Below are 54,775 nucleotides of genomic sequence, written 5' to 3'. Positions count from 1 at the left end.
CTTAGTTCAACCCACCTTGTCACAGCTTAAGTGCCAGGGATGTTCGCTAATGTTCGTTGCCGCACAGACCAATGCGCTGTGAAAAGGCATTCTTGAGCCAGATGCAGAGACCGTAGCGAGATGCCCGCCGCCCGCCACGCTTTCGGCTGCCACTAATCTCGGCAATTGTTATAAGGAGTGTTCCCATGCATGCAGTTAGACAACCTCAACATCTGGTTCAGAACGAGATGAAAGCCTCGCCGGACATGCACGCCACCACAGCCAAGCTGATGCTGGTGGACCGTCCGGCCCCGGCCCCTCTGGACCGGAAGCCTGCGCTGTCGATGGCCTCCATCGAGCGGGTCCGCTCGACTTCGGCGACGCTGCGCCGCATTGAAAACATGCAAAAGCTGATCGGCGAATTGCAGCTGCACGAGATGCTGGCCGATGAAATCGCCTGGTTCCTGAAGTTTTCGCCGTCCGGCGCCCGCAAATACATCCGCGACCTGCGCGAAGCCGGCGTGATCGAGCTGGCCCGCTATGTCGAAGGCACCGCCACCTACCTGGGCAAGGCGGTCTACCAGCTGACCCCCGATCCGGAACGCGTCAGCGCCTTCCTGGCCGCCATCGTCCAGCCCAAGCGCGAAGGCGCGCCGCCGCGCAAGGAGCGTCCCGGCCTGCGCGAACAGGCGATGGCCGGCAGCGGCCGCCACTTCCACATCCTGGCCGACGACACCCATTATGCGATCCGTGTCAACCGCGGCCCGGTGATGCGCGATCCGCTGGTGGCTGCGCTGTTCGGTTCGGCGCCGTCGATGCAAAAAGAAGAAGCCATCTGATCGCGACCTGCCGCGCAAGCGTATGATGGAACGGCCGGGCATGCCCGGCTGTTTGCATATTGAAATGTCGACAAGGCCCCCCACCTAGCGTGGACTGGACATCTCAACGGACGCGCGGCACATGGAAGCTTTGACCTGGATCGGCCTGACGGCGCTGTTGATCGCGCTGCCTTTTTACTACCCGCGCTGGCGTTTGCGGCGGGTGCTGGCGCAGCCCCTGTCGGCCGGGGGGCTGGCCATCCTGCAGCACAACATCCCGGTCTACCGCCGCATGGCGCCCGATCTGCAGCAGCAGTTGCAGCGCATGGTGGTGCAGTTCCTGCATCAAAAGAAATTCATCGGCTGCGAAGGCCTGGAGGTGAGCGACGAGATCGCCGTCACCATCGCCGGCCAGGCTTGCCTGCTGTTGCTGAACCGTCCCTCCAAGGTCTATCCGGCCTTGCACACCATCCTGGTCTACCCCGGCGCCTTCGTGGCGCCGCGCGCCGAGATCGGGCCGGGCGGGGTGGTCACGCCGGGCCACCACAGCATGCTGGGCGAATCCTGGGACGACGGCCGCGTGATCCTGTCGTGGGACGACGTGCGGCGTGGCGCTGGCGACTGGACGGATGGCCACAATGTCGTGCTGCACGAATTCGCGCACCAGCTCGACAGCGAATCGGGCCGCGCCAACGGCGCGCCCTATCTGGGCAATCCGGCCAGCTACCGCGAATGGTCGGAGGTGCTGGAGCGCGATTTCCAGAGTCTGCGCCACAGCGCCATGTACCGCCAGCACAGCGTGATGGACCACTACGGCGCCACCAATCCGGCCGAGTTCTTCGCCGTCGCCACCGAAACCTTCTTCGAGAAACCATACCAGATGGCCGAGCGCCACGCCGCGCTGTACGCCGAATTCCTCAAGTACTACCGGGTCGATCCGCGCGCGTGGATGGCGCCGCCGCCACCGCCGCCCGAGCCGGCTGACGACTGGTCGCACGCGTGGTCGCATTGAACCCCGCCCGGCGCCGAACTAGTGCATAATCGATTCAGCCGCGCACGCCGATGCTTGTCCGTCCGTCTGCGCGATCTGCGCAGGACAGACGCTGTCGCGAGGCTATCACCATGCAATTTGACGAGTTCGACTTTCTTTCCTCCGACGCCGCCGGCGCACCGGCCGCGCCGGCGCCCGAGGCGGCCTCGCCGCTGGTGCGACTGCAATACCTGGTCGACAACACGCCGGCCATCATCTATTGCACCGTCCCCAGCGGCGACTTCAAGATGACCTTCGTCAGCAACAACGCCTTGAACGTGCTGGGCTACCGTCCCGAGCAGATGGTGGCCGACCCCAACTTCTGGTTCGACCACATCCATCCCGACGACGCCCCCAGCATCTTCTCCAGCCTGGCGCTGGTGTTCAGCGAAGGCCAGCGCGCCTACGAATACCGTTTCCGCGTCAGCGACGGCAGCTATCTGTGGATGCACGACACGCTGCGCCTGATCCGCGACGACAAGGGCGTGCCGCTGGAGGTGATCGGCTCGCTGACCGACATCACGGCGCGCAAGCGCATGGAAGAGACCTTGCAGGCCAAGGGCGTCGAGCAGCAGGCGCTGATCGGCGAGCTGCGCAACGCCCACGAGCAATTGCTGCAATCGGAAAAAATGGCCTCGATCGGCCAGCTGGCGGCCGGCATCGCGCACGAGATCAACAACCCGGTCGGCTTCGTCAACTCGAACATGGGCTCGCTGAAGAACTATGTCGGCACCCTGCTGGGCGTGATCGAGCGCTACGAGCAGGCGGCGGCGCCGCATGCGGCGCTGGCGGCGCAGCTGGCGGCGCTGCGCCAACAGGCCGACCTGGAATTCCTCAAGGAAGACGTGACCGACCTGGTGCGCGAATCGATGGACGGCTTGAAGCGGGTCAAGGACATCGTCCAGGCGCTGAAGGATTTTTCCCACGTCGGCGAGACCGAGTGGCAGGTGGCCGACCTGCACCACGGCCTCGACAGCACGCTCAACATCGTCAGCAACGAGATCAAGTACAAGGCCCGGGTCGACAAGCAATACGGCACGCTGCCGCCGGTCACCTGCCTGGCCTCGCAGCTGAACCAGGTGTTCATGAATTTGCTGGTTAACGCCGCCCATGCGCTGCGCGAGCAGGGCGTGATCACGCTGCGCACCGGCGCCGCCGACGGCTGGGTGTGGATCGAGGTGGGCGACAACGGCTGCGGCATCGCGCCGGAAAACCTGCACCGCATCTTCGAGCCGTTCTTCACCACCAAGCCGGTCGGCAGCGGCACCGGGCTGGGCTTGTCCTTGTCGTATGGGATCGTCAACCGCCATGGCGGCCGCATCGAGGTGGCCTCGGTGGTGGGCCAGGGCACGCGCTTCACCGTGCACCTGCCGGTGCAGCCGCCGCAGGCCGCGGCGGCCTGACGGCCGGCGGACCAAGGCTAGAGGATGACGGCGCCGTCGTCGTCGCGCTTGACGTCGAGCAGGCCCGGTTCCTCGGCCTCCAGTCGCTGCGCTTCCTGCTGCTGCGGCGTCAGCGGCGGCGGCGCCACCAGCGTCGCGCGCTGCGCCAGCGCCTGCCGCACGTTCTGCTCCAGCTCGGCGGCGTCCCAGGGCTTGCTCATGAAGCGGAACGCCTGCGCCTGGTTGATGGCGCTCAGCACGGTCGCGTATTCGGTCGAGGCGCTCAGCATGATGCGCATGGTGTTGGGCGCGACGTCCTTGAGCGCCTGCAGCAGCTCGCCGCCGGTCATCTGCGGCATGTTGTAGTCGCAGATGATCAGGTCGTAGTCGCAATAGCAGATGCGCTTGAGCGCGTCGTAGGGATCGAGGCAGGTCTCGATCTGCGGCGGCGCGTCGCGCAACATTTGCGTCAGGGCGCGCTGCAGGGCGTTGAGCACATTGATCTCGTCGTCCACCAGCAGGATCTTGCTCATGCTTCCCCCTTGGGATTGCGGATCCAGATCGACAGCCGGCCGCCGGCCTTGGTCTCGAAGTCCTGCACCTGCTGGATCATGCGGGCGTCCAGCACGTGCTCGATCGATAGCAGCATCAGGCCGTCGCGGCTGATCAGGTCGCGCGCCAGCACCATGCCGGGCAGCAGTTCGCCCGACAGCACCTCGACCCCGGCGCCGGCGTCGACGTCGCCGTCGATGATCTGGCGGAAGGCCGCCACCACATTGGGATCGTAGCGCTTGCCGCTGGCGTCGAGGATCAGCGACTTGGCTTCCTCCGGCCGCAGGTGGCGCTGCACCATCGCCCCCTGTTGCAGGTTGTAGTAGTCGGCCGCCAGCGCCAGGATGCGCGCGCCCAGCGGGATCGCCAGGCCGGCCTGGCCGTCCGGGAAGCCGTTGCCATCGAAGCGCTCCAGCTGGCCGCGCAGGATGGCGGCGCTGCCGCGCAGGTCTTCCAGCGGCATCAACAGCTCGGCGGCGCGCTGCGGATGCTTGCGGAACAGGCCCAGCGCCTCGCCTTTCAGCTGGGTCAGCGGGGTCTGCAGCAGCTCGTCGGAGAAGCCGATCTTGCCGATGTCGTGCAACAGCGCGGCGATGAAGATTTCCTGGGTCTCGCGCGCGTCCAGCGCCAGCCGCACCGCCAGCTGGCGCGCCAGCTCGGCCACCAGGCGCGCGTGGCCGGGCTGGTTGTGCGCGCGCAGTTCGATCATGCTGGAGAAAATCTTGATGGTGGTGACGAAGTTGCGCTTGAGCTTGCTGTTGGCGTTGGTGGTCGCCTCGTGCTCGGCCTTGAGCTGGCGGGTGCGCGCCTCGACCTTGGCCTCCAGGCTCTGGTTGAGCGTCTTGAGTTCCTCGTTCTGGCGCAGCGTCAGCGCCTCCAGCCGCAGCTTGTCCTGCTCCAGCAGGCGCCGCTCCAGCGCGTGGCGCACCACCAGCAAGATGTCGCCGTCTTCCCACGGCTTGGTGATGTAGCGGTAGATCTCGCCGCAGTTGATGGCGTCCTGGATCGACTGGATGTCGGAGTAGCCGGTCAGCAGCAAACGCATGGTGTCGGGCCAGCGCGCCTTGACCTGGGCCAGGAACTGGGCGCCGTTCATTTCCGGCATGCGCATGTCGGAGATCACCAGGTCGACCTGTTCCTTCTCCAGCACCTCCAGGCCCAGCGCGCCGCTCTCGGCCAGCAGCACGCGGTAGCCGGCCGGGCGGAACAGACGCCGCAGCGAGGACAGGATGTTGGGCTCGTCGTCCACGCACAGCAAGGTGGCGATGCTGGCCGGCGCGGCCGCGGTGGACAGCACGCTGCTCATGGGGAACCTTCGCCGGCCGCTTCCGGCTGGTGGATCGGCAGCCGCACGCGGAAGCAGGTGCCTTTGCCGAGCTCGGTTTCGACGTCGATGTGGCCGCCGTGCTTCTGCACGATGCCGTAGGCCAGCGACAGCCCCAGCCCGGTGCCCTTGCCGACCGCCTTGGTGGTGAAGAAGGGGTCGAAGATGCGCGACAGCGTGTCCGGCGAAATGCCGCTGCCGTTGTCGGCGACCTCGATCCACACGCAGTTGTCGCCGTCGCTGCCGGTGCGCACGGTGATGCGGCCGCGCTGCTCGCCGATGGCGTGGGCGGCGTTGACCACCAGGTTCATCACCACCTGGTTGATCTGCAGCGGCAGGCACTGGATGTCGGGGATGTCGCCGTATTCCTTGACCACGTCGGCCTTGTACTTGACCTCGTTGCCGACGATGTTGAGGGTGGAGTCGATGCCGCGGTGCAGATTGGACCAGACCCAGTCCTGGTTGGCGTCGACCCGCGAGAAGTCCTTCAAGTCCTGGACGATGTGGCGCACCCGCACGATGCCCTCGCGCGATTCGGCCATCAGCGACGGGATGTCCTCGCGCAGGAAGGCCAGGTCGATCTGTTCGCGGCGCGCGCGCAGCGCGGCCCCGGTGGCCGGGACGCCGATGTCGGCCTCGGCCTGCTGGTAGGCGTCGAGCATCTCGAACAGCTGGTCCAGATAGGTTTGCAGGGTGGTGAAGTTGGAAAAGATGTAGCCGATCGGGTTGTTGATCTCGTGCGCCACGCCGGCCGCCAGCTGGCCGATCGAGGCCAGCTTGTCGGCCTGCACCAGCTGCTGCTGGGCGCGCGACAGTTGGCTGTTCAGTTCGGTCAATTCCAGGTTGCTGCGGCGCAGTTCGGCCTCGGCCAGGTGGCGCTGTCGGATGTCGTCCTGCAGCTGTTCGTTCATGTCGGCCAGCTGGGCGGTGCGTTTCTCGACCACGTTTTCCAGGTTGTCGTGGGCGCGCCGCAGCGCGTTCTCGGCCACCCGCCGCTCGGTGACGTCGCGCAGCGTTTCGATCGCGCCGACCACCCGGCCCTGGTGGTCGCGCAGCGGCGCCGCCGTGAAGTGCAGCCAGTGGCCGCTGGCGCCGATGTTGGGGAAGAAGTCCTCGGCCTCGTAGGCGCCGGGGATCAGCGCCGACTTCTGGTACTTGCCGGGATAGTGCTGTTCCAGCAGGCGGTCGTCGCCGGCCACGATCAGGTCGGCCAGCACCGGGCGCTGCTTGGGATAGAAGGCTTGCCAGTGGTTGCTGGTGCCTATCATGGCCAGCTTGCTCCAGCCCAGCAGGTGCTCGCAGGCGCGGTTCCAGTGCGTGATCACGTGGCGGGTGTCGATGGCGAAGGTGGCCACCGGATGGCCGTCGAAGAACTCGGACAGCGCGATCGCGGCGTGCGCCTGCAGCGCGGCGTCGGGCGGCGCAACGGCCGCGGCGTTGGGGGTGGCGGGGGCGGCGGCGTTCATGGCGTCAACATCTGGCACATGGTGTCGAACAGCTGTTCGGTCTCGGCGAACACGCCGGCCCAGGCGGCGTCGCTCAGGCCCAGCGCCTGCCACGCGGCCAGCGCCAGCGGCGGTACCTGGTCGTCTTCCTGGTCCGACAGGTCGAGCGCGTGGGCCAGGATGTTGGCCGCGTAGATCACGGTCGACAGCGTGGCCGGGCCGGCCTCGGGCGCGAGGTGGTGGTCGGCCACGGCGGCCTGGATGGGCGCCGGGAATTTCCAGTGCCTGGCCAGCGCGCTGCCGACGCTGGCGTGGTCGATGCCGAACACGGCCAGCTGCGCCGGCGCGGCGGTGCAGTCGTGCTGGCGGCGGTGGTCGTGCACGCGGCGGTAGTCGTCGGGGAAGCGGGTGGCCAGCACCAGCGTGCCGAGGTCGTGCAGCAGGCCGGCGGTGAAGGCGGTGTCCGGGTTCAGCCGCGCGTGCGGCGCCAGCACGCGCGCGCACACCGCGCTGGCGATCGAGTGGCGCCAGAAGGCCGGGAAGTCGAACTGGTTGCCGGGCGCCGGCTTGAAGCTGTCGGTCACCGAGCAGGCCGTCACCAGGGTGCGGATGGCGTGGAAGCCCAGCACCGAAATGGCCTGCTGGATCGAGGTGACCTTGGACGGCATGCCGTAGAACGAGGAGTTGGCCAGGCGCAGCGTCTTGGCGGTGAGCGCCTGGTCGAGCGTGATCTTGGCGGCCAGCGCGTGGGTGTCGATGTCGTCCTGGTCCATGCTGGCCAGCAGTTCGTTGACCACCGCCGGCAGCGACGGCAGGTCGCGCACCGCCTTGATGATGTCGTCGGCGTTCATGCGTCCGGTCCTTCGCGGTAGGCGCGCAGGCGCGCCAGCAGCAGGGCGCCGCCGTCGCTGTCGGCGCTGTGGCGGAACAGGCGCTCCAGCCGTTCCAGCCGCAGGACGCGGGCGCGCGCCAGCGCGGCCGGATCGGGCGCCTCGGCCTCGGACCAGACCACGCAGCGTTCGATGCCGCGCCGGCGCAGCGAGGCCAGCGTGGCGGTGGTCAGGGTGGCGTCCTGCGGCAGCAGCACGCCGCCGTGGGCGTCGAGCAGGGCGGTGGCGAGTATCATGCCTTCGACGGCTTGCTCGAGACCGATTTCATTGCGGTGGGCGGTAACTGTCATCGATTGGTCTCCACGATGCTAAGGGTGATCAGGCTGCCGCGCGACGCCGAGTGCTCGCCCATCGGGTAGCACATCACGGCATAACGCTGGCCGTCGATGTCGGCCAGGTGGTGGTGGGGCTGGCCGCTGGCGGCCTGGGCCTCGGCGTCGTCGGCCGGGAAGAGTTCGGGCAGCACGTGGCAGGCCTCGTTGCCGAGCAGCGCGCCGCTGTGGCGGAACAGGCCGGCGGCGGCGCCGTTGATGAAGGCGATCATGCCGGCGTCGTCCATGCCGATCACCGCCAGCGGCAGGTGTTGCAGCAGCTCGCGCGCGACGTTCAGGCTGATCTCGTCGCGGCTGATCTGGCGCTGCTTTTCCTGCAGCAGCTGTTCCATGCGGCGGTTGGCGGCCGCCAGCTCCTGGTTGGCGCTGCGCACCTCCAGGTGCAGGCGCTGGTTGTCGTCGGCGATTTCCTTGACCCGGAAGGCGTCGGCGATATGGCCGCGCAGCTGCTCGTCTTCCCACGGCTTGGTGAGGAATTTGTAGATCGCCCCCTCGTTGACGGCGTCGGTCACCGATTGCAGCTCGGTGTAGCCGGACAGCATGATGCGTATCGTGTCCGGCACCAGCTCCCTGGCCTTGCGCAGGAAGTCGGCGCCCAGCATGCCGGGCATGCGCTGGTCGGAGACGATGACGTCGACCGGATGCTCGGCCAGCACGGCCAGGCCCTGCGGGCCGTCGTTGGCGGTGTAGATCTGGTACTGGTCGGCGCGCAGCAGGCGCTTGAGCGCGGCCAGGATGTTGGGCTCGTCATCGACCAGCAGCAGCCGGCGCGGCGGCCGGTGCATGCGCAGCAGGTGCTCGGGCAGCGCGCGGCCGCTGGCGAGCAGCTGGTGCAGGTCGGTCGAGGCCAGCGGCGGCGCGAAGAAATAGCCCTGGATCTGGTCGCACATATTGCGGCGCAGGAAGTCGCACTGGGCCTCGGTCTCCACGCCCTCGGCCACCACCTTCATGCCCAGGTTGTGGCCCATGGCGATGATGCTCTTGGCCATGGCGGCGTCGTGGCTGTCGGCCACCACGTTGCGGATGAAGTCGGCGTCGATCTTGATGGCGTCGAAGGGATAGCGCTTCAGGCTGCTGAGCGAGCCGTGGCCGGTGCCGAAGTCGTCCAGCGTCAGGTTCAGGCCGCGCGTCTTGAAGCCGGCCAGCACGTCGTCGCAGGCGGCGCCGGCCTCGGTCAGCGCGGTCTCGGTGATTTCCAGGGTCAGCGCGGCGGGGGTGATGGCGTAGTCGTCCAGCATGGCGGCGACGGCGGCGCCGAAGCCGGGATCGCGGAACTGGCTGGGCGCGACATTGATCGCCACCCGCAAGTGGTTCTGGCCGCCGCGCCGCCAGGCCTGCAGGTCGCCGCAAGCGCGCCGCAGCACCCAGTGGCCGACGGCGGCCGTCATGCCGGCCGCCTCGGCCTGCGGCAGGAAGGCGAGGGCCGACAGCAGGCCGTGCTGCGGATGTTGCCAGCGCACCAGCGCCTCCAGGCTGACCACGGCGCCGCTCTGCAAGTCCACCAGCGGCTGGTACAGCAGGCGCAGCTGGTCCTGCGCCAGCGCCTGTTCCAGCGCGTGGTGAAACGGCAGGTCCGGTGCGACCGTCACGGGTGGGACAGCGTGCGTTTGCGGGGCTCCATGCATGGGTGCGCCTAGCGATCTGATAGTTTCTGCTTATTGAAAACCCAAATCGATTATAAGGCCACACCCGTTTTGTTGCGTGCCAGCGCGTGGCTTTTTTTGTCGCCCGCCGATTTGCGCGCGGTTGTTGCTTATTGGGGACTAAGCCAGCGCTGGCGGCAATTTTGGGTATGATGGTCGCTACAATAAAAAAACCTGGCACCCGTCGGACTAACGCGTTGTGATAGGGGGATGCGGCAATGGCACAGGCATGGGTAGTGCTCACTCGTCCAGACGGTCGCGATGTGGCGGCGCCGTCCGAAGCGCAGATGGCGGCGGCGCTGGCGGATGTCTACAGCGGCAAGGCCGCCAGCCCCGACGGCGGCGCCGGCAGCGCGGTGCTGCGCTTCGGCTACGACGACGGCTTGATGTATGAAGTCGAGGTGTCCACCGGCGGCCGGGTGCGCTTTGCCGAATGGTCGGACCGCGATTGCGAAATCGCGCTGGCCGGCCCGCGCGTGATGACGGCCCTGGCGCAGGCCGACGCGCTGCAGCTGTGGCGCTTGCTGGCGCTGCGGCAGGTGGCCAAGCTCCGCAGCCAGCCTTGGCTGGAGGCCGGCTGAACCGATTTCAGCGGCGGCGTTGTTCCTGCCGCGTCTGGCAAGTGATGCACAGCCGCGCTTCCGGCCGCGCGTTCAGGCGCGAGTAGCCGATCAGCTCGCCGCAATGCTCGCACAATCCATAACTGTGGTCGTCGAACTTGGCCAGCGCATGGCGCACGATGTGCAGCTGGCGCGCCGTGTGCTCGGCCGCCTCGTGCACCAGCGCGTTGAGGGTGCGCTGGCTGGCGTTGTCGGCCGGCGACGCTTCGGCCTCGTGCGGCGGTGGCGCGCGCACGTCGGCGTTGCGGTCGAGATCGTCCGCCAGCTGGCTCAGCAGGCCCGCCCGCGCCAGCTCCAGCCGCGCCTGCAAGGCCGCCCATTGATCGTCGTCGAGTCCATTCATGCCGCGTACTCCTTACGGCATTGGACCGGCGCGGCGCGATTTTGTTCAGCGCCGCGTGGTGCTCAGTCCGGTTCAGGCCGGCGGCGCCAGCGCGTCCAGGTGGTGCTTGAGTTTTTCCAGCGGCGTGACGATGCGATCCGGCTTGCCGCTGGCGACCGCCGCGCCCAGCGACAGCAGTTCGGCGCTCAGGTCGACCAGGTCCTTGACCTGGTCGATGCGGGCCACGGCGTCCCGGGCGCGGCGGGTCTGCTCCAGCAACTGCTGCTGGGCGCCGCCCAGGCCGCTGGCGGCCAGCTTGGCGCTGTCCAGGTACAGGCTGTTGGCGCGCTGGCGCAGCTGCACTTCGTTTTCAAACAGCGCCTGCGCCGTGCCCTGCGTCATGCTGGGCGCCGTGCCGCCCGGCGCGCGCTGGCGCAGGGCGCGCATCAGTTGCGCGTGCAATGCGTCGGCGCAGGCGGACAGGCTGTCGCCTAGCGCTTCGATATCGTGCTGGTCTGCCATGGCAACTCCTTGCTGGGTCTATTTTTGCGGGATCTGGTTGAACAGCGCGCGGTGGCTTTGCTCGATCGCGGCCAGGTTGTTTTGCGCCAGCGTGTTGCGCAGGCCGAACAGGTGGTATTCGGCCCGCCGCTCGTGCTGCTGCGCCTTGGCCAGCGCCAGCAGCAGGCGGTCGCGGCGGCTGTCGAGGAAGGGGATTTCCGTCTCCAACATGCCGAGCACGATGCTTTCCTCGTTGTCGCTGGTCTTGCCGTACAGGCGCAGCAGGGTGCGCATGGCGCCCAGCAGTTCCTGCATCGCCTGGTGGCCGTCGCGCATCAGTTCCTGCACCGCCGCTTCCTGCGCCGGCCGGGTGAGGGCGCGCGCCAGCAGGCGCGTCAGGCCGGCGTAGGCGTTGACGTGGCGGTCGTCGATGCCATTGTCGGGCCAGGCCTTGATGCCGCCGCTCATGGACTTGACCTGGTCCTCGAGGTCGTACTGGTGGTCGCCGGCCAGCTGGCCCAGGGCCTGCATATACGCTTGCACGCCGGCTTGCAGCTTGACGAAGTCGTCGCAGGCGGCCTGGCGCTGGCTGTCGAGCTGGCGTTCGCGGGCGTCGGCGGCGGGGCTCAGGAAGGGTTGTTCGCGCTGGTAGGTGGCGCGGTAGCGCTCGGTCAATTCATGGTAGGCGCCCAGCTTGGGCGACTGGGCGGCGAAGGCGCGTACCTCCGCCATCCGGGGCGTGCTGCTGGCGCAGCCGCCGAGCAGGGCCAGTAATCCGAGGATCAGCAATGCACGGGTGAGTTTCATGGGCGCTCCACAAGGTATGGTGGTATTTTTGTCCCGGCCGAATGACTCCGTGTTGCGAATGCGCAGATCAGGTGGTCAGCGCCTGCCGCCAGCCCAGCCCGGCCATGGTGTCGCCGGCCGGGATGTATTCGCAGCCCAGCCAGCCGTCGTAGCCGATCTGGTCGATGTGGCGGAACAGGTGGCGGTAGTTGATCTCGCCGCTGCCCGGCTCGTGGCGGCCGGGGGTGTCGGCGATTTGCATGTGCCGTATCATCGGCAGCTGGGCGCGGATCGTGTTGCTCAGCTCGCCCTCCATGCGCTGCATGTGATAGATGTCGTACTGCAGGAACAGGTTCGGGCTGCCGGTCTCGGCGATGATGTCCAGCGCCTGCCGGCTGTGGTTGAGGAAGTAGCCCGGCATGTCGTAGTGGTTGATCGGCTCGATCAGCAGTTCGATGCCGTGCGGCGCCAGCACGCCGGCGGCGTGGCGCAGGTTGTCGACGTAGGTGGCGTGGGCGCGCTCCGGCGCCACGCCGGCCGGGAGCTTGCCGGCCATGCAGTGCAGGCGCGGCGCGCCCAGTTCGGTCGCGTATTCCAGCGCGCTCTGCACGCCGGCGCGGAACTCGTCCTGGCGGCGCGGATCGCAGGCCAGGCCGCGGTCGCCGGCGTTCCAGTCGCCGCAGGGCAGGTTGAACAGCACCAGTTGCAGCTGGTGGCGGCGCAGGCGCTCGGCCAGCTGCTCGGCCTCGTAGGCGTAGGGGAACAGGAATTCAACGCCGTCGAAGCCGGCCTCGCGGGCCAGCGCGAAGCGTTCCAGGAAGGGCGCCTCGTTGAACAGCATGGACAGGTTGGCGGCGAATTTGGGCATGGACGGCTCCGGGCGGACTGTGGCGTAGCCCTTATCGTAATCGAAATCCGGCGCGGACGAGGCACGAAAAAAAACCACCGCGAGGGTGGTTTTTGGGGCTGCTTATCGGCCGCGGCCGCCGGAGCGGTGCTGGGCCGCCGAGCGCGGGGCGCTGGTGCCGGTGCGTGGACCGCCGCCGGCCGGCGCGCCAGGCGCGCGTGGCTTGCCGCCGCCGTTGCCGCCACCGCCGCCGGCAGGCTTGGCGCCGGCTGCGGCAGGCTTGCCGCGTCCGCCGCCGTTACGGCCGCCACCGCCTCCGCCGCCGTTGCGATGGCCAGGGCCGCCGCTGCGCAGTTGCACTGGCTGTGGACGCGCGTTCAGGTCCGGCTCGAAGCCAGGGATCACTTCACGCGGCAGGGTTTGCTTGATCAGCTTCTCGATGTCCTTCAGCATGTCGTGCTCGTCCACGCAGACCAGCGACACCGCTTCGCCGGTGGCGCCGGCGCGGCCGGTGCGGCCGATGCGGTGCACATAGTCTTCAGGAATGTTCGGCAGGTCGTAGTTGACCACGTGCGGCAGCTGGTCGATGTCGATACCGCGCGCGGCGATGTCGGTGGCCACCAGCACTTGCAGCTTGTTGTCCTTGAACTCGGACAGCGCCTTGGTGCGCGCCGACTGGCTCTTGTTGCCGTGGATCGCCATCGCGCCGATGCCGTCGCCGCCGAGCTGTTCCACCAGCTTGTTGGCGCCGTGCTTGGTGCGGGTGAACACCAGCACCTGCGACCAGTTGTTCGACTTGATCAGGTGCGACAGCATCGGATGCTTCTTGTCGCGGTCGACCGGGTGGATCATCTGGGCGATCACTTCGACCGCCGAATTGCGGCGCGCCACTTCGATCATGGCGGGCTTGTTCAGCAGGCCGTCGGCCAGCGCCTTGATCTCGTCCGAGAAGGTGGCCGAGAACAGCAGGTTCTGGCGCTTCGGTGGCAGCGCGGCCAGCACTTTCTTGATGTCGCGGATGAAGCCCATGTCGAGCATGCGGTCGGCTTCGTCGAGGATCAGGATTTCCACCTGCGACAGGTTGACGGTGCGCTGTTCCATGTGGTCCAGCAGGCGGCCCGGGGTGGCGACCAGGATGTCGACGCCGTGCTTGAGCTGCTTGATCTGCGGGTTGATGCCGACGCCGCCGAAGATCACGGTGGAGTTCAGCTTGGTGTACTTGCCATAGATGCGCACGCTTTCCTCGACCTGGGCCGCGAGTTCGCGGGTCGGCGTCAGGATCAGCGCGCGGATCGGGCGGGCGGTGGTGTTGCTGGTGATCGCCGCGCCTTTGGCGTCGGTCGACAGGCGGTGCAGGATGGGCAGGGTGAAGCCGGCGGTCTTGCCGGTGCCGGTTTGTGCGCCTGCCAGCAGGTCGCCGCCATTCAGGACAGCAGGGATCGCCTGCTGCTGGATAGGGGTGGGCGAGGTGTAGCCGGCTTCGGTAACAGCGCGGACGATAGCGTCGGACAAACCGAGGGTAGAGAATGACATGAATGACTTTTTGTTAAGATAGGCCTGTCGCATTTGAAGCGCCAGTCGCAGGCAATCAGAGTGGATGACACTGCGGCTAAAGGACTGGTCAGAGTGCCGCAGTCCTGAGTATAACAGCTAAGGCCAACTCAAGTTTCATATAGGAAATGAAAAAGGCCCGCGAGGGCCTTTTTTTTGTAACAAACATTCTAATTTTTTGTTGCTCAGGCTTTCGGCTGCTCACCGAACGGCGACAGCAGGCCGACCATCTGGCTAAAGATCTTCGGGCTGGCGGCGATGATGTCGCCCTTGTACAGGTAATCGGATTCGCCGCTGAACTCGCCGACGATGCCGCCCGATTCCGTCACCATCAAGGCGCCGGCGGCGATATCCCAAGGCTTCAGGCCTTTTTCGTAGAAACCGTCCAGGCGGCCGGCGGCCACATAGGCCAGGTCCAGCGCGGCGCTGCCCGGGCGGCGCACGCCGTGGCAGCGTTCGGCCATGATGCCGTACATCTTCAGGTATTCGTCCAGCGCCTTGGCCTTGCCGGCCACGTAGCCGGTCGACAGCAGCGCGTTGGCGATGCGGTCGAGCTTGGTGACGCGGATGCGCTTGTCGTTCAGGTAGGCGCCGGCGCCCTTGGTGGCGGTGAACAGGTCGTTGCGCACCGGATCGTAGATGACGGCCTGGGTGATCACGCCGCGCTGCGACAGCGCGATCGAGATCGAGTATTGCGGGAAGCCGTGCATGAAGTTGGTGGTGCCATCGAGCGGGTCGATGATCCAGGTGTATTCAGTCTCGTCGTTGGCGTTCTTGGACGGGCCCGACTCTTCGCACAGGAAGGCGTGGTCGGGATAAGCTTTGGACAGCACCTCGACGATGGCCTGTTCGGCCGCCTGGTCGACGTCGGTGACGAAGTCCTTGTGGTTTTTCTCGGTGACGATAACGCGGTCGAGGTCGAACGACGCGCGGTTGATGACGGCGGCGGCGCGGCGGGCGGCTTTGATCGCCGTGTTGAGCATTGGGTGCATGTAAGCTTTTCCGTTAAAAGAACGCTAACGCCCACCGGGGGCCTCAGCCTGCCCGGCAGCACATTAGTGTACAAGAGTGAATTAAAGAGCGGAGCGGCGGCGACAGGGTAAATCCGGTGGAATTTGTGTATCGATACCGCGCAATAGCGCTATTTTAAATGAACCTGCCTGAAATCAACACCAATCTTTTCAAACAGCGGCGATTTATTCTGGTCGAAAGCCGCCGCGCGGCGTTAAACCGGCTTGCCCGGCAGGGCGTCGCCATCGGGGCGCGCCTGCCGCGTTCGGTGGTACAGCCGCAGCAGCCAGTCGCGCGTGGCGTCGGACAGGCCCCGCTCCAGGTAATGGTGGGAGAGGGCGGCGACCGACACCGCCACCACTGTGGTGAGGAACACGTGGCCCCAGGAATGGATGAAGCGGTCCAGATTCAGGTCTATCAGGCACCGGGTGACGAGGGTCTGGGTGGTGGTGTGGGTCAGGTACAGGGAGAACGAGATGGCGCCCAGCCAGACGAGGATGCGCGGCGGGACGATGTGCACCGTCTTGCTGCAGATCGCCAGCACCAGGAACATGGCCGCCAATGGCCAGCCCCACTTCAGCGGGCCGTGGAAATCGCCCACGCCGGTGTAGGCGTACCAGAGCGGAAAGGCGATGGCCAGCGCGATCAAATGCCAGCAGACGGTGGCATTTTTGACGCGCAGCTGTTTATTCTGGTAAAGCAGGGCGATCAGGGCGCCGGCCAGGAACTCCAGGACGATGGGATTGGTCATCAGGTTGAGGTAGCCCAGGTTAAATTGCAGATTGTCCATCACGTCCAGCGCCAAACCGCGCCGTGAATACGGGACCGCCACCACCGTCAGCAGTATCCATGCCGTCAGTACGGCCCAGCGCAGGCGCTTGAACAGCAGGCAGATGCCGAACACCAGATAGAAGTACACTTCGAACTCCAGCGTCCATCCCAGCGGCAGCGCCAGACCGAAATACAGTGGCTTGGCGGGATCGGCCGGGATCATGGCCAGGCTTTTGGCGAGGATCGTCCAGTTGTCCGGCGCGGTGTAATAGTTGAAGCTGTAGGCGGCCGCCACAAAGATCAGGGTCAGCACCGCGTAGGGCGGCCAGATGCGGGAGAAGCGCTTGATGGCGAAGTTGATCGTGTAAGCCAGGCTCCCATCCGAGCGCGAGCTGGTGTACACCATGATAAATCCGCTGATGATGAAGAACAAATCGACCCCCATCGCGCCGGGGCGGAACAGGGTTTCAGCCAGCGCAAACTGGTCGGTGCCGATGAGGAAATTCCTGGCGTGGGTAAACACGACCAGCATGACGGCGACGCCCCGCAGCGATTGCAGCCAGTCGAGTTTGTTTTCGTGATCCATGATGATGATGCTCTAATTTAAGACCGCGCATTATATAGGAGATAATCTTTTCCTAAAGGTAAGGCGCCCGGCGGGCCGGCGGGTGCGTTAAAATCCGCCGCTGTCCCTGCACGCAACCTGTGATTTCCCATGAACCTGTCCTCCATCAATACGAGTCTGTTTAAACAGCTGCGATTCATCCTGGTCGAGACCAGCCGCGCGGGCAATATCGGCGCCGTGGCGCGCGCCATGAAGACCATGGGTTTCAGCGACCTGGTGCTGGTGACGCCCCGTTTCGAGCACGCGCTGCAGGACCCGGAGGCGGTGGCCTTCGCCAGCGGCGCCGGCGACATCCTGGCCGGCGCGCGGGTGGTCGGCAGCATGGCCGAGGCGCTGGACGGCATCAATTTCGCCGCCGCCGTATCGGCCCGGCTGCGCGAATATTCGCCGCCGGTGCAGACCCCGCGCGAGGTGGCCGGTCAGCTCGCGGCCCAGCCCGAGCTGTGCGCGGCCCTGATCTTCGGCAACGAACGCTTCGGCCTGCCCAACGAGATCGTCGAAAAGTGCAATGTGCTGATCAATATTCCGGCCAACCCGGACTACTCGTCGCTGAACCTGTCGCAGGCGGCGCAGGTGCTGGCCTACGAATGCCGGATGGCGGTGCTGGACGGCGCGCCGCCGGCGATGAACACGCGCCAGCCCGGCGGCGACGCCAACGAGATCGGCTTCCAGGGCGAGGCCGCCAGCGCCGCGCAGATCGAAGGCATGTACCAGCACCTGGAGCAGTCGCTGGTGGAGATCGGCTTCCTCGACGCCGGCAACCCGCGCAAGCTGATGCCGCGCCTCAAGCGCATGTTCGCCCGCGCCCAGCTGGAGACGGAGGAAGTCAACATCCTGCGCGGCATTGCCCGCCACATGCTGGGCAAGCGCCACGACTGATCCCTCTGAAACCGGCGCAAGCCAACTAGACGCGGTCCTCTATTTTTTGCCCGCAAGGTTCTCCGCCCGTTCACGTACACTAGCTGGATTAAAAAAACCAGACGGACGGAGACATGACCACCCGCAGATCTTTCCTCAAGATCGGCGCGGCCGCTGCGATCACCCTCGCAGTCGGCGGCGCCATCTATCGCCTGGCGCATCCGCCGGCGCTGCGCCATCCCTTCACGCTGGACGGCGACGCCAAGGCCGTGCTGGCCGCGATCGCGCCGGTCATGCTGGGCCCGGTGCTGCCGGCCGAGGCGGCCGCGCGCGCGGCGGCGCTGGACGGCGCCATGACGCGCACCCTGGACGCCATCCACGGCCTGCCGCTGGGCACGCAAAAAGAAGTGCAGGACCTGTTCGGCCTGCTGGCGCTGGCGCCCGCGCGGCGCTTTCTGGCCGGCGTCTCCGGCAGTTGGGAGCAGGCCGCGCCGCAGCAGGTGGCGGCCTTCCTGGACAGCTGGCGCCACCATCGCCTGGCCACCTTGCAAACGGCCTACCTGGCCTTGCATGACCTGATCCTCGGCCCGTGGTACGCGGAGCCGTCGTCGTGGGCCGCGATCGGCTATCCCGGTCCGTTGAAGGAGCTGCAGAAATGACCAACACGAATATCCCGATCGCCGCCGCCAAGGGACCGGTACCCGATCCGATCCGGGCCGGCCTGGCCGCCGGCTGGCGCGTCACCGACTGCGCCCGGCTGGACGCCGACCTGACGCTGGAAGCGGACGTGATCATCGTCGGCAGCGGCGCCGGCGGCGGCGTCAGCGCCGAGATCCTGGCGCTGTCCGGCCTGCGCGTGCTGATCGTCGAGGAGGGCGCGCTGCGCTCCTCGTCCGACTTCAACATGAAGGAGGCCGAAGCCTATCCGCAGCTGTACCAGGAATCGGCGGCGCGCAAGACGCGCGACAAGGGCATCAACATCCTGCAGGGGCGCACCGTCGGCGGCACCACCACCGTCAACTGGACCAGCAGCTTCCGCACGCCCGACATCACGCTGGCGTATTGGACTAAACAGTATGGCTTAAAGGACTACACGCCGGAAAAACTGGCGCCATGGTTCGGCATGATGGAGCAGCGCCTCAACATCAGCGACTGGGCCGCCGCGCCCAACGAGAACAACGACCTGCTGCGCCGCGGCGCGGCCAAGCTGGGCATTCCGACCGGACTGATACGGCGCAACGTCAACGGCTGCTGGAACCTGGGCTACTGCGGCATGGGCTGCCCGACCAACGCCAAGCAGTCGATGCTGGTCACCACCATCCCCGGCGCGCTGACCCAGGGCGCGACCCTGCTGACGCGCGCCCGCGCCGAGCGCTTCGTGATCCAGGGCGACAAGGTGGCGCAGCTCGATTGCGTGGCGCTGGACGACGCCGGCCGCGCGCCGACCGGACGCCGCATCACGCTGCGCGCCAAGCACTACATCGTCGCCGGCGGCGCCATCAATTCGCCGGCGCTGCTGCTGCGCTCGGGCGCGCCCGATCCGCACGGCCTGCTGGGCAAGCGCACCTTCCTGCATCCGGTGGTGATCTCGGCCGGCACCTTCGAGCAGCGCGTGGACGGCTACGCCGGCGCGCCGCAGACGGTGTACTCCGACCACTTCCTGCACGACCAGCCGATCGACGGCGCGATCGGCTACAAGCTGGAAGTGCCGCCGCTGCATCCGCTGCTGCTGGCGACCACCACCGCCGGCTTCGGCGCCCGGCACGCCGGCGACATGGCGGGCTTCCCGCACAAGCAGGCCATCCTGGCGCTGCTGCGCGACGGTTTCCACGCCGACGCGCCCGGCGGCAGCGTGGCGCTCGACGGCCAGGGCGCGCCGGTGCTCGATTATCCGATCAGCGAATTCCTGTGGGACGGCGCCCGCCGCGCCTTCCTGACCATGGCCGAGATCCAGTTCGCCGCCGGCGCCCGGGACGTGTCGCCGGTGCACGAGTCGGCGCCGCGCTACACCAGCTGGGCGCAGGCCAGGGCCGGCATCGCCGCGCTGCCGCTCAAGCTGCTGGCGACGCGGGTGGTGTCGGCCCACGTGATGGGCGGCTGCACCATGTCCGACGACGAGCGCCAGGGCGTGTGCGGCGCCGACGGCCGCTATCACGGCCTGGCCAACCTGTCGGTGTACGACGGCTCGCTGTTCCCGACCTCGATCGGCGCCAATCCGCAGCTGTCGATCTACGGCGTGGTGGCGCGCCTGGCCAGCGGCCTGGCGCAGCAGCTGAGCGGCAAGCCGGCGGCCCGGCCGCGGCGCACCTGATGCGGCCGGCCGGGGTATGATGGCGGCATGATCAAACGCTGGATTATCCTGTTGCTGGCGGTGCAGGCCGGCGCCGCGCTGGCGCTGGCGGCGCTGTTGCACCAACTGTGGCGGCCGGCCTGGCAGGCTGCGCTCAACGCGCCGCTGACGGCGCTGGCCTATCTCGGCATCGGCCTGGCGGCGGTGCTGCTGGTGCGGCTGGCGCTGTCGGTCAACAACTTCCTGCTCAGCTCGCGCGCCGGCAAGGGCGATCCCACGCCGGCCGCGCATGCGCTCAATCCGGCCAGCGCGGCCAGCCTGTTCCTGCATGAATTCAGCGCCTCGATGCTGACCTCGACCTATTACATGCTGCGTCCGCTCGGCATGCGCTTGCAGCCGAACGCGCGCGGCCTGCCGGTGCTGCTGATCCACGGCTACGCCTGCAACAGCGGCTACTGGCGGCCGCTGAGCGCGCAACTGGCGCGGGCCGGCGTCAGCCACTACGGCATCGACCTGGAACCGCCGGGCGCCTCGATCGACACCTACGCGCCGCAAGTGCAGGCCGCCATCGAGCGCTTGTGCGCAGCCACTGGCAGCAAGCAAGTCATCATCGTCGGCCACAGCATGGGCGGGCTGGTGGCGCGCGCCTGGTTGCGCCGCTACGGCGCGGCCGCCGTGGCGCGCGTGATCACGCTGGGCACGCCGCACCACGGCACCGCTTTGGCCCATTTCGGACCGGGCGGCAACGCCGTGCAAATGCGCTACCGCAGCGAATGGCTGGCGGCGCTGGCGGCGTCTGAGGCTAATTTGCAACGTAGCCTGTTCAGCTCCATTTATTCTGTCCATGACAACATCGTCGCGCCGCAGGATTCCGGCGCGTTGCCGGGGGCGCGCAACCTGGTGTTCGGCGCCATTGGCCATGTGGCGCTGGGGCGCCACCCGGTCATCCTGCGTTGCGCCCTGGACGAAATCGCCGCCGTCGGCCGATTGTGATTTTGTGTGAATATTGGCGTTGCCGCTTACTGTATGTTTATTGGTGTGTAACCATGAATAGCAGGCGACGCAATGGCAACCGACTTCGGCACGCTCATCCTGAACGAAACGCCAGATGCTGTCGTGCTGACTTCGCTGAAGGGAGAGGTGGTGTGCTGGACCAATGGCGCGCAAGCGATGTTCGGCTACAGCAGCGCCGAAGCCCTGGGCCATAGCCTGGCCGAGCTGATCGTACCGGCCGGTCTGGACGACGACGAGCGCGCCGTGCTGGCCGAGACCTTGCAGTGCGGCGCCGCCAATTATGAATCGATGCGCCGCGCCAAGGACGGCACCTTGGTCTACATCGACAGCTCGTCCAAGCTGGTGCGCGACGGCGAGGGCCAGCCCGAGTATATTTTGTGGAGTAAAAAAGACGTTACCACGCTAAAAGTGTTGCGCGACGCCAAGCTGGTCCAGGCGCGCTTCGCCGGCGTGCTCGAGTCGCTGCCGGACGCCATCATCATGGCCAATGCCGGCGGCCGCATCGTGCTGGTCAATTCCCAGGCCGAAGCGCTGTTCGGTTATCCGCCCGGCGCCATGCGCGGCCTGGCGCTGGAACAGCTGATGCCGCCGCGTTTTCGCCACGGCCACGTGGCGCACCGCCGGGCCTTCCATGAACAGCCCTTGATACGCCCGATGGGCGGCGGCCGTGAGCTGTACGGCCTGCGCACCGATGGCGTCGAATTCCCGGTCGAGATCAGCCTGAGCCCGGTCGTCACCGAGGAAGGCACGCTGGTGATGAGCGCGATCCGCGATACCAGCGAACGCAAGCGGATCGAACGCTCGCTGCAGGAAAAGAACGCCGAACTGGCGCGCGCCAACACCGCCAAGGACCGCTTCCTGACCGGCATGTCGCATGAATTGCGCACGCCGTTGAACGCGATCATCGGTTTTACGGGTACTATGTTGATGAAGTTGCCTGGGCCAATAAATGATGACCAGGAAAAACAACTGCGGACCGTGCAAAGCAGCGCCCGACATCTGCTATCCTTGATCAACGATTTGTTGGAGCTGACCCGGATTGAAACCGGCGGCCTGGTGCTCGACCTGAAGCCCATGCCATGCCGTGAGGTGATCGACGAGATATTATTGCTGTTTGAGCCACAGGCCCGGCACAAGGGGCTGGAATTGACCTTCGTCAGCGCCCAGGACGACCTGACCGTGGTCGCTGACCGCCGCGCGCTGCAACAGATACTGATGAATTTGCTCCACAACGCGATCAAGTTCACCGACCATGGCAGCGTCGTGGTGCGGCTGGACCAGGGCGCCGTCCATGAACGCGCTGGTGCGCTGATCAGCGTCTGCGACACCGGCACGGGCATAGTCGAAGGCGAGCGGGACGGGCTGTTCCAGGCCTTTTCCCAGCTCGACGCCTGCAAGGAACGGCCACAGGAAGGCACCGGCCTGGGCTTGCACCTGAGCCAGCGCCTGGCGGCGATGCTGCACGGCGAGATCTTGTTTGAAAGTGAATCTGGCGTCGGGAGTATCTTCACCCTGGCGCTGCCGCTGGAACGATGAATAAGGGGAGCTCAACGTGTCGGCACGTATCCTGATCATAGAAGACAACGCCACCAACATGGAGTTGATGGTGTACCTGTTGCGCGCCTTCGGCTACCTGCCCTTGTCGGCCAGCGATGGCGAGGCCGGCGTCGCCGCCGCGCGGCGCGAAGTGCCGGACCTGATCATCTGCGACGTCCACCTGCCCAAGCTGGACGGCTACGGCGTGGTGGCCGCGCTCAAGGCCGACCCGGCGCTCCGGCACATCCCGACCCTGGCCGTGACGGCGCTGGCGATGGCCGGCGACCGCGAGAAACTGCTGGAGGCCGGCTTCGACGGCTACATCGGCAAGCCGGTCGAGCCGGACAGCTTCGTCAAGCAAATCGAGTCTTTCTTGACCGGGGCCGTGTCGACCCCGGTTAAAAACGACATCGCCACCATCCTGATCGTCGACGACCACGTCCTGAACCGCGAATTCCTGATGACCTTGCTGGGCTACGGCGGCCACCGGCTGCTGGAGGCGGCCAACGGCGCCGAGGGCCTGACCATGGTGCGCGCCGAAAAGCCCGACCTGGTGATCTCCGACATCCTGATGCCGAACATGGACGGCTACGAGTTCGTCACCCGCCTGCACAGCGATCCGCAGACGGCCGACGTGCCGGTGATCTTCTACACCGCCACCTACCGCGAGCGCGAGGCAATGGCGGTGGCGCAGTCCTGCGGCGTGCGCTGGGTGCTGCCCAAGCCGTCCGATCCGGAAGTGATACTGCGCACCGTGCACGAGGCGCTGGGCCTGGCCGTGGTGGCCGAGGACGAGCAGATGCCGTCGTTCGCGCCGGAGCCGCCGCAGGAAGGGCGCTTCCACAACATCGACGACAAGGTGGCCGAATACCTGGGCGAGCTGGAGTCGAGCAGCCAGCTGCTGTCCAAGTTCGCCCACGAGACCGACGAGGCGGCGCCGGAAAACCTGACGCGCATGACGCAGCGCCTGACCAGTTCGCTCTCCAGCCTGCAGGCGGTGAGCCTGCGGCTGACCGCGCTGATCGAGCTGGGCATCGAGCTGGGCGCCGAGCGCGATCCGGGCGCGCTGGTGGAGATCGGCTGCCGGGTGGCGCAGAACATCTGCGTGTCCAAATACGCCTGCATCGGCGTGCTGGAGCCGGGCGCGGCCGAGCTGGCCTACTTCGCCAGCTGCGGCGCCGGCGTGCCGGCCCGCCAGATCGCCCTGGCGCCGCGCGCCGGCGTGCTGCGCGGCCTGCTGGAACAGCGCCAGGCCTGCCGCATCAACGACCTCAACGGCGACCCGGCCGGCATCGGCCTGCCGCCCAGCCATCCGCCGGTGCATTCCTTCCTCGGCGTGCCGATCGCCTCGCGCGAGCGCATCCACGGCTGGCTGTACCTGGTCGACAAGCTGGGCGCCGACGGCTTCTCCGAGGTCGACGAACGCGTCGCCGCCACGGTGGCCGCGCAAATCTCGGTGGCCTACGAAAACCTGCTGCTGTACGACGAGATCAAGCGCCACCACGCCCAGCTGACCCTGGACATGAACGCCCGCATCCGCCTCGACGAAGACCTGCGCCGCTTCCGCCTGGCGATGGACGCCACCGCCGACGCCATCTTCCTGGTCGACCGCGCCGGCATGTGCTTCGTCGACGTCAACGTCACCGCCTGCCGCATGCTGGGCTACGAGCGCGAGGACTTCCTCAAGGTCGGCCCCAACAAGTCCATCGAGGGCGAGCTGAACCGCCTGGAAGAGCTGTACGACAAGCTGCTGGCCGGCGACCAGAGCGGCGCCATGACCGAGCTGCTGCTGTACCGCAAGGACGGCTCGCCGCTGTCGGTGGAAGTGCAGCGGCGCACCTTGCGTTCCGGCCCCAGCTGGATACTGGTGGCGGTGGCGCGCGACATCACCGAACGCAAGGAGGCCGAGCAGCGCCTGCTCAAGCTGGCCCACTTCGATACGCTGACCGGCCTGCCCAACCGCAGCCAGTTCTACGATTCGCTGAGCCACTCGCTGCGCCAGGCCAACGACCACAAATGGTCGCTGGCGGTGCTGTTCCTCGACGTCGACCGCTTCAAGAACGTCAACGACACCCTGGGCCACACCATCGGCGACGAGCTGCTGCGCCAGTTCTCCAGCCGGCTGGTCGACTGCCTGCGGGTGCGCGACACCATCGGCCGCTTCGGCGGCGACGAGTTCGCCGCCATCCTGATGCTGCCCGAGGGCGCGCAGAACGCCATCGCCGTGGTCGACAAGATCCGCGAATCGATGCGGCGGCCGTTCGACCTCAAGGGCCATGAAGTGACGGTCACGGCCAGCATCGGCATCGCGGTCTACCCGGACGACGGCGCCGATCCCGACACCCTGATCCAGTACGCCGACACCGCCATGTACCGCGCCAAGGAGGCGGGGCGCGACGCCTTCCGCTTCTTCACCGCGGAGATGAACGCGCAATCGCTGGCGCGGCTGGACCTGGAGAACGCGCTGCGCCGGGCCATCGACAACGAGGAATTCGTGCTGCACTTCCAGCCCAAGGTCCACATCGGCACCGGCCGCATCAGCGGCGCCGAGGCGCTGATACGCTGGAAACGGCCGGGCCACGGCATGGTGTCGCCGGCGTTGTTCATTCCCATCCTGGAAGAGACCGGGCTGATCGTGCGGGTCGGTACCTGGGTGCTGCACGAGGCCTGCCGCAAGATCGCGCTGTGGGGCAAGTCCGGCGTGGGCGCGGTGCACCTGTCGGTCAACGTCTCGGGCATCCAGTTCTTCGTCGGCGGGCTGGAGGAGGAGGTGCTGAAGGCGATCAAGGAGCACGACATCGCGCCCGAACTGCTGGAGCTGGAGCTGACCGAGAGTTCGCTGATGTCCAACGCCGAAGAGACCATCACCGTGCTGCAGAACCTGAAGGCGCTGGGCATCCAGATCTCGATCGACGATTTCGGCACCGGCTATTCCTCGCTGGCCTACCTGAAGCGCTTCCCGATCGACAAGCTGAAGATCGATATCGCCTTCGTGCGCGAAGTGACCAGCAACCCGGACGACGCCGCCATCGTGCTGGCCATCATCAACATGGCGCACAGCATGAAGCTGGAGGTGATCGCCGAGGGCGTGGAAAAGGATGCGCAACTGGCCTACCTGCGCCGCCACGGCTGCGACGAGATGCAGGGCTATTACTTCAGCCGTCCGCTGCCGGAAGACGACTTCGAAACGATGTTGCGCGAAGGCCGCTTCCTGCAGGCGCCGGCCGATGAGAACGTGGTCGAGCAGCAGACCCTGCTGATCGTCGACGACGACGCCTTCATGCTCGACGTACTGACCGATTTCCTGTCGCAGGACGGCTACCGCATCCTGACCGCGCAGACCGCCGCCGAGGGCTTCGACATCCTGGCGCAGAACCGGGTGCAGGTGATCCTGTGCGACCAGTGCATGCCCTTGATGAGCGGCACCGAGTTCATGGAGCGCGTCAAGAACCTGGCGCCGGACACCTTCCGCATCATGCTGTCGGCCTACGCCGACCTGACGCCGATCATGGCCGCCATCAACCACGGCGCCATCGACCGCTTCTACACCAAGCCGTGGAAGGGCGCGGTGCTGCGCGAGAACATCCGCGAAGGCTTCCGCCTGCACGCGCAGGTGCACGGCGGCCACGCGCCGGCGTTGCCGTTGCAGCCGATTACCGAAGACATCAGGGAGTGAGTTTGGGCCTGCTCGATTTTTTCACGTCCACGCCTACCGAAGAGAAATTTGCCCGACTTGCGCTGAAGGCCTTCGCCGACAGCGGCCACGCGGGACCGCTCAGCTATGACGCCAGCGAATTCCGCCTGGTCGGCGGCAGCGGCAGCGCCGAGATCTACAACCTGCACAACGCCTACCGCGACTACTGCGACGCCCGGCGCGGGCAGCGGCCCGAGGTGCTGGCCCACTATATCCGCAGCATGCAGGCGCCGGCCATGCCGGCCACCTTTGCCGAGGCGCGCGCCGGCCTGCGCCCGGTGCTGCGCGGGCGCTCCATGCTCGAGTACATGCGGCTGATGCACGCCGGCCAGCGCGCGACGCAGCCGTTCAAGCAAGGCTCGGCGCCGTTCAGCGCGGACAGCGTGCTGATGCTGGCCTACGACAGTCCGCACTCGATCCAGACCCTGTCGCACATCGCGCTGTCGGACTGGGGCGTGACCTTCGACGAGGCGCTGTCGGCCGCGCTCGACAACCTGCGCGACATGACGGTGGCCAACTTCGTGCGGGTGGCGCCCGGCCTGCTGCAGGCGGCCTGGGACGATTCGTATGAAGCCTCGCGCATCCTGCTGGCCGACCTGTTTTTCCGGCTGGAGGTGGGCGGCGATCCGGTGGTCATGATCCCGACCCGCAACCGGCTGCTGGTGGCCTCGTCCAACGACAGCGCGGCGCAGCTGGCCATGCTGGCCTTGTCGCGCAGCTACGCCAGCGAGGAGGGACGCAGCATTTCCGCGCTGATGTACCGCTTCGAGCAGGGCAAGGCGGTGGCCTACCTGCCGGCGGACGCCGAGGTGCAGGCCGAGCTGGCGCAACTGAAAAAAATCTACCTGGCCGACGATTACGCCTCGCAAAAGCAGTTGCTGGACAAGGCCAACGAGGAGAACGAGGTCGACATCTTCGTCGCCACCTGCCAGCTGGTGCAGAAGAAAGACAGCGGCCGCCTGATCAGCTACGGCGTCTGGACCGAGGGCGTCGACACCCTGCTGCCGGAGGTGGACCTGGTGGCGCTGGTGCGGCCCGACGCTGGCCGCGAACACGGCGCCGGCGCCCCCAAGCTGGTGGCCTGGGACGATCTGCGCGCCAGCATCCAGGAGCTGACGCACAGTGTGGAGGGCTACCCGGCCCGCTACCGCCTGCGCAACTTCCCCAGCCAGGACCAGTTCGATGCGCTGACGGCACGCGACTTCTGAATGATTGCCTCCGAGGGAAATTAATTGCCTTGAATATTTTCTGCGACAATGCTGGATTGATAACATTGTGTGCGGGGCGGAAATGAGGGGAATGTTAGCGGCCATGTTGGCCTTGGCGATCGTGTCAGGCGATACGTTGGGCGGGCCATTGACCATAGACCAGGCGGTCGATCCGAGCGGTACGCGAGAGGTGAGCTTGTCACCTGATGGCAAACATCTGGTGAGCGTCATTTTCAATGGCACGAATTACGGATTGCTGCTCCATGATACGGACACTATGGCAGTACGAATACTGTCGACGGGCAAGCGGGTGACCGAAGGATTTTGGACGTACAACAAAATGCCGCGCGATGTCACTTGGGTAGGGAATGATCTGGTTGCGGTGGACTACGGCATCGAAGCCGAGTCGATCAACCTCGCAGGAAAGAAAGTTGCCGAGTTGGGTGAGCAGGTTATTGGCCCTGCGGAACGCGGAAATCCACTGTCTCCAAATCTCCTGGTCTATTCCAACGTTAAAGATGGCGACGTTGAGCTGGTTAACGCCCGTACCGGCGACGCTAAAAAACTCAGGCATCCCAGTGGGAAAGTCATTAAATGGGCGTTCGACCGGCGGGGGGAACTGCGCGCAGTCACGGTCGTTAACTCGGCGTTTTGGAAGGATGTCTCGACGGTTACCAACTGGTATAAATCGTCAGCCACGGCCGATTGGGAAAAGTTGGGTGAATTTAAATTGGCGGACGATTACTGGATGCCGATGTATGTACCTGACGAGCCGGACACGCTGGTAGTCTCTGCCCGTTATGGCCGTGATACCTATGCGATTTTCAGCTACGACACCAAGCGTCATGCAATTGGCGAAATGATGGCTGGTCATCCGACGCAAGATATCCTGAACGTCAGCGGCATCGATCAATCTTCATTCGAGCGCGTCACGACCGGCGGCATGACGCCTCAACAGATCTGGTTCGATGCGGCCTGGAGCCGTGTCCAGCAAACAATCGACCTGGCGCTACCCAACCGCATCAATCGGATTAGCGGCGATCCGAAAGGAAAGGTGCTTGTGTTTTCTTATGGCGATGTTGACCCCGGATGCTGGTATTTACTTGACCCGGAGGCCAACACGCTGCAACTGGTCGCCAGAGCTCGGCCCGCCATGAACGAAACGTCGCTGCGGCCGATGCAAATGCTGACCTATGCAGCGACGGATGGGATGACCGTGCCGGCATTCCTGACCCGTCCTGACGACAAGGCCCAACCGTCGCCGTTAGTGGTGCTGATTCATGGAGGACCCACTGCGAGGGACTACTGGAATTGGAACCAGGAAGTTCAGATTCTCGCAGCAAATGGTTATGCGGTATTCCAGCCGCAGTTCCGAGGCTCCAGTGGCTTTGGCCGGCGCTTTGAAGAAGCGGGATTTGGCCAGTGGGGTATGGCAATGCAGGACGATATCACCGCCGGGGTACAGCATTTGATCAAACAGGGCATTGTTGATCCCAAGCGCATCTGCATTGTCGGTACGAGTTATGGCGGCTATGCAGCATTATGGGGCTTGGCCAAGACACCGGACATGTATCGTTGTGGCGTCAGCTTCGCCGGTGTTTCGGACATCGAGTATATGTTCAAGGACAGTTCGGATACATCGGGCGACAAGGTCTCCCGCGAGTTGATGCTGACCCGTATCGGCGATGCCAGACTCAATAAAGAACAATTCGATCAAGTATCGCCGCTCAAGCATGCGGACCGAATTTCTGCTCCCGTGTTGTTGATGCACGGCGAGGAGGATGTGCGCGTGCCGATAGCTCACGGTGAGAAAATGAAACGTGCACTGGAACAGCAAGGCAAAAAGGTGCAATGGCTGACCTTTGAGCGTGAGGGGCACGGGCTGTATTACATCAGCAATCAAGTCACTTATTACGAAACGCTGCTGCAATTTCTTAACAAATATATTGGAGCGGACGTCCAGCCGCCGAAAGAATAGATACCGCATAAGCTAACGCGAAACGATACCTTCCGGCGCCGCCGCTTTCCCCTTACGCTGATGCGCAAAGGAGAACTGCATGAGCGAACTGAATCCACACGAGGACCAGCACTGGGCCGAGTTGTTGTCGCCGCGGCGGCGCAGCGTGCTGCGCGGCGGCGGACTGGCGGCGGCGTTTGCCGCGTCCGGCATTGCCGGCAAGGCGCTGGCGGCCGACGGCAAGAGCCCCTGGGGCGAGGACACCTGGAAGGAAGCCACCACCCGCCCGGCCAGCGTGCGGCCGGGGGAGCAGGTCTTGCCCACCAGGCCGCGCGCCTACAGCGACATCAAGAGCTATCACGCCCACATTTATTTTGACGAGGACAACTTCCACAAGGCGGCGCTGTTGCACAAGTGGGTGGCCGAGCGCTTCGTCGTCGAGCTGGGCAACTGGAACCTGGCGCCGCGCGGCCCGCATGTGACGCCGTCGTTCTACTTCGGCTTCAACAACGAGCAGCTGCAGGTGGTCGTGCCGTGGTTGCAGCTCAACAGCCTGGGCCTGACCATCCTGATCCATCCGAACACCGATGACCCGCGCGCCGACCACCTGTACTACACGCTGTGGGTCAACCGTTCGCAGCCGGTCAATGCCTACGCGATGCAAAAGCCCGCTCCCGGCGAGCCAGCGGTCGAGCAGATTTTTCCCAACACTAAACCCACGCTGAGGCCCGAGACCTAGCCCATCAGCAAAAATCTGGCTTACTATCGAGCTTGTGATGGTCGAGTTCGAGGTTGAAGATGCGCATGATGTCCAGTTTGTCCATATTGCTGCTGTGCGCCGGCCTGGCGTCCGCCGCGCCGGACACGCCTGCGCTGAAGATCTACGGCATGGACAGCAAGCCGATCAGCTACGCCGAGACCGGCCAGCCGGCCGGCCTGGCGGTCGAGCTGGCGCACCGCATCCAGGACAAGCTGGGCCGCCATGACGCGATCGACATCGTGCCGTGGGCGCGCGCCCAGACGCTGGCCGAGGCCGGCCCCAACGTGATGTTGCTGACGGTGGTGCGGACCCCGGAGCGCGAGCGCCAGATGCAGTTCGTCGGCCCGATCTTCACCTCGCGCGTGGTGGCCTACGTGGCCAAGGGGAGGCTGGCCGCGCTGCAGCGGCACGATCCCGGCCTGTACAAGTCGCACGCCGGCGCGCGCCGCGGCAGCATCTTCGTCAACCTGGCGCGTGGCCTGGGCTTCAACGTCACCGACGAAACCAATAGCTCCGAGATCGCCGCCAAGATGCTGATGAGCGGCCGCTTCGACCTGTGGTTCGACGGCGAGGAACTGATGCCCGGCGCCATGGAGCGGGCCGGCCACCGTCCGGACGAGGTCGAGGTGGCGCTGCGGCTGGGCACGGCCGAGGTGTATTTCGCTTTTTCCAACGGCACGCCGAAAGAGCTGGTCGAGGCCTGGGCCGGCGCGCTGCGCGAACTCAAACGGGACGGCAGCCTGTCGAAGCTCCAGCGCAAGTGGCTGGCCGCGCCGCCCGAGCATTAGAAAACGTGCTCTAGTTTTGCCGACTACAATCGAATCCCGGCAATGCACACTTGGGAAGTTCACATGGCAAAGAAGTTGAAGCGCAATGAAGACCAGCAAACCGCGGAAGTGGTCCGCATGTCCTCGCAGGAGATCTGGCAGGCCGGCCTGAGCGCCTTCGCCAAGGCGCAGGAAGAGGAGGGCAAGTTCTTCTCCATGCAGCTGTTCGAGGAGCGCGTGCTGCGCGCGCTGAGCTCGATCGGCGTGCCGACCGCCGGCGAGGTGGCGGCGCTGCACCGGCGCATCGACGAGCTGAGCTTGCAGGTGGCGGCGCTGCGCGCGGCGGAAAAACTGAAGAATAGCCGGCGTTAGCCCGGTTTGGCCGCATCTTGCGGCATCTGGGCGGCATGTGCGCGTAAAAGCACGCACGGATGTTTCTAAGATAGTCTCATCGGTGTTATGCTTGCAGGAGAATAAACAGAGGTTTCCTTGCTATGCTACAAAAAGCACCCCGCCGTACCCGCGAACGCATACTCGAACTGTCGCTGCGCTTGTTTAATGAATTCGGCGAACCCAACATCACCACCACGGTGATCGCCGAGGAGATGAATATCTCGCCGGGGAATCTGTACTACCATTTCCGCAACAAGGACGACATCGTCAACTCGATCTTCGTCCAGTTCGAGGCCGAGATCGAGCGCATCCTGACCGTGCCCAACGGCCGCCGCTCGAACATCGAGGACGTCTGGCTGTACCTGCACCTGATGTTCGAACTGATCTGGCGCTACCGCTTCTTCTACCGCGATCTCAACGACCTGCTGTCGCGCAACCGCAAGCTGGAGCTGCACTTCAAGCAGATCCTGGCGCACAAGATCAAGGTCGCCAAGCAGCTGTGCGAAGACCTGCGCAGCGAAAAATCGCTGGAAGCCTCCGACAACGCCATCGACGCCATGGCCACCAATATGGTGGTGGTGGCGACCTATTGGCTGTCCTACGAATACGTGCGCAACCCGCGCAAATACAGCGAGCAGCAATCGATGGCCGACGCGCTGGCGCGCGGCTGCTACCAGGTGCTGTCGCAGATCGGCCCCTACCTGCGCAACGAAACCAGTTTGCTGTTCCAGAAACTGTCCGAAGAATACCTGAAGAAGCTCAAGTAAGCCGACGGAGACTGCCATGGCGTGGAACCCCTTTCCGTACCCTGATCCCGCATACCAGTACACGCAGGCCAGCCTGGAGGCGGCCTGGCCCGTGCTGCATGGCGGCGACCAGGAGCCGTTCCCGTCCAACCCGCTGCTGGTGCAGGCCTGGATCGCCTTCCATGCCGGCGAGTTCGAGCGGGCCGCGCGGCTGGGCCTGGACGTCGGCGTGAACGGCTATTCGGTGGCGCACAAGGCCATCTGCATCTACGCCCATTACCTGGAGCGCAGTCCGCAGAAAAAGCTGGCCACCTTCGAATGCGTGGCCGAGCGCTGCGAGCGGCAGCAGCTGGAGCAACCCCATAATTCGTCCGGCTACTACTGGCATGCATATGCGCTGGGCCAGTATTCGCAAGGGATCTCGGTGGTCAAGGCGCTGGCGCAGGGCCTGGGCGCCAAGGTGCGCAACAGCCTGGACAAGGCGATCCGCCTGGCGCCGCTGCGCTCCGACGCCCACATCGCGCTGGGCGTCTACCACGCCGAGATCCTCGACAAGGTGGGCGCCATGATCGGCGGCCTGACCTATGGCGTGAAAAAAGAAGAATGTTATAAACAGTTTCAGACCGCGCTGGCGCTGGCGCCGGAGTCGGCAATCGCCAGGGTCCGCTACGCGCGCGCGATGCTCATGTTGGAAGGTAAAAGGAAGCAGGCCGAAGCGATCAGCCTGTGTGAGGAAGCCGCCCGCTGCGCCATCCACGATGCGATGGAACGGCTAGACGCGGACGCGGCCAAACGAGAACTGGAAGAGGAAAAACAGTAGTGAAAGCTATTTGCGTGTATTGCGGCGCCAACGCCGGTGTGAGTCCTGCCTATGCCGAAGCGGCCCGCGCCTTGGGCCGGGCCCTGGTGGCGGACAACCTGTCGTTGGTCTACGGCGGCGGCAACGTGGGCCTGATGGGCATCATCGCCGATGAAGTGCTGCGCATGGGCGGCGAGGTGACGGGCGTGATCCCGACCGCGCTGGTCGAGCGGGAAGTGGGCCACACCGGCTTGACGCGCCAGTTCATCGTCAAGGACATGCACGAGCGCAAAGCCATGATGGCCGAGCTGGCCGATGGCTTCATCGCCATGCCGGGCGGCATGGGCACGCTGGAGGAACTGTTTGAAATGCTGACCTGGTCGCAGCTGGGCATCCACGCCAAGCCGATCGGCTTGCTGAACGTGGACGGCTTCTATGACGGCTTGACCGGCTTCATCCAGCACGCCAGCGCGCAGGGCTTCATCCGTCCGCAACACGCGGCGTTGATGATGTCGGCGTCGGAACCCCAGGCCCTGCTGCAACTGCTGAAGGCTTAGCTCTGGCGCGGGAAAATAATTTTCTCCGGGACCGATCCGTTTGGCAGCGCATCGTCGTCTTACAGGGTACAGGCCCGATAGGCGGGCCTACTTAAGCCGAGGCGAACCATGACTACCCTGATCCTTCCCCTGACCGTCGATCCTGCCAACCAGAGCAAAGTGCTGGACATGTTGCGGGACAATATACACACCGTGATCCGCACGCTGGACGGCTGGATCGCCACCAACCTGATCGCGACCGCGGACGGGACTCGTATCGTCATCCATTCCCAATGGCGGGACGCCGCCGCGGTGAAGGCGATGCAAACCGACCCGCGCATGGTCGCTTATTATCCGAAGCTCGCCGCGCTGGCGACGATCGAGGCGATCATGGGCGACGTGGTCCATGCGGCCAAGCCCTGAACCGCCGGTTATCATCAACCATGGACGACGCCATGCCTGAATTGGAAAAACTGCTCGGCGAGATGCGGCCCAGGCTGCACCGCTATTGCGCCCGCATGTGCGGATCGGTGATCGACGGCGAAGACATCGTCCAGGATGCGCTCGCGAAGGCATATGCGGCGCGCGCATCATTTGGCGGGCTGGATCATCCCCAGGCCTGGCTGTACCGGATCGCCCATAACGCCGCGCTCGATTTTCTGCGGCAGCGTGCGCGCCTGCCGCCGATGGAGGCGGAAGATGAACTTGCCTCCTTGGCGACCCCCGACGCTCCCGACCCCGAGATCGCCGCGACCTGCCTGCGCAGCTTCATGCGGCTGCCGGCCTTGCAGCGCAGCGCGGTGATCTTGAAGGATGTGCTGGGCCACTCCGTGGGCGAGGCGGCGGCGATCACCGGCGCCAGCGAACCTGCCGTCAAATCGGCCTTGCAGCGGGGGCGCGAACGGCTGCGGGCGGTGGCGGGTGAAGCCGCCGAGCCGGCCTTGCCCGGCGTCGACGGGGCGCTCGGCGCCCGCCTGGTCGCCTATGTGGACGGCTTCAAGGCCGGCGATTTCGACGGCGTGCGCGCCATGCTGGCCGAAGACGTCCGACTGGAGCTGGTGACCAAGCTGCGCCGCCACGGCAAGAGCGAGGTCAGCGACTACTACGGCGCCTACGCGGCCGCCGTGCGATGGGCGTTTGCCGCGGCCCTGGTGGAGGGGCGCCCCGCGATGCTGGTGTTCGATCGCGAGGTGTCGCTCGATGCGCCAGCCTATTTCGTGGCGTTTGAATTTGCCGGTGGCCAGGTCGCCGGCATCCGCGACTTCCTGTATGCCCGCTATGCGATGGACGGGGTGGAGATACGGCCGCTGCTTACGCCGCCTGGCTCCACAGGCGCTTGCCCGACGCCTCAAGTTCCGTGAGGTACAGGCGCAGGTCGAACTCATACTGGTGATAATTCGGCTCCATGTAGGTGCACAGCTTGTAGAAGGCCTTGTCGTGCTGCTTCTCCTTGATGTGGGCCAGCTCGTGGACGGCGATCATGCGCAGGAATTCTATCGGCACCTCCTTGAACAGGGTCGCGACGCGGATTTCGTGCTTGGCTTTCAGCTTGCCGCCCTGAACGCGTGAGATGGAGGTGTGCAGACCCAGCGCGTGATTGATGACGTGGATCTTGTTGTCGTACTCGACCTTGTTGATCGGCTCGGCGTTGCGCAAATGTTCATTTTTCAAATCTTGCACGTACTGGTAGAGCGCCTTGTCGGTGCGCAGCTCGTGCGCCTTGCTGTAGCGTTTGAGCAGCACTTCGCCCAGGCGGTTCTGGGCCAGGAGTTGCGATACTTGCTGCTGGGTTTGTTCGGAATAGGCGCTGAGGTACTTCAGGGAGGACATGTTGGGCACGGCTGGAAGGAATCGAGGCGTGAATGTACCACACGCCATCACGGGTGCTCGTATTTTTGCGGCGTTTCCAGGCGCCGGAAGAACTCCTTCATCGCTTCGTTGTAGCGCAGCGCGGATTCCTTGCTGATCCAGCGCGCCTGCGCCTGCAGCAACACCGACGAGCCTTCGCGCGAGGCCAGCAGGGCGTCGATCTTCTGGATGGCGCTGCGGCCCCATGCCGTGCGCGGGCAGGCGATGCCGCCGACGATCAACGCATCGGCGCCGGCCAGCGGGATCGCCTTGAGCCTGGCCAGCTGGGCGTCCGTCGACGCCGCATAGGCCAGCACGAAATCGTAGTCGATCGTGTAGTCGCCGCGATCCATCGTCATCATCGTGAAGATGGTCTTGCCGTAGTTGCTGGCGGCCAGGCGCTTGATGTTGGGACTGGCGGCGGGCTGCGCCAGCAGCGCATCGACGGCATGGCCATACGCCCGCTTTTCGATCACCACGCCGTGCAAGGCGGGGTTGTTCATCAGAGGGCCGGGCTCGGCCTCGTCCTTGGCGTTGAGCGGGATGGCGGCCAGCACCTCGGGCCGGATGATCAGTTGTGGCGGCGGCAGCAGGTAGGTATTGCGAAAGTAGGCAAACCGCTCGCGTTCCGGCGTGCGCAAGGCGCCGGTAAAGCACGCCTGTTCGCCAGAGGCGAGCATGGACCAGACGCGGTTGGGGTTGGCGTACAGGAAACGGTGGCTCGCCTCCGGCCACCTGGCGACGATGTATTTGACCAGCTGGTCGGCCATGCCGTCGGTCGGTTGGCCGTGGACCGGGATGCCGATGGGCGGGAAATCCGGCATCAGCCATGTCATGCTGTCGCCGGCCCGTGCCGGGCAGGCAAGGACTAGCCCGGCGGCCAGCAGCCCGGCAATACGGAAACTCGCCAATGTGCAGCGCACGTCCGGCCTCCATGCGTTGGGAGTGAAGCAGCTTCGATGCCTGTAACAGTAACCGAGTTCGCTGCCGCCGTCACCATAGACCGTATAGTCATTTCGGCATAGCGCAGTATCCCCTGCATCGCTATATAATCGAGTTTATTGCGATTCTCTTACTTAAAGGAAAAAACGATGCATGCATTGAAACTTGGCGGGGCGCTGGTGCTGGCGGCGGTGGGCGTGTCGGCGTCGGCGACCGATATCACGGTGTCGGCCGCGGCCAGCCTGAGCTATGCTTTCAAGGAAATCGGCGCCGCCTACGAGAAAGAGCATGCGGGCGACAAGGTGCAGTTCAACTTCGCCGCCTCCGATCCGCTGGTGCAGCAGATCGCCAAGGGCGCGCCGGTCGACGTGTTCGCCTCCGCCGACCAGGATGCGATGGACAAGGCCAACACCCTGAAACTGCTGGCCGCCGGCAGCCGCAAGAATTTCGCCAGCAACAGCCTGGTGCTGATCACGCCGCTGACCGCCACCCTGCCGATCAAGGGCATCGCCGATTTGCAGCAGGCCGCCGTCACCCGCGTGACGATGGGCAATCCGGCCAGCGTGCCGGTGGGCCGCTACACCAGGCATGCGCTGGAGCAGGCCAAGCTGTGGGCCGCCGTCGAGCCCAAGGCCATCTTCGGCGCCTCGGTGCGCCAGAGCCTGGACTACGTGGCGCGTGGCGAAGTCGATGCCGGCTTCGTCTACGCCACTGACGCCGCCGTGATGAAGGACAAGGTCAAGGTGGTCGCCACCGTGCCGACCGAAACCCCGGTCAGCTATCCGATCGCGGTGATCGCGGCCGGCCCGCAGGCCGCCGCCGGCCAGCAGTTCGCCGATTACGTGCGCTCGTCCACCGGCCAGGCGATCCTGGCCAAGTACGGTTTCGGCCGTCCGTAAGCGGTGGACGTGCTGCTCGCCGAACCGGCCTGGATCGCGCTGCGGCTGTCGCTGAAGGTGGCGTGCTGGGCGACCCTGGTGGACCTGGTGTTCGGCGTGGCATTGGGCTATCTGCTGGCGCGCAAGCGCTTTCCGGGGCGCGAGCTGCTGGATGCGTTGCTGACCTTGCCGATGGTGATGCCGCCCACCGTGCTCGGCTATTACCTGCTGGTGCTGATCGGCCGCCACGGCGTGATCGGCGCGTGGCTGCAGCAGACGTTCGGCATCAACCTGATTTTCACCTGGCAGGCGGCGGTGATCGCGGCGGCCGTGGTGGCGTTTCCGCTGGTGCTCAAGGGCGCGCGGGCGGCGTTTGAAACGGTCGACACGCAACTGGAGCAGGCCGCCAGGGTGCTGGGCATAGCGCCGTTCGGCGTGTTCCTGCGCGTGACCTTGCCGCTGGCCTGGCGCGGCGTGCTGGGCGGCACCTTGCTGGCGTTCGCGCGCTCGATGGGCGAGTTCGGCGCGACGCTGATGGTGGCCGGCAGCATCCCCGGCAAGACGCAGACGCTGTCGATCGCCGTGTACGAAGCCGTGCAGGCCGGGCAGGACGACAGCGCCAACCTGCTGGTGATCATTACCTCCGTGGTCTGCATCGTGGTGCTGATCGCGGCGAACAAGTTGACACCCAACCGCAACCCGCAGGCCTGACCATGCAAATCAATATCGACATCGCCAAGACCCTGCGTTCCGGCTCGCGGACGTTTGAGTTGCGCGCGCAACTGGCGTCGGACAGCCGGCGCATCGTCGTCCACGGCCCGTCGGGCGCGGGCAAGAGCTTGCTGCTGAAGGCGGTGGCCGGGCTGATGACGCCCGACAGCGGCCGCATCGAGGTGGCGGGGCGCAGCCTGTTTGACAGCGGCAAGGGCATCGACCTGCCGGCGCAGCGGCGGCAGCTGGCCTATCTGTTCCAGGATTACGCACTGTTCCCGCATCTGAACGTGCGGCAGAACATCGCCTTCGGCTTGCAGCGCGGCTGGCGCAATCCGCTGGCGCGCGTGGATGGCGCGGCCGTCCGCTACTGGCTGCAGGCGTTCGAGCTGGACCATGTGGCGCATCAGTTGCCGCATCAACTGTCCGGCGGCCAGCGCCAGCGGGTGGCGCTGGCGCGCGCGCTGGCGCCGGAGCCGGCGGCGCTGCTGCTGGACGAGCCGTTCGCTGCGCTCGATCCCGGCCTGCGCGAACGCATGCGCGCCGAGCTGGACGCGCTGCAACGTCGCCTTAACATTCCGATGATATTGATCACCCACGATCCAGAGGACGTGCGCGCTTTCGGCGAGCACGTGCTGCGCATGGAAAATGGTAGCATGGCCGACGTCAAGGACCTGGAACCCGTGGAGCGCAATGAAGCCTGAAGAACACGCAATGGCATTGCAGGGCAATGTATGGCTGACCGTCGGCGGTCAGAAGCTGGGCGGGCAGGACCGGATGGCGCTGCTGGCGGCCATCGCCGAACAGGGCTCGATCACGGCCGCGGCCAAGGCGGTCGGCATGAGTTACAAAGGCGCGTGGGACGCCATCGAGGCGATGAACAACCTGGCCGGCGAGCCGCTGCTGGAACGCGTGGCGGGCGGCAAGGGTGGCGGCGGCACGCGGCTGACGGCGCGCGGCGCGCAGCTGGTGGAAAATTTTCGCAAGATCGACGCCGAGCACCGCAAGTTCGTGGCGCACCTGAGCAGCCAGTCGCATGCGCTGGCCGACGATTTCTTGCTGATACAAAGGATGAAGATGAAGACCAGCGCGCGCAATCAGTTCAGCGGCACCGTGGTCGCGCTCAAGCAGGGCGCGGTCAATGACGAGGTGGCGCTGGAGATCGTCGGCGGCCAGTACATCATCGCCACCATCACCCGCGACAGCAGCGATAGCCTGGGTCTGGCGATCGGCGACGAAGCGTTTGCGCTGGTCAAGGCTTCGTCGGTGATCGTGGTGACGGAGATGGGCGGCGCCAAATTTTCGGCGCGCAACCGCTTGACCGGCAGGGTGACGCGGGTGCAGGTGGGCGCCGTCAATACCGAGGTCAGCATTGAACTGCCGGGCGGCGGCGCCATCGCCGCCATGGTCACCCGCGACAGCGGCGAAACGCTGGCGCTGGAAGTGGGCATGGAAGCGAGCGCCATCTTCAAGGCGTCCAGCGTGATCCTCGGCACGCCGGCCTGATCACGTGTCGAACTGGGCGAAGCGCGCCGGCGTGACGCCCAGGATGCGGCGGAACAGCGCGATAAAACTGCTGACGCTGTCATATCCCAGGCTGAGCGCCACCGTCGTCACCGAGGCGCCGCCGTTCAGCAACTCCATGCCTTTTTGCAGCCGCGCCACCTGGCGCCACTCCACCAGCGACATGCCGGTCTGGTCGCGGAAGTGGCGCGTCAGGCTGCGGCGCGACCAGCCCAGCTTGGCGGCCCAGGCATCGAGATCGGTCTCGTCGGCCGGATCGTCGGCGATCGCCGCCGCCATCGCCTGCAGCCGTGGATGGCTGGGCATGGTCAGGTGCAGCGGCTCTTCGTCGGCCGCGTGGACCTCGTCCAGGAACACCGTCATCAGCCGCCGTCCGGCGGCGTCGGCCGGCATGCCGCCGGGCCACGCGACCATGCGTTCCAGCAGCGACGCGGCCAGCGCCGACATGCGCATCACGCGTGAGCGCGGCGGCAGCTCGGCGCACAGCGAGGGCGCCAGATGGATGGTATAGCCGGCCAGGCCCGGCTTGAAGGTGCTGGCGTAGGCCGTGGCGCCGTGCGGCATGTCGGGCGGTATCCAGCCCAGCCGGCCGCGCGGTAGCACCTGCCGCACGTCGCCGGCCTCGACCACGATCACGCCTTGCAGCGGAATGTACAGCTGGCCTTCCGGGTGGTGATGCACATGCTTGATGTTGCTGGTGTTGTGGTCGGCGTGCTGCGCGGCCACCATGATCGGCATCTCGTCCGTCAGCCGCTTGTCGCCATAGTAGTTGCTACCCATATTTTGGCCCGATTGCGATATTACTTGTCTGTCGCCAGTTAGTCAGGAGTTGAGTTATCTGGCAATCTAGGACTTTAGCTTATAGCAAGGAATCGGCATGACTGCAATCGATACGGAAGAAGTGCTGGCGCTGCTGCGCGAGGCCGGCGCCGGTCTGTGCGCAACCTTTTGGCGCCATGAGCCGGTGATGGAAGTGGACGAGATGATGACGGCGTTCCGCCGCATCGACGGCGCCGCCAACGCCGGGCTGAAGCGGGCCCTGGGCCGCCGCTATCCCGCCATCGGCTGGCTGGAGGACGAGCTGGGCGACACGGTGGCGGAGGATGCGGAAACCGCCGCCCTGGCCGAGCGCGGCGAGTACTGGATCTGCGACGCCATCGACGGCGCGGCGCAGTTCCTGCGCGCGATACCGAGCTGGTCCATGTCGCTGACCTTGATGCGCGAGGGCGTGCCGGTGTTCAGCGCCATCTTCGACGCCGTGCATGACGAGATGTTCCATGCGGGGTGGGGCCACGGTGCCTATCGCAACGGCGAGCGCATCCGCGTGAACGGCCGCGCCAGCCACTATCAGGGCATCGTCGCCACCAGCCAGCCGCCGTTTGCCGGCCGCGACCGGCGCGCGGTGCGCCAGGCCGGCGCCGCGCTGAGCGTCATGCTGCCCGATGTGGCTGCGGTGCGCAGTCCGGGCGCGACCTCGCTGCAACTGGCTTATGTCGCGTGCGGCCGCCTCGACGGCTACTGGCAATTCGGCGATGATGGCTTCAATTGCATCGGCGGCGCGCTGCTGGTGCGCGAGGCCGGCGGGCACGCGACCCAGGTCGATGGCAAGCCCTACGGCCTGGGTGCGCTCAGCATGGCCGCCGCGGCGCCCGGTGCGCATGCCTCCATGCTGCTGCGCTTGCGGCAAGCGCTGGAGGCCTAGGCGGAAGGGCGCCGCCGCGCCTGCCCGCTTGACGCCAATTAACGTTCGGCGACTTTACCGCCTTGCTGGTTGCCTCCCTTGGAAGATTGTTCGGACCCGGCGCCGCGCGTGCCGTTGGCGGCGGTTTTCTCGGCGTTGGCGCGGGCCGCGGACTGCCGGCTTTCCCCACCTTTACGGCCGATCTGCGCCATGTGCTCGCGGTCGCGGCTGACCGCCTCGCCGCCTTTCTGGCCGGCCCGGCGCGCTTCCTCCGAATCGAATTCATGGGCCGTACCTTTTTGGTGGGCCGCCTGTCCGCCCTTGCTGGCAATGGCGCGCTGGGTTGCTTCGTCCATCGCCGCAAAGCCACGTTTGGCCGTGCCTTTCGGCTTGCTTTGATCGTTACCTGAATTACTGGCCATAAGACCTCCTCATGAGTGTTATGAAATGTCGTCAGGGTTCCCCGAGCCGCCAGCCCTGAAGCCGGCTGCTCTGCATGGTTAGAGATTTAATGTTGACGAAAGTTCCACAAGAAGGCGATTAATGGCGCAGTTCGCTCGCCATCTGGTACTTGGACATCTGCTCGGCGGTGCGCGCGGTCTGTTCCGAGGCCTGGTGCATGATTTCCTCGGCCACGTCGGTGGCGGCGCGGCGCACGGCCGGCATGTGGGTGGCGGCCGTTTGCGCCAGGCTGGAGTTGGCGCGGCTGAGGATCTCGACCAAGTGTTGCTGGTAGTTTTGCAGCGCGCCCCAGCCCGGGGTGAGCTGGGCGCCGACGGCGGAACCCAGTTGCGCCGCGTCCTTGCTGGCCATCACCCGTTGGGTGTTGGCGCCGAATTCGGCGATCAGGTCGCGGCCAAACTGCGTGTTCAGTTCGCTCAGGCTTTGCAGCGCTTCCAGCGTGCGCTGGGTCATGTCGGTGTAGAGCGTGATCAGGATGTCGATGTGCGATTTGATCGCGGGTGGGATGGTTTGGGGGAACATGATGCGTCCTCGTCGTGGTCCTTCAATGAAAAACGCCGGGCTTGCGGCCCGGCGGTGTGTGCAGCCGAAGGATAGACGCGGCCAACGCCAAATAAGTTCCGCGGATTTATTCGGCGGCCACCTGCAGCACCAGCTTGCCGAAGTTCTTCCCTTCGAACAGCATGTTCAGTGCTTGCGGGAAGTGTTCCAGGCCCTGCACGATGTCTTCCTTGCTCTTGACCTTGCCTTCCTTCATCCACTGGCCCAGCGCGGCGATGCCCAGGTGGTAGCGGTCGGCGTAGTCGAACACGACGATGCCTTCCATGCGCGCGCGGTTCACCAGCAATGACATGTAGTTGGCCGGGCCCTTGACCGGCGTGGTGTTGTTGTACTGCGAGATGGCGCCGCAGATGACGATGCGCGCCTTCATGTTGATGCGGGTGAGTACGGTGTCGAGGATGTCGCCGCCGACGTTGTCGAAGTAGACGTCGACGCCGTTCGGGCAGTGTTCCTTCAGGCCGTCCTTGACCGAGCCGCCCTTGTAGTCGATGCAGGCGTCGAAGCCCAGTTGATTGACCACGAAATCGCACTTGTCCTTGCCGCCGGCGATGCCGACCACGCGGCAGCCCAGCTGCTTGGCCACCTGGCCGACGGTCTGGCCGACCGCGCCGGCCGCGCCGGACACCACCACCGTCTCGCCGGCCTTGGGCTGGCCCGATTCGATCAGGCCGAAGTAGGCCGTCATGCCGGGCATGCCCAGCGTGTTGAGGTAGGTGGGCAGCGGCGCCAGCCTGGCGTCGACCTTGCGGAAGCCGTGGCGCTTGTCGCCGGCCGGGCCGACCCAGTAGCGCTGCACGCCGGTGCCGCCCTGCACGTAATCGCCGACCGCGAAGTCGGGCGACTTCGACGCCACCACCACGCCGACGCCGCCGGCCCGCATCACCTCGCCGATGGCGACCGGCGGGATGTAGGATTTGCCTTCGTTCATCCAGCCGCGCATGGCCGGATCGAGCGACAGGTACAGCACTTTGACCACGACTTCGCCGTCGGCCGGTTCGCGCACCGGTTCGCTGACTTGCTGCCAGTCGCCGTCCTTGACCATGCCGACCGGACGGGCCGCCAGGCGGAATTGAAGATTTGTCTCGTTGATAGTCATTTTTGTATCCTCAAAGTGGAGTGTGACGATGAATATACCGTAAATTGAACGATCGTGCTATTTTTACGGTCTGCGCCCAGCCGTGCGACAATACCGGCCTTGTTAGACCTATAACGATGGTGGATATGAGCAATCCCGAATACATTTTGACACTCTCTTGCCTGGACCAGCGCGGTATTGTTCATCGCGTGTCGGGCTTCCTGGCCGACCACGGCTGCAACATCATCGACTCGGCCCAGTTCGGCGACAGCGAGTCGAAGCTGTTCTTCATGCGCGTGCACTTCGCGCTGGAAGACCGCAACGTCAACGACGACCTGCTGCGCGCCGATTTCGGCCTGCTGGGCGCGGAGATGAAGCTGGACTGGGAACTGCGCGACGCCCACTACAAGCCGCGCGTGATGCTGATGGTGTCGAAGATCGGCCATTGCCTCAACGATTTGCTGTTCCGCTACAAGAGCGGCTTGCTGCCGGTGGAAATTCCCGCCATCGTGTCCAACCACATGGACTTCTACCAGCTGGCGGCCAGCTACAATATTCCGTTCCACCACCTGCCGCTGGCGGCCGGTGCGCCACAGGAAGCCAAGCTGGCGCAAGAGTCCAAGATCATCGAGCTGATGAACTCGCACAACGTCGACCTGGTGGTGCTGGCGCGCTACATGCAGATCCTGTCGCCCGGCCTGTGCACGGCGTTGAAAGGGAAGGCGATTAATATCCACCATTCCTTCCTGCCGAGCTTCAAGGGCGCCAAGCCGTATGCGCAGGCGCACCACCGCGGCGTCAAGCTGATCGGCGCGACCGCGCACTTCGTCACCGGCGACCTGGACGAAGGCCCGATCATCGAGCAGGACGTCGAGCGGGTCGACCATTCGATGGACGCGGACACCTTGTCGGCCATCGGCCGCGACGTCGAGTGCGTGGTGCTGGCGCGCGCCGTCAAATGGTTTGTCGAACACCGCATTTTGCAGAACGGCGACAAGACTGTCGTCTTCAAATAAAAAACTAAAGAGATTCACTGATGGCCCTCAAAGCAACAATTTACAAAGCCGACTTGCAGATCGCGGACATGGACCGCAACTTCTACGAGACCCAGTCGCTGACGCTGGCGCGCCACCCGTCCGAAACCGACGAGCGCATGATGGTGCGCCTGATCGCCTTCGCGATCCACGCCAACGAAGCGCTGACCTTCACCAAGGGCCTGTTCGACGTCGAAGAGCCGGACCTGTGGCAGAAGGACCTGACCGGCGCGATCCAGCTGTGGATCGAAGTGGGCCAGCCGGACGAGAAGGTGATCCTGAAGGCCAGCGGCCGTTCGGAGCACGTTGTCGTCTACAGCTACGCCGCGACCAGCCACATCTGGTGGAAGGCGCTGGCCAACAAGGTCGAGCGCTGCAAGAACCTGACCGTGATCAACCTCGACGCCGACGCCGCCGAGCAGCTGTCCAAGATGGCCCAGCGCAGCATGCAGCTGCAATGCACGATCCAGGACGGCCAGATCTGGCTGACCGACGGCGTCACCACGGTGGAAGTCGGCCGCGAGACCTTCAAGGGCGAGCGTTGATATAATCGCTGGATGAAAAAAATCCTCACCGCATTGCTGCTGGCGGCCGCCAGCCCGCTGGCCCTGGCCCAGGTCGAAGTGCGCGACGCCTGGATACGCGCCACCGTGCCGTCGGCCAAGTCGACCGGCGTGTTCATGCAGCTGACGTCCAAGCAGGACGGGCAGCTGGTGGAAGTGCGTTCCAGCGTGGCGGGCGTGGCGGAGATCCATCACATGGAGATGGACGGCCAGATGATGAAGATGCACGCCGTGCCGTCGCTGGACTTGCCGGCCGGGCAGAACGTGGACCTGGCGTCCGGCGGCTATCATGTGATGCTGATGGATTTGAAGCGGCAGTTGAAGCAAGGCGAGACCGTGCCGGTCACGCTGGTGATCCGCAAGAAGGGCAAGCCGGCCGAGACCGTCGCCATCGAGGTGACGGTCAAGCCGCTGACGTACACACCACCGAAAGGGCAGTGATGAAAACGACTACCACCATGCTGGCGCTGGCTTTCTCTGCCGCGATGCTGGCGCCCGCGGCGCAGGCGCACGTGACGCTGGAACAAAGCACCGGCCTGGCCGGCAGTTTCCAGAAGCTGAGCTTCCGCGTCGGCCACGGCTGCGACGGCGCCGCCACCACGGGCTTGACCGTGTCGCTGCCGGAAGGCGCCACCAGTGCCAAGCCGATGCCCAAGGCGGGCTGGAAGATCAACGTCGGCGCCAGCGGCGGCGTGCAGGAAATCAGCTGGAAGGGCGGCCCGTTGCCGGACGCTTATTTCGACGAGTTCGTGGTGCAGGTCAAGCTGAGCGCGCAGCCGGGCAAGCTGTACTTCCGCATCGTGCAGCAGTGCGACAAGGTCAACGTGGCCTGGGACGAGATTCCCGCCGACGCCAGCGTCAAACTGAAGGCGCCGGCGCCAGTGCTGGAAGTGCTGCCGGCGCCCGCCGGCACGGCGCCGCACCAGCACTGAGCTGAAGCCGCGCGGATTTACTTCACCACCGCGCCGCCCTTCATCACCCACTGGACGCTTTCCAGCGTCTTCACATCTTTCAGCGGCTCGCCGTCGACCGCGATCAGGTCGGCGAACTTGCCCACTTCGATCGTGCCCACCTTGTCGGTCCAGCCCAGCAGCTCGCTGGCGTTGAGCGTGGCCGCGCGGATCGCCTGGATCGGCGTCATGCCCAGCTTGACCAGCGTGCCGAATTCGCGCGCGTTCAGGCCGTGCGGATAAACGCCGGCGTCGGTGCCGAAGGCGAGCGGCACGCCGGCCTTGATGGCGCGGGCGATGTTCAGGCGCGCGGTCGGCAACACCACCTTGGCTTTTTCCAACAGCGGCGGCGGCAGCTTGATGGCCTCGGCGTTGTCGATCAGCCAGTCGCCCAGGTAGACCGTCGGCACCAGCCAGGTCTTGTGCTCCTTCATCAGCTTGATGCCTTCGTCGTCGATGTAGGAGCCGTGCTCGATCGAGTCGATGCCGGCCAGCACCGCCAGCTTGATGCCGTCGCCGCCGTGCGCGTGGGCGGCGGCTTTGCGGCCGAGGCGGTGGGCGTCGCCGATGATGGCCTTCAATTCTTCCTGCGTGTACTGTGAGGTGCGCGGATCGTCGCCGAAGGACAGCACGCCGCCGGTGGCGCAGATCTTGATGACGTCGGCGCCGTACTTGATGTTGCGGCGCGTGACCTTGAGCGCTTCGGCGACGCCGTCGGCCACGCCGAGGCTGGTGATCTTGTATTCGGGGGCGTGCATGGTGTCGTCGCAGTGGCCGCCGGTGATGCTCAGCGCCGGGCCGGAGGCGGCCATGCGCGGGCCGGGCACGTCGCCGTCGTTGATGGCGTCGCGCAGGCCGATGTCGGTGTAGCCGTCGGCGCCGACGTCGCGCACCGTGGTGAAGCCTGCTTGCAGCGTCAGGCGGGCGTTCTTGGCGCCGGTCAGGGTGATGCGGGGGATGGATTTGGCGATGATGGAATAGCCGGCGTCCTGCGGATCGCCGGTCAGGTGGGTGTGCATGTCGATCAGGCCGGGCAGCAGGGTCTTGTTGCCGAGGTCGATGACCTGGGCGCCGTCGGGGATCGCCAGCCCGCTGCCGGCGGCGGTGATGCGTTCGCCGCTGACCAGCACCACGGCGTTGTCGACCAGCGCGCCGCTGCGCACGTCGAGCATGTGGGCGGCCTTGATGGCGGTGACGGCGGGCGGGGCGGCGGAGGCGGCGGAGCAGGCCAGCAGCAACAGCGGCAGCGTGTAGGTGCGGCGGACGGACATGGCGATAACGTTCAAGCGGATCTCCTTATGTGAGTTTCTTAGACGCGTTGGATTGATGCGGGCCAAACGGCGCCCGCCTAGCGTACCCGCGTCTTCAGGCGGGCGCTACAATTTTTTGGATGAACGCCCGCAGCGACGGGCTGGTTTGACGCGTTGGAATCTGTCGACCTTGCAGTCGGAATTCCCTGCGACTAGGATGGTTTTTGGGAGCCGCTTCGAGGAGGTAAGAGCCATGCCGTCTGACAAACAATTTAAAACGGTGGAAGAACTCTGGGATCACGAGGAAAATGAGCGCATTAGAGAAAACAGCGAAAAGATCGCTAAGAAGTTTGGGCTTCAAGATAGAGAGAAAAAGATACTGCATGAGGAGTTGAGGAGCGCCCGACACAGCGGAATGCGTGATGCGCTGTACACTGGCCGGATGAAGGGATATTACGAAGGCAGTCTGGATGGCCGGCAAGTGCTGGTAGAGATGCTGTACTGGCTACTTGAGAAATCCTGTGTAAATCTTCCACGGGAAACCTATAAAACGATTGCCCTAGCCGAACTTTTCGAATTGAGTGACTGGGTCCGGCAATTGATGGCTGGCGCCGAACCCAACGAGATATTTGACTGAGCTAGAATGAGCTGTTACTGCGGCGAACCACCCAGCCGCTTGATGGTGCCCGAGCCCATCACGCTCTTGCTCAGCTGCGGATCGCCGTAGTAGCTGATGTCGCCCGAACCGGCCACGCTCAGGTTCAGCGTCTGCCTAGCCCACACCGTCGCCTGGCCCGAGCCGCCGATGCTGACCGTGACATCGCGCGCCGCCAGCTGCCCGGCCTGCACCCGGCCCGAACCGCCGATCGACACCTGCAGGCGCTCGACATTGCCGCTGGCCTTGAGGTTGCCGCTGCCGCCCAGCGCGATCGCCACCGATTCGCTCTCCAGGTTGCGCACATTGATCGAGCCGGAGCCGCCCACATCAAACGTCAGGCTCTCGCCGCGCAGCTTGTCGGCTTCGACCGAGCCGGAGCCGGCCACGGCGATTTTCTCGATCGAACGGGCCTGCACCACGATCTTCATCGTGTGCGACTCCAGGTTGACGTCCTTGCGGGTCGAGCGGATGCGCAGGGTGCCGTTGTCGACCACGGTTTCGATCAGCGCCTGCAGATTGTCGTCGGTCTCGATGCTGATGCCTTCGGTGTTGCCGATGCGGAGCTCGACATTGCCGCCGAGGCTGGTCGCCAGCGAGGTGAAATGGCCGATCTCGCGGTTCTGCTTGACGATCTTGCCGCTGCCCTGCACGCGCTCGCCATGGAACCAGCTGAGCGGACCGGCCACGGCCACGCCGACCGGCGCGGCGACGGCCAGCAGGCCGGCGGTCAGGAACAGGGTGCGCAGCGCGCTACGGATGGATGGATTTGCCATGATGATCTCCTCTTGATGGTGGGTACGGCTCTTGAGGTTGGATACTACGGACTCGCTCCCGCCCACGAAACCCGGCTGCGACAGAGTGCAGCCAGCGCGGCACAGAATGCAGCAGCCGGGGACCAGACCGCGTCCGGCGGCGGGCACACGGCCGGCATGAGGTATCATTCGGGCTATCCCGCAACACCGTACGCTGCAACGCAGCACTTATTGGACTTACATGCTTATCATCACCATCAAACAGGGCAAGGAAAAGAGCCTGCTGGCCGGCGACCCCTGGATTTACGCCTCGGCGGTCGAAAAAATCGAGGGCAAGCCTCAGGAAAAGAACAAGCCGGGCGCCACCGCCACGGTGCAGACCTCGTCGCGCCAGTTCATCGGCCGCGCCGCCTACAACGCCAAGTCGCAGATATGCGCCCGCATCTGGACCTACAAGGAAGACGAGCCGGTCGACCACGCGCTGATCAAGCGTCGCGTCAAGGCCGCCATCGCCAAGCGCGCCGCCAGCGTGCGCGCGGCCGGTCCCAACGACCTGGTGCCGGTGGTGCGTGGCGACGAGGACGGCCTGTCCGGCCTGCTGGTCGACAGCTGGGGCGGCGTCCAGGGTTACCTGATCTGCCAGTTCCAGTCAGCCGGCGTCGAAGCCTGGAAAATAGCCATCGTGCAGGCGCTGCTGGCGGAAACCGGTTGTCCGAATGTCTACGAACGCTGCGACGACCTGATCCGCAAAGGCGAGGGCTTGCCGATCTTCTATCGCGCGCTGGCAGGCGAGGAACCTCCCGACCACGTGGTGGTCACCGAGGGCAAGCAACGCTACAGCATGGACTTGCGCACCGGCTTCAAATATCCGAAGGTCCGCAGCTGAAAAAATTTCGATGCTGCAATTTTTCTCTTATAATCGTTCGCGGAGCAACACCGACCCCACGGAGATCAGAGTACAGATGGAAAATTACCAGTCGTCGCAAATACGCACCCTGACGTATATCGAGAATGAAGACCACCCGGTCTTCGGCACGCTAGTCGAGCAGATCCTGCATCTGCTGAATTCCAAGCTGATCTTCAGCGACATCCTGATCCACCAGAACAGTCCGCTGTTGCTGCGCCAACCGAAAGGGCTGGTGGCGGTGACCGATTCGCCGATCACGCGCGAGGAGCTGCAAGAGTTCTTCGAGGTGGTCGAGCCGAACTGGTCCGAACGCATCCAGGACCGCGCCTTCGACCGTGCGGTGGACCTGCACACGGCGCGCATCCGCGCCAACTGCTTCAGCTTCCAGGGCAAGAAGCGGCTCGGCTGCGTGATCCGTCGCTTCCCGAAGGAGCCGATGGTGCTCAGCCAGCTGGGCCTGCGCCAGGCCGAGCAGAACTTCGCCAAGCTCACCAGCGGACTGGTGTTGATCATCGGCGACACTTGCCAGGGCAAGTCGACCACCATCGCCGCCATGCTCGACGAGATCAACAAGCACCGCTCCGGCCACATCATCACGATTGAAGATCCGGTGGAGACGCTGATCCCGCAGCGCCAGTGCGTCATCACCCAGCGCGAAGTGGGCTTCGACGGCGACGTCGAGAGCTTCTACCTGGGCGCGCTGGACGCGCTGCGCGAGCGGCCGGACGTGATCGTCATCGGCGAGATCCGCGACGCCCAGACGGCGCAGGAAGCGCTGGCGCTGGCCGAATCGGGCCCGCTGGTGCTGGCCTCGCTGCACGCGCGCTCGACCGAGCTGGGTTTGCAGAAGATGGTGCGCCTGCTGGGCAACGCCGAGCCGCAATCGCAGGCCTTGGCGCACGCGCTGCGCGGCGTGCTGTGCCAGGCGCTGCTGCCGTCGGTGGACGGCGACCGCTACCACCTGGCGACCGAGTGCCTGACCTCGAACCCGGACGTGGTGGCCATGATCGCCACCGGCCAGGTGTCGGCGCTGCGCAACTGGATGGAGAACAAGCCGGGCGAAGGTTGTCATACGATGAACGCCTCGCTGCGCGCGCTGCTGGCCGCGGGCAAGGTCAGCGTGGAAGACGCGCGCAACGCGACGACCGACCGCATCGGTTTCGCTGAACACTACTAGCGGATTCCTGGGAGGGCGACATGAAACGGACATGGACCATCATTGGCGTTGCCGATGTCGCCCGAAGTTTCCAGTGGTACCAGTCGCTGTTTGGCCAAGCGGCGACCGCTCCCGCGCACGAGTATTTCGGGCAGCTGGTGGATGCCGATGGCACGGTCTTGCTTTGCCTTCATCAGTGGGGCGCCCACGACCATCCGACACTGACCGGTCCTGAACATGCGCAGCCTGGCAATGGCTTGCTGTTGTTCTTCCGGGTGGATGACTTCGATGAGGCGCTGCTGCGCGCGCGCGGGCTGGCCGCCGGGCTGGCGGAGGAGCCGCATCTGAACCCGGCCACAGGCACCAGGGAATTCGCGCTGCGCGACCTTGATGGCTATTACGTGATGGTCAGCGAGCTCGCCTCGGCTTGACGCACAATTTTACTGAGAAGTTATGAAGCACAAATTATTCCTTTTTGACCTGGACGATACGCTGCTGGACTTTAAAGCGTCCGAAAAACTTTCTTTCGTCCGTACCATGCGGGAACTGGGGTTGCACGATGGCGTCGATGGGATTTTCCACCAATACCAGACGATCAATGTGGAACTGTGGCGGCGCTTCGAGACGGGCGCTGTCACCAAGGATTTTTTGAAGGTGGAGCGCTTTCGCCAGACCTTCCAGGCGAACGGCATCGAGCTCGACCCGGAGTTGGCAAGCAGCCTTTATCTTGAGTCGCTGCCGGATACCGTGGTCCTCATTGATGGCGCCAAACTGATTTGCGAGACGCTATCCGCGATAGGGGAGGTAGGCATCATCACCAACGGCGTCGAATCCATCCAGAATCGCCGCATCGCCAGCTCGGGGCTGGCCGAGCACATTTCCTTCGTCGCCACGTCCGAGGCGTGCGGCCACGCCAAGCCGGATGTGCGTTTCTTCGAATATGCCGCCAAGATGGCTGCATCTTTTGCCAAGGACCAGGCGATCATCATTGGGGACCGGCTGGACGCCGACATCCTCGGCGCCAACCGCTACGGCATCGAGAGTTGCTGGTTCAACCCCGACGGCCTGAGCAACGAATCGGAAGCGATACCCGACTACGAAGTCGTCAGCCTGCACGACATCATATCGTTGCTGAATACCACCGGGGTCAAGTCTGACATTCGGACACGAGCCCTGCTGTAGACGTGGATTTCGGATGAGGTCGTGTCCGAATGTCAGACTTGACCCCAGTGTTTTAATCCAACGGAATCGCGCGGTAGCGATTGACGTCGTTGCCGTTGACCGGTGGCGCGTTATTGCCCCAGGCGCTGCGCAGATACGAGACGACCTGCGCCACCTCGGTATCGTTCAATACGTGGCCGAACGGCGGCATGCCATACGGCCGTGGATTGCCTGCCGTGCCGGGCGCGAAGCCGCCGTTGAGCACGATGCGGATCGGGTTGACCGCCTGCTCCATCGTCAACGCGCGGTTGCCGGCCAGCGGCGGGTAGCCGGGTGGCAGGCCGGCGCCGCCGGCGCCGTGACAATCCGCGCAGTGCTTCTCGTACAGCTTGGCGCCGGCCGACAGGTAGGCCATCGCCTCGGCGCCCTTGTCGCGCTCGAACTCGGATTTATTGCTGTCGCCCGGCAGCGCTTTCAGGTAGGTCGCCATGGCGTTGATGTCGCTGTCGCTCAGGTGCTGCAGGCTTTGCTGCACCACTTCCGCCATCGGCCCGAACACGGTCGCGCGCGGCGACGCGCCGGTCTTCAGCAGTTGCGCGATGTGCGGCTGCATCCATTCGCCCAGCCCCGCCTCGGCGCCGGAATTGAGCGAGGGCGCATACCAGCCCAGCATCGGGATCAGGCCGCCGGACAGGCCTTCGCCATCGGTCGCGCCCAGCGTGTTGCGCGCGCTGTGGCAGGCGCTGCAATGGCCCAGGCCCTGCACCAGGTAGGCGCCGCGATTCCAGTCCACCGATTGCTTGCTGTCTTCGCGGAACACGGCCGGCTTGAAGTACAGCGCGCGCCACGCGGCCAGCATGAATTGCTGGTTGTACGGGAAGCGCAGCTCATGCGGCCGGTTGGCCTGCGCCACCGCCGGCACCGACTGGAAGTAGGCGTACAGCGCGTCCGCATCGTCGCGCGTGATGCGGGTGTAGTTGGTGTAAGGGAAGGCAGGGTAGAGCAGGCGGCCATCCCTGGACTTGCCGTTGTGTAGCGCACGCCAGAAATCGTCCGCGCTCCAGCCGCCGATGCCGCTGGCCTTGTCGGCGGTGATGTTGGGCGAGATGACGCTGCCGAACGGCGTTTGCAGCGCGCGTCCGCCCGCGTATGGCGCGCCGCCGCGCACGGTGTGGCAGGCCATGCAGTCGCCGGCCTTGGCCAGATAGGCGCCGCGCGCGATCTTCTCGGCCGGCGCCAGCCTCGCGGTGACGGTCGGGGCCGGTCCCGCATCGTCGGCGCCGCCGAACAGCATGAACAGGATGCCGGCCAGCAGCAGCGCGATAACGGTATAAATAATTTTCTTCATATGCGACCCCTCAAGGTGCTGGCACGCTGCCGCAGCTCAGCGGCAGGGGCATGGCGATGCTGTCGGCCGCGCCGGGGCGGGCGGCGGCGTCCGGTGTTTGCTTGCTGAGCCAGCCGGAGACGGCGGCGATGTCGGTCTCGGACAGCCGATTGGCGATCTCGGCCATGCAGTCCGGCGCGGCGGCGCGGCGCACCTTGTTCTTCCATGCGCCGAACTGGGCGTTGACGTAGTCGCTGGGCAGGCCGATCAGGCCGGGGATGGCCGGCGCCACGCCGGTCAGCGCGTTGCCGTGGCAGGCCACGCAGGCGGGAATCTTCCTGGCCGGATCACCATGCCGGACCAGCGCCTGGCCGCGCGCCAGGGCGGCCTCGCTGGCGCTGGCGCCGCTGCCGGCCTGCGCCGGCGGGTAGGGCGGATGCTGCTGCGCGTAGTAGTCGGCGATCTCGCGCAGGTAGGCGTCCGGCAGGTGGTCGACCATATAGGTCATCATCGGATAATGGCGCCGGCCTTCGCGGAAATTCACCAGCTGGTTGTACAGGTAGCCGGCCGGCTTGCCGGCGATGCGCGGGAAGAAGGCGTCGCCGCGTTCCTTGACGGCGTGGCAGGCGGTGCAGGCGGCCACGCGTTGTTCCAGCGTGTCGGGCAGGGTGGCGGGCGCGGCGGCCAGCGACGGCAGGGCACAGCCGGCCAAAGCCAGCGCGGCGCACGCGCGCACGACGTATGAGGTAGACATGCCATTCCTTGAAGTCGTAACTATCTGGCAAGGATACCAGATAGCACGGCTAAACTGGCCTGGGCGGGCGCGGAAGTTTGACCGCTTTCACCGGCGGCAGCTGGTTGCCGGCCGCGATGTAGTGGCGGTAGACGCGCAAGGCCACCTGGGCGTCGTCGGCCGCGTACAGGATCTGTTTTTCGTTCAGGCGCGGCAGCGCCCAGTTGGTGGTGGAGATCTTCTTGGATTTCTGCAGCTTCTGGCCGAAGAACTTGGCGACGGCGGTCTTGGCGCCGAGGTCGTTGCGCTGTCCCGGCGCGCGCAGCGCCACCGACAGGTCGACCACGCCGGCCGCGCGGATCGCCAGCTTGGCGTGCAGGCGCTTGACGTCGTCGGACAGGCCGAAACCCACCTTCAGCAAGGCCGGCGTTTCCAGCACCGCCTGCAGCACCTCGAGGATGGCCGCGGACGTGCTGTGGCCGATCTGGAACAGATAGGCCTGGTGATCGGTGGCGAACTGGATCAGGTGCGGACCGGTCGAGGTCTCGCCCTTGGTGAAGGTCGGCTTCGATTCGGTATCGAAACCGATGGCGTCGGTGGCCAGCAGGGCGTCGCGCGCGGCGACGGCTTGCTCGGCCGTGGTGACCAGGCGCACATCGGCGATGCGTATCCCCACGTAGGGCGGAAGCTCGGCCTCCGCCTGTGCCTGCGCGGCAAGCTGCTGAGTGTTCAACTGAGCCAACTGAGCCAACTCAACCCTTGCGCGAGAACTTCGCGGTCAGCTGGTTCAGCTTGTCGGCGCGCACGCGGGCCGCTTCTTCGGCCGCGGCCGCGTCGCGTTCCGCCTTCTTGCGTTCGGCTTCTTTCTTGAAGCGGTCCTGCAAGACCTGGGTGGCGTGGGCGCGGTGGGTGTCGGTCACTTCGGCGCCGGGGGTGCCGTCCAGATCGTGGCGCAGCTTGGCTTTTTCCATGACTTTCAGGTAGCGCAGCGAGCCGGTATGGATGCCGAGCGCGGTACGCATGGTTTTGCGGTCCAGTTCAGGCATGAGCGCGAGGATCTGCTTGTCGATACCGATCGACAAGGGCAGGAAATCGCGGAAGGCCGGGAATTGGGTTTGCAATTGTTTCAGCAAGCTGCGCGGGGTCAGAGCCGCAGGTGCCGCGGTGGCGGCGGAGGCTGCGGGCTCGATTGCCGGCGCCTGAGGGGTGAGGCTAGTGTTCATCGACTTCATAGTTTAAGCAAGAGGCGTCAGCATATCATGGGCACTACGGGATTGCAGTGCCTTTTAGGCCATGATGTAAAAATGACCATGACGCCATCATACGCCCCTTGGACGCGGATGGTGCGTTCGCACGCTAAAACATGTATAATGCGAGACGCACCTTTGCAGGACGGTGCGTTTCAGTTTGGTACAGGATGCGATTTGGACGGTCTGACAAGAGTGTGTAGCCCTTGTTATATGGTTTTAAGATGTCGGATATGGGTACTATCAATTATCCTGATGTCTCGCTATACGGCATACTTTGCCCTCTCCCTATTCTTCACTGAAAAGAGAAACAAGCCCGTTGTTGAACGCGGGCTTTTTTTATTCCGCAGATAATCGTCAGCTAAATT

The 54,775-nt window shown here is 65.2% G+C and carries 59 protein-coding genes; 34 read left to right on the top strand and 25 right to left on the bottom strand.

Translation table 11 applies throughout. The features are described 5' to 3' along the window. Positions 1-185: 185 nt before the first annotated feature. The 3 genes from KVP70_RS20125 (at position 186) to KVP70_RS20115 (ending at position 3,230) form a co-directional block, all read left to right on the top strand. A complete protein-coding gene (locus tag KVP70_RS20125) occupies positions 186-818 on the top strand; it encodes a winged helix-turn-helix domain-containing protein (protein WP_229224946.1) in 633 nt (210 codons plus the stop codon). Between the two features lie 121 nt (positions 819-939). Next, the gene (locus KVP70_RS20120) at positions 940-1,809 is read left to right on the top strand and encodes a M90 family metallopeptidase (protein ID WP_217943928.1); all 870 of its coding nucleotides are present in this window, start codon (positions 940-942) and stop codon (positions 1,807-1,809) included. Positions 1,810-1,919: 110 nt separating this feature from the next. After that, entirely contained in the window at positions 1,920-3,230 is a 1,311-nt protein-coding gene (locus KVP70_RS20115) for an ATP-binding protein (RefSeq protein WP_217943927.1), read from the top strand. A 17-nt stretch (positions 3,231-3,247) separates the two neighbouring features. Here the strand turns inward: KVP70_RS20115 and KVP70_RS20110 are convergent, their stop codons facing one another. The 6 genes from KVP70_RS20110 to KVP70_RS20085 are packed head-to-tail and all read right to left on the bottom strand — an operon-like array spanning position 3,248 to position 9,377. Further along, on the bottom strand, positions 3,248-3,742 hold the full coding sequence (locus KVP70_RS20110) for a response regulator (RefSeq protein ID WP_217943926.1): 495 nt from the start codon (positions 3,740-3,742) through the stop codon (positions 3,248-3,250). Then, a complete protein-coding gene (gene nosR / locus KVP70_RS20105) occupies positions 3,739-5,067 on the bottom strand; it encodes a response regulator c-di-GMP phosphodiesterase, NosR family (protein WP_217943925.1) in 1,329 nt (442 codons plus the stop codon). Before nosR ends, KVP70_RS20110 begins: the two co-directional genes overlap by 4 nt. Beyond that, the gene (locus KVP70_RS20100; RefSeq protein WP_217943924.1) at positions 5,064-6,551 is read right to left on the bottom strand and encodes a PAS domain-containing sensor histidine kinase; all 1,488 of its coding nucleotides are present in this window, start codon (positions 6,549-6,551) and stop codon (positions 5,064-5,066) included. The genes nosR and KVP70_RS20100 overlap by 4 nt, the downstream gene beginning before the upstream one ends. Further along, positions 6,548-7,381, bottom strand: coding sequence for an HDOD domain-containing protein (locus tag KVP70_RS20095; protein WP_217943923.1), 834 nt, complete (start codon positions 7,379-7,381; stop codon positions 6,548-6,550). The genes KVP70_RS20100 and KVP70_RS20095 overlap by 4 nt, the downstream gene beginning before the upstream one ends. Further along, positions 7,378-7,710, bottom strand: a complete 333-nt coding sequence (locus tag KVP70_RS20090; protein WP_217943922.1) for a hypothetical protein — start codon at positions 7,708-7,710, stop codon at positions 7,378-7,380. The genes KVP70_RS20095 and KVP70_RS20090 overlap by 4 nt, the downstream gene beginning before the upstream one ends. Continuing rightward, positions 7,707-9,377, bottom strand: a complete 1,671-nt coding sequence (locus KVP70_RS20085; RefSeq protein ID WP_229224945.1) for an EAL domain-containing protein — start codon at positions 9,375-9,377, stop codon at positions 7,707-7,709. The genes KVP70_RS20090 and KVP70_RS20085 overlap by 4 nt, the downstream gene beginning before the upstream one ends. Positions 9,378-9,613: 236 nt before the next feature. Here KVP70_RS20085 and KVP70_RS20080 point away from each other — a divergent pair, with 236 nt between their 5' ends. Continuing rightward, complete coding sequence (locus KVP70_RS20080) at positions 9,614-9,976, top strand: hypothetical protein (RefSeq protein ID WP_217943921.1); 363 nt, start codon at positions 9,614-9,616, stop codon at positions 9,974-9,976. A 7-nt stretch (positions 9,977-9,983) separates the two neighbouring features. On the opposite strand, the gene KVP70_RS20075 is transcribed toward KVP70_RS20080, so the two are convergent. The 7 genes from KVP70_RS20075 to KVP70_RS20045 form a co-directional block, all read right to left on the bottom strand. Beyond that, the gene (locus KVP70_RS20075) at positions 9,984-10,358 is read right to left on the bottom strand and encodes a TraR/DksA family transcriptional regulator (protein ID WP_217943920.1); all 375 of its coding nucleotides are present in this window, start codon (positions 10,356-10,358) and stop codon (positions 9,984-9,986) included. Between the two features lie 72 nt (positions 10,359-10,430). After that, on the bottom strand, positions 10,431-10,859 hold the full coding sequence (locus KVP70_RS20070) for a hypothetical protein (protein WP_217943919.1): 429 nt from the start codon (positions 10,857-10,859) through the stop codon (positions 10,431-10,433). A gap of 18 nt (positions 10,860-10,877) precedes the next feature. Then, complete coding sequence (locus tag KVP70_RS20065) at positions 10,878-11,645, bottom strand: hypothetical protein (protein WP_217943918.1); 768 nt, start codon at positions 11,643-11,645, stop codon at positions 10,878-10,880. Positions 11,646-11,712: 67 nt separating this feature from the next. Continuing rightward, entirely contained in the window at positions 11,713-12,492 is a 780-nt protein-coding gene (gene otnI / locus KVP70_RS20060) for a 2-oxo-tetronate isomerase (protein ID WP_217943917.1), read from the bottom strand. A 102-nt stretch (positions 12,493-12,594) separates the two neighbouring features. Next, a complete protein-coding gene (locus tag KVP70_RS20055) occupies positions 12,595-14,004 on the bottom strand; it encodes a DEAD/DEAH box helicase (protein ID WP_217943916.1) in 1,410 nt (469 codons plus the stop codon). 203 nt (positions 14,005-14,207) lie between these two features. Further along, a complete protein-coding gene (locus KVP70_RS20050; RefSeq protein ID WP_217943966.1) occupies positions 14,208-15,005 on the bottom strand; it encodes an inositol monophosphatase family protein in 798 nt (265 codons plus the stop codon). A 242-nt stretch (positions 15,006-15,247) separates the two neighbouring features. Then, entirely contained in the window at positions 15,248-16,390 is a 1,143-nt protein-coding gene (locus KVP70_RS20045; protein ID WP_217943915.1) for an acyltransferase family protein, read from the bottom strand. 129 nt (positions 16,391-16,519) lie between these two features. Here KVP70_RS20045 and KVP70_RS20040 point away from each other — a divergent pair, with 129 nt between their 5' ends. The 16 genes from KVP70_RS20040 to KVP70_RS19965 all read left to right on the top strand — a co-directional run bounded on the left by KVP70_RS20040 (position 16,520) and on the right by KVP70_RS19965 (position 34,348). Then, entirely contained in the window at positions 16,520-17,308 is a 789-nt protein-coding gene (locus tag KVP70_RS20040) for an RNA methyltransferase (protein ID WP_217943914.1), read from the top strand. A 113-nt stretch (positions 17,309-17,421) separates the two neighbouring features. Then, positions 17,422-17,946, top strand: a complete 525-nt coding sequence (locus KVP70_RS20035) for a twin-arginine translocation signal domain-containing protein (protein ID WP_217943913.1) — start codon at positions 17,422-17,424, stop codon at positions 17,944-17,946. Beyond that, complete coding sequence (locus KVP70_RS20030; protein ID WP_217943912.1) at positions 17,943-19,598, top strand: GMC family oxidoreductase N-terminal domain-containing protein; 1,656 nt, start codon at positions 17,943-17,945, stop codon at positions 19,596-19,598. Before KVP70_RS20035 ends, KVP70_RS20030 begins: the two co-directional genes overlap by 4 nt. A gap of 27 nt (positions 19,599-19,625) precedes the next feature. Further along, positions 19,626-20,570, top strand: coding sequence for an esterase/lipase family protein (locus tag KVP70_RS20025; RefSeq protein ID WP_217943911.1), 945 nt, complete (start codon positions 19,626-19,628; stop codon positions 20,568-20,570). Between the two features lie 72 nt (positions 20,571-20,642). After that, positions 20,643-22,127 (top strand): PAS domain-containing sensor histidine kinase, encoded by a 1,485-nt coding sequence (locus KVP70_RS20020; protein WP_217943910.1) that lies wholly within the window; start codon positions 20,643-20,645, stop codon positions 22,125-22,127. A gap of 16 nt (positions 22,128-22,143) precedes the next feature. Further along, positions 22,144-25,803, top strand: a complete 3,660-nt coding sequence (locus tag KVP70_RS20015) for an EAL domain-containing protein (protein WP_217943909.1) — start codon at positions 22,144-22,146, stop codon at positions 25,801-25,803. Next, positions 25,800-27,029 (top strand): DUF1444 domain-containing protein, encoded by a 1,230-nt coding sequence (locus KVP70_RS20010; protein WP_262311749.1) that lies wholly within the window; start codon positions 25,800-25,802, stop codon positions 27,027-27,029. Before KVP70_RS20015 ends, KVP70_RS20010 begins: the two co-directional genes overlap by 4 nt. 91 nt (positions 27,030-27,120) lie before the next feature. After that, a complete protein-coding gene (locus tag KVP70_RS20005) occupies positions 27,121-29,007 on the top strand; it encodes an alpha/beta hydrolase family protein (protein ID WP_229224944.1) in 1,887 nt (628 codons plus the stop codon). 79 nt (positions 29,008-29,086) lie between these two features. Then, positions 29,087-29,725 carry a DOPA 4,5-dioxygenase family protein gene (locus KVP70_RS20000; protein ID WP_217943907.1) on the top strand — a complete coding sequence of 213 codons (639 nt, stop codon included), beginning with the start codon at positions 29,087-29,089 and terminating at the stop codon, positions 29,723-29,725. Positions 29,726-29,790: 65 nt separating this feature from the next. Beyond that, complete coding sequence (locus KVP70_RS19995) at positions 29,791-30,534, top strand: substrate-binding periplasmic protein (protein ID WP_229224943.1); 744 nt, start codon at positions 29,791-29,793, stop codon at positions 30,532-30,534. Between the two features lie 63 nt (positions 30,535-30,597). Beyond that, positions 30,598-30,885 (top strand): phasin family protein, encoded by a 288-nt coding sequence (locus KVP70_RS19990; RefSeq protein ID WP_217943905.1) that lies wholly within the window; start codon positions 30,598-30,600, stop codon positions 30,883-30,885. A 122-nt stretch (positions 30,886-31,007) separates the two neighbouring features. Continuing rightward, entirely contained in the window at positions 31,008-31,673 is a 666-nt protein-coding gene (locus tag KVP70_RS19985) for a TetR/AcrR family transcriptional regulator (protein ID WP_166100382.1), read from the top strand. 16 nt (positions 31,674-31,689) lie between these two features. Next, positions 31,690-32,472 (top strand): tetratricopeptide repeat protein, encoded by a 783-nt coding sequence (locus KVP70_RS19980; RefSeq protein ID WP_217943904.1) that lies wholly within the window; start codon positions 31,690-31,692, stop codon positions 32,470-32,472. After that, positions 32,472-33,008, top strand: a complete 537-nt coding sequence (locus KVP70_RS19975; protein ID WP_217943903.1) for an LOG family protein — start codon at positions 32,472-32,474, stop codon at positions 33,006-33,008. The genes KVP70_RS19980 and KVP70_RS19975 overlap by 1 nt, the downstream gene beginning before the upstream one ends. A gap of 108 nt (positions 33,009-33,116) precedes the next feature. Next, positions 33,117-33,410, top strand: coding sequence for a putative quinol monooxygenase (locus KVP70_RS19970; RefSeq protein ID WP_217943902.1), 294 nt, complete (start codon positions 33,117-33,119; stop codon positions 33,408-33,410). A 32-nt stretch (positions 33,411-33,442) separates the two neighbouring features. Beyond that, complete coding sequence (locus KVP70_RS19965) at positions 33,443-34,348, top strand: sigma-70 family RNA polymerase sigma factor (protein WP_217943901.1); 906 nt, start codon at positions 33,443-33,445, stop codon at positions 34,346-34,348. On the opposite strand, the gene KVP70_RS19960 is transcribed toward KVP70_RS19965, so the two are convergent. Then, the gene (locus KVP70_RS19960; RefSeq protein ID WP_217943900.1) at positions 34,299-34,817 is read right to left on the bottom strand and encodes a M48 family metallopeptidase; all 519 of its coding nucleotides are present in this window, start codon (positions 34,815-34,817) and stop codon (positions 34,299-34,301) included. The genes KVP70_RS19965 and KVP70_RS19960 overlap by 50 nt on opposite strands. 47 nt (positions 34,818-34,864) lie before the next feature. Next, a complete protein-coding gene (locus tag KVP70_RS19955; RefSeq protein WP_332844094.1) occupies positions 34,865-35,758 on the bottom strand; it encodes a TIGR02285 family protein in 894 nt (297 codons plus the stop codon). A gap of 168 nt (positions 35,759-35,926) precedes the next feature. On the opposite strand from KVP70_RS19955, the gene modA reads away from it, so the two are divergent. Genes modA through KVP70_RS19935 form a run of 4 tightly spaced genes read left to right on the top strand, consistent with a single transcriptional unit; the run spans position 35,927 to position 38,872 of the window. After that, complete coding sequence (gene modA / locus KVP70_RS19950; protein ID WP_217943898.1) at positions 35,927-36,676, top strand: molybdate ABC transporter substrate-binding protein; 750 nt, start codon at positions 35,927-35,929, stop codon at positions 36,674-36,676. A gap of 3 nt (positions 36,677-36,679) precedes the next feature. After that, positions 36,680-37,366 (top strand): molybdate ABC transporter permease subunit, encoded by a 687-nt coding sequence (gene modB / locus KVP70_RS19945; protein ID WP_217943897.1) that lies wholly within the window; start codon positions 36,680-36,682, stop codon positions 37,364-37,366. Positions 37,367-37,368: 2 nt separating this feature from the next. Continuing rightward, positions 37,369-38,070 carry an ABC transporter ATP-binding protein gene (locus KVP70_RS19940; RefSeq protein WP_217943896.1) on the top strand — a complete coding sequence of 234 codons (702 nt, stop codon included), beginning with the start codon at positions 37,369-37,371 and terminating at the stop codon, positions 38,068-38,070. Further along, positions 38,060-38,872: a TOBE domain-containing protein gene (locus KVP70_RS19935; RefSeq protein ID WP_217943895.1), complete on the top strand. Its 813-nt coding sequence runs from the start codon at positions 38,060-38,062 to the stop codon at positions 38,870-38,872. Before KVP70_RS19940 ends, KVP70_RS19935 begins: the two co-directional genes overlap by 11 nt. On the opposite strand, the gene KVP70_RS19930 is transcribed toward KVP70_RS19935, so the two are convergent. Further along, complete coding sequence (locus KVP70_RS19930; protein ID WP_217943894.1) at positions 38,873-39,670, bottom strand: helix-turn-helix transcriptional regulator; 798 nt, start codon at positions 39,668-39,670, stop codon at positions 38,873-38,875. 97 nt (positions 39,671-39,767) lie between these two features. On the opposite strand from KVP70_RS19930, the gene KVP70_RS19925 reads away from it, so the two are divergent. Then, positions 39,768-40,592 carry an inositol monophosphatase family protein gene (locus KVP70_RS19925; protein WP_217943893.1) on the top strand — a complete coding sequence of 275 codons (825 nt, stop codon included), beginning with the start codon at positions 39,768-39,770 and terminating at the stop codon, positions 40,590-40,592. A gap of 38 nt (positions 40,593-40,630) precedes the next feature. Here KVP70_RS19925 and KVP70_RS19920 read toward each other — a convergent pair whose 3' ends face one another. From KVP70_RS19920 to KVP70_RS19910, 3 genes are all read right to left on the bottom strand, one after another. Beyond that, positions 40,631-40,993, bottom strand: a complete 363-nt coding sequence (locus KVP70_RS19920; RefSeq protein ID WP_217943892.1) for a KGG domain-containing protein — start codon at positions 40,991-40,993, stop codon at positions 40,631-40,633. 118 nt (positions 40,994-41,111) lie between these two features. Beyond that, complete coding sequence (gene phaP / locus KVP70_RS19915) at positions 41,112-41,555, bottom strand: TIGR01841 family phasin (RefSeq protein ID WP_217943891.1); 444 nt, start codon at positions 41,553-41,555, stop codon at positions 41,112-41,114. A gap of 106 nt (positions 41,556-41,661) precedes the next feature. Continuing rightward, positions 41,662-42,690, bottom strand: a complete 1,029-nt coding sequence (locus KVP70_RS19910) for an NADP-dependent oxidoreductase (protein ID WP_217943890.1) — start codon at positions 42,688-42,690, stop codon at positions 41,662-41,664. A 125-nt stretch (positions 42,691-42,815) separates the two neighbouring features. Here KVP70_RS19910 and purU point away from each other — a divergent pair, with 125 nt between their 5' ends. Genes purU through KVP70_RS19890 form a run of 4 tightly spaced genes read left to right on the top strand, consistent with a single transcriptional unit; the run spans position 42,816 to position 45,198 of the window. Continuing rightward, a complete protein-coding gene (purU, locus tag KVP70_RS19905; RefSeq protein ID WP_217943889.1) occupies positions 42,816-43,685 on the top strand; it encodes a formyltetrahydrofolate deformylase in 870 nt (289 codons plus the stop codon). Between the two features lie 20 nt (positions 43,686-43,705). Beyond that, on the top strand, positions 43,706-44,248 hold the full coding sequence (locus KVP70_RS19900; protein WP_020705887.1) for a YaeQ family protein: 543 nt from the start codon (positions 43,706-43,708) through the stop codon (positions 44,246-44,248). Between the two features lie 12 nt (positions 44,249-44,260). Beyond that, positions 44,261-44,707 carry a copper chaperone PCu(A)C gene (locus KVP70_RS19895; RefSeq protein WP_217943888.1) on the top strand — a complete coding sequence of 149 codons (447 nt, stop codon included), beginning with the start codon at positions 44,261-44,263 and terminating at the stop codon, positions 44,705-44,707. After that, on the top strand, positions 44,707-45,198 hold the full coding sequence (locus tag KVP70_RS19890; RefSeq protein WP_217943887.1) for a YcnI family copper-binding membrane protein: 492 nt from the start codon (positions 44,707-44,709) through the stop codon (positions 45,196-45,198). Before KVP70_RS19895 ends, KVP70_RS19890 begins: the two co-directional genes overlap by 1 nt. Before the next feature lie 17 nt (positions 45,199-45,215). Here the strand turns inward: KVP70_RS19890 and KVP70_RS19885 are convergent, their stop codons facing one another. Then, positions 45,216-46,502 carry a Xaa-Pro dipeptidase gene (locus KVP70_RS19885; protein WP_217943886.1) on the bottom strand — a complete coding sequence of 429 codons (1,287 nt, stop codon included), beginning with the start codon at positions 46,500-46,502 and terminating at the stop codon, positions 45,216-45,218. A 217-nt stretch (positions 46,503-46,719) separates the two neighbouring features. Between KVP70_RS19885 and KVP70_RS19880 the strand changes: the two genes are divergently transcribed. Beyond that, the gene (locus KVP70_RS19880; RefSeq protein ID WP_217943885.1) at positions 46,720-47,103 is read left to right on the top strand and encodes a hypothetical protein; all 384 of its coding nucleotides are present in this window, start codon (positions 46,720-46,722) and stop codon (positions 47,101-47,103) included. Between the two features lie 14 nt (positions 47,104-47,117). Here KVP70_RS19880 and KVP70_RS19875 read toward each other — a convergent pair whose 3' ends face one another. Continuing rightward, entirely contained in the window at positions 47,118-47,897 is a 780-nt protein-coding gene (locus KVP70_RS19875) for a head GIN domain-containing protein (RefSeq protein WP_229224942.1), read from the bottom strand. Positions 47,898-48,117: 220 nt separating this feature from the next. Between KVP70_RS19875 and KVP70_RS19870 the strand changes: the two genes are divergently transcribed. From KVP70_RS19870 to KVP70_RS19855, 4 genes are all read left to right on the top strand, one after another. Beyond that, positions 48,118-48,762, top strand: coding sequence for a class I SAM-dependent rRNA methyltransferase (locus tag KVP70_RS19870; RefSeq protein ID WP_217943883.1), 645 nt, complete (start codon positions 48,118-48,120; stop codon positions 48,760-48,762). A 76-nt stretch (positions 48,763-48,838) separates the two neighbouring features. Beyond that, the gene (locus KVP70_RS19865; protein ID WP_217943882.1) at positions 48,839-49,960 is read left to right on the top strand and encodes a type IV pilus twitching motility protein PilT; all 1,122 of its coding nucleotides are present in this window, start codon (positions 48,839-48,841) and stop codon (positions 49,958-49,960) included. A 20-nt stretch (positions 49,961-49,980) separates the two neighbouring features. Continuing rightward, the gene (locus KVP70_RS19860) at positions 49,981-50,370 is read left to right on the top strand and encodes a VOC family protein (RefSeq protein WP_217943881.1); all 390 of its coding nucleotides are present in this window, start codon (positions 49,981-49,983) and stop codon (positions 50,368-50,370) included. A gap of 22 nt (positions 50,371-50,392) precedes the next feature. Continuing rightward, entirely contained in the window at positions 50,393-51,121 is a 729-nt protein-coding gene (locus tag KVP70_RS19855; protein WP_217943880.1) for a YjjG family noncanonical pyrimidine nucleotidase, read from the top strand. Positions 51,122-51,173: 52 nt separating this feature from the next. Here the strand turns inward: KVP70_RS19855 and KVP70_RS19850 are convergent, their stop codons facing one another. The 4 genes from KVP70_RS19850 to KVP70_RS19835 are packed head-to-tail and all read right to left on the bottom strand — an operon-like array spanning position 51,174 to position 54,392. Then, positions 51,174-52,448: a c-type cytochrome gene (locus tag KVP70_RS19850; protein ID WP_217943879.1), complete on the bottom strand. Its 1,275-nt coding sequence runs from the start codon at positions 52,446-52,448 to the stop codon at positions 51,174-51,176. Positions 52,449-52,458: 10 nt separating this feature from the next. Continuing rightward, a complete protein-coding gene (locus KVP70_RS19845) occupies positions 52,459-53,181 on the bottom strand; it encodes a c-type cytochrome (protein WP_217943878.1) in 723 nt (240 codons plus the stop codon). 49 nt (positions 53,182-53,230) lie between these two features. Beyond that, a complete protein-coding gene (locus tag KVP70_RS19840; protein ID WP_229224941.1) occupies positions 53,231-53,893 on the bottom strand; it encodes a 3'-5' exonuclease in 663 nt (220 codons plus the stop codon). A gap of 19 nt (positions 53,894-53,912) precedes the next feature. Further along, positions 53,913-54,392 (bottom strand): ProQ/FINO family protein, encoded by a 480-nt coding sequence (locus KVP70_RS19835; protein ID WP_217943877.1) that lies wholly within the window; start codon positions 54,390-54,392, stop codon positions 53,913-53,915. Positions 54,393-54,775 lie beyond the last annotated feature (383 nt).

Origin of the sequence: Duganella violaceipulchra (assembly GCF_019166075.1) — a bacterium.
GTDB lineage: Bacteria > Pseudomonadota > Gammaproteobacteria > Burkholderiales > Burkholderiaceae_D > Rugamonas > Rugamonas violaceipulchra.
The sequence above is the reverse complement of the archived record's forward strand: the minus strand, read 5'-3'. Positions and strand labels throughout refer to the sequence as shown.

Bases quoted from the DNA above. Each gene is read 5' to 3' on its own strand.
- KVP70_RS20125 (WP_229224946.1), top strand. From the start codon at position 186: ATGCATGCAGTTAGACAACCTCAACATCTGGTTCAGAACGAGATGAAA.
- KVP70_RS20120 (WP_217943928.1), top strand. From the start codon at position 940: ATGGAAGCTTTGACCTGGATCGGCCTGACGGCGCTGTTGATCGCGCTG.
- KVP70_RS20115 (WP_217943927.1), top strand. From the start codon at position 1,920: ATGCAATTTGACGAGTTCGACTTTCTTTCCTCCGACGCCGCCGGCGCA.
- KVP70_RS20110 (WP_217943926.1), bottom strand. From the start codon at position 3,742: ATGAGCAAGATCCTGCTGGTGGACGACGAGATCAATGTGCTCAACGCC.
- nosR (WP_217943925.1), bottom strand. From the start codon at position 5,067: ATGAGCAGCGTGCTGTCCACCGCGGCCGCGCCGGCCAGCATCGCCACC.
- KVP70_RS20100 (WP_217943924.1), bottom strand. From the start codon at position 6,551: ATGAACGCCGCCGCCCCCGCCACCCCCAACGCCGCGGCCGTTGCGCCG.
- KVP70_RS20095 (WP_217943923.1), bottom strand. From the start codon at position 7,381: ATGAACGCCGACGACATCATCAAGGCGGTGCGCGACCTGCCGTCGCTG.
- KVP70_RS20090 (WP_217943922.1), bottom strand. From the start codon at position 7,710: ATGACAGTTACCGCCCACCGCAATGAAATCGGTCTCGAGCAAGCCGTC.
- KVP70_RS20085 (WP_229224945.1), bottom strand. From the start codon at position 9,377: ATGCATGGAGCCCCGCAAACGCACGCTGTCCCACCCGTGACGGTCGCA.
- KVP70_RS20080 (WP_217943921.1), top strand. From the start codon at position 9,614: ATGGCACAGGCATGGGTAGTGCTCACTCGTCCAGACGGTCGCGATGTG.
- KVP70_RS20075 (WP_217943920.1), bottom strand. From the start codon at position 10,358: ATGAATGGACTCGACGACGATCAATGGGCGGCCTTGCAGGCGCGGCTG.
- KVP70_RS20070 (WP_217943919.1), bottom strand. From the start codon at position 10,859: ATGGCAGACCAGCACGATATCGAAGCGCTAGGCGACAGCCTGTCCGCC.
- KVP70_RS20065 (WP_217943918.1), bottom strand. From the start codon at position 11,645: ATGAAACTCACCCGTGCATTGCTGATCCTCGGATTACTGGCCCTGCTC.
- otnI (WP_217943917.1), bottom strand. From the start codon at position 12,492: ATGCCCAAATTCGCCGCCAACCTGTCCATGCTGTTCAACGAGGCGCCC.
- KVP70_RS20055 (WP_217943916.1), bottom strand. From the start codon at position 14,004: ATGTCATTCTCTACCCTCGGTTTGTCCGACGCTATCGTCCGCGCTGTT.
- KVP70_RS20050 (WP_217943966.1), bottom strand. From the start codon at position 15,005: ATGCTCAACACGGCGATCAAAGCCGCCCGCCGCGCCGCCGCCGTCATC.
- KVP70_RS20045 (WP_217943915.1), bottom strand. From the start codon at position 16,390: ATGGATCACGAAAACAAACTCGACTGGCTGCAATCGCTGCGGGGCGTC.
- KVP70_RS20040 (WP_217943914.1), top strand. From the start codon at position 16,520: ATGAACCTGTCCTCCATCAATACGAGTCTGTTTAAACAGCTGCGATTC.
- KVP70_RS20035 (WP_217943913.1), top strand. From the start codon at position 17,422: ATGACCACCCGCAGATCTTTCCTCAAGATCGGCGCGGCCGCTGCGATC.
- KVP70_RS20030 (WP_217943912.1), top strand. From the start codon at position 17,943: ATGACCAACACGAATATCCCGATCGCCGCCGCCAAGGGACCGGTACCC.
- KVP70_RS20025 (WP_217943911.1), top strand. From the start codon at position 19,626: ATGATCAAACGCTGGATTATCCTGTTGCTGGCGGTGCAGGCCGGCGCC.
- KVP70_RS20020 (WP_217943910.1), top strand. From the start codon at position 20,643: ATGGCAACCGACTTCGGCACGCTCATCCTGAACGAAACGCCAGATGCT.
- KVP70_RS20005 (WP_229224944.1), top strand. From the start codon at position 27,121: ATGTTAGCGGCCATGTTGGCCTTGGCGATCGTGTCAGGCGATACGTTG.
- KVP70_RS20000 (WP_217943907.1), top strand. From the start codon at position 29,087: ATGAGCGAACTGAATCCACACGAGGACCAGCACTGGGCCGAGTTGTTG.
- KVP70_RS19995 (WP_229224943.1), top strand. From the start codon at position 29,791: ATGATGTCCAGTTTGTCCATATTGCTGCTGTGCGCCGGCCTGGCGTCC.
- KVP70_RS19990 (WP_217943905.1), top strand. From the start codon at position 30,598: ATGGCAAAGAAGTTGAAGCGCAATGAAGACCAGCAAACCGCGGAAGTG.
- KVP70_RS19985 (WP_166100382.1), top strand. From the start codon at position 31,008: ATGCTACAAAAAGCACCCCGCCGTACCCGCGAACGCATACTCGAACTG.
- KVP70_RS19980 (WP_217943904.1), top strand. From the start codon at position 31,690: ATGGCGTGGAACCCCTTTCCGTACCCTGATCCCGCATACCAGTACACG.
- KVP70_RS19970 (WP_217943902.1), top strand. From the start codon at position 33,117: ATGACTACCCTGATCCTTCCCCTGACCGTCGATCCTGCCAACCAGAGC.
- KVP70_RS19965 (WP_217943901.1), top strand. From the start codon at position 33,443: ATGCCTGAATTGGAAAAACTGCTCGGCGAGATGCGGCCCAGGCTGCAC.
- KVP70_RS19960 (WP_217943900.1), bottom strand. From the start codon at position 34,817: ATGTCCTCCCTGAAGTACCTCAGCGCCTATTCCGAACAAACCCAGCAG.
- modA (WP_217943898.1), top strand. From the start codon at position 35,927: ATGCATGCATTGAAACTTGGCGGGGCGCTGGTGCTGGCGGCGGTGGGC.
- KVP70_RS19940 (WP_217943896.1), top strand. From the start codon at position 37,369: ATGCAAATCAATATCGACATCGCCAAGACCCTGCGTTCCGGCTCGCGG.
- KVP70_RS19935 (WP_217943895.1), top strand. From the start codon at position 38,060: ATGAAGCCTGAAGAACACGCAATGGCATTGCAGGGCAATGTATGGCTG.
- KVP70_RS19930 (WP_217943894.1), bottom strand. From the start codon at position 39,670: ATGGGTAGCAACTACTATGGCGACAAGCGGCTGACGGACGAGATGCCG.
- KVP70_RS19925 (WP_217943893.1), top strand. From the start codon at position 39,768: ATGACTGCAATCGATACGGAAGAAGTGCTGGCGCTGCTGCGCGAGGCC.
- KVP70_RS19920 (WP_217943892.1), bottom strand. From the start codon at position 40,993: ATGGCCAGTAATTCAGGTAACGATCAAAGCAAGCCGAAAGGCACGGCC.
- phaP (WP_217943891.1), bottom strand. From the start codon at position 41,555: ATGTTCCCCCAAACCATCCCACCCGCGATCAAATCGCACATCGACATC.
- KVP70_RS19910 (WP_217943890.1), bottom strand. From the start codon at position 42,690: ATGACTATCAACGAGACAAATCTTCAATTCCGCCTGGCGGCCCGTCCG.
- purU (WP_217943889.1), top strand. From the start codon at position 42,816: ATGAGCAATCCCGAATACATTTTGACACTCTCTTGCCTGGACCAGCGC.
- KVP70_RS19900 (WP_020705887.1), top strand. From the start codon at position 43,706: ATGGCCCTCAAAGCAACAATTTACAAAGCCGACTTGCAGATCGCGGAC.
- KVP70_RS19895 (WP_217943888.1), top strand. From the start codon at position 44,261: ATGAAAAAAATCCTCACCGCATTGCTGCTGGCGGCCGCCAGCCCGCTG.
- KVP70_RS19890 (WP_217943887.1), top strand. From the start codon at position 44,707: ATGAAAACGACTACCACCATGCTGGCGCTGGCTTTCTCTGCCGCGATG.
- KVP70_RS19880 (WP_217943885.1), top strand. From the start codon at position 46,720: ATGCCGTCTGACAAACAATTTAAAACGGTGGAAGAACTCTGGGATCAC.
- KVP70_RS19875 (WP_229224942.1), bottom strand. From the start codon at position 47,897: ATGGCAAATCCATCCATCCGTAGCGCGCTGCGCACCCTGTTCCTGACC.
- KVP70_RS19870 (WP_217943883.1), top strand. From the start codon at position 48,118: ATGCTTATCATCACCATCAAACAGGGCAAGGAAAAGAGCCTGCTGGCC.
- KVP70_RS19865 (WP_217943882.1), top strand. From the start codon at position 48,839: ATGGAAAATTACCAGTCGTCGCAAATACGCACCCTGACGTATATCGAG.
- KVP70_RS19860 (WP_217943881.1), top strand. From the start codon at position 49,981: ATGAAACGGACATGGACCATCATTGGCGTTGCCGATGTCGCCCGAAGT.
- KVP70_RS19855 (WP_217943880.1), top strand. From the start codon at position 50,393: ATGAAGCACAAATTATTCCTTTTTGACCTGGACGATACGCTGCTGGAC.
- KVP70_RS19850 (WP_217943879.1), bottom strand. From the start codon at position 52,448: ATGAAGAAAATTATTTATACCGTTATCGCGCTGCTGCTGGCCGGCATC.
- KVP70_RS19845 (WP_217943878.1), bottom strand. From the start codon at position 53,181: ATGTCTACCTCATACGTCGTGCGCGCGTGCGCCGCGCTGGCTTTGGCC.
- KVP70_RS19835 (WP_217943877.1), bottom strand. From the start codon at position 54,392: ATGAAGTCGATGAACACTAGCCTCACCCCTCAGGCGCCGGCAATCGAG.